General features: G+C 22.6%; 48 protein-coding genes, 6 tRNA genes, 2 rRNA genes, 1 other RNA gene and 2 other annotated features (2 of these 59 cut by a window edge). Of the genes, 28 read left to right on the top strand and 29 right to left on the bottom strand.

What is annotated here, in order from left to right; genetic code table 11:
- From GJT85_RS00010 to murB, 3 genes are all read left to right on the top strand, one after another.
- Positions 1-1,234 (top strand): 16S ribosomal RNA (locus tag GJT85_RS00010) (it extends 165 nt beyond the left edge of the window).
- Between the two features lie 162 nt (positions 1,235-1,396).
- Positions 1,397-4,331: a sequence feature (most likely nonfunctional fraction of RNA operon), on the top strand.
- Positions 3,885-3,963, bottom strand: a sequence feature (23S ribosomal RNA rRNA prediction is too short). (Overlaps the previous feature by 79 nt.)
- A gap of 66 nt (positions 4,332-4,397) precedes the next feature.
- Positions 4,398-4,513, top strand: a 5S ribosomal RNA gene (gene rrf / locus GJT85_RS00015).
- A gap of 33 nt (positions 4,514-4,546) precedes the next feature.
- A complete protein-coding gene (gene murB / locus GJT85_RS00020) occupies positions 4,547-5,572 on the top strand; it encodes a UDP-N-acetylmuramate dehydrogenase (protein WP_208754177.1) in 1,026 nt (341 codons plus the stop codon).
- A 34-nt stretch (positions 5,573-5,606) separates the two neighbouring features.
- Here murB and aroQ read toward each other — a convergent pair whose 3' ends face one another.
- The gene (gene aroQ, locus GJT85_RS00025; protein WP_208754179.1) at positions 5,607-6,050 is read right to left on the bottom strand and encodes a type II 3-dehydroquinate dehydratase; all 444 of its coding nucleotides are present in this window, start codon (positions 6,048-6,050) and stop codon (positions 5,607-5,609) included.
- Positions 6,051-6,319: 269 nt separating this feature from the next.
- Here aroQ and GJT85_RS00030 point away from each other — a divergent pair, with 269 nt between their 5' ends.
- Together GJT85_RS00030 and mreC are read left to right on the top strand one after the other, a co-directional pair.
- Positions 6,320-7,363: a rod shape-determining protein gene (locus GJT85_RS00030; RefSeq protein WP_208754180.1), complete on the top strand. Its 1,044-nt coding sequence runs from the start codon at positions 6,320-6,322 to the stop codon at positions 7,361-7,363.
- Positions 7,364-7,398: 35 nt separating this feature from the next.
- Positions 7,399-8,223 (top strand): rod shape-determining protein MreC, encoded by an 825-nt coding sequence (gene mreC, locus GJT85_RS00035; protein ID WP_208754182.1) that lies wholly within the window; start codon positions 7,399-7,401, stop codon positions 8,221-8,223.
- An 86-nt stretch (positions 8,224-8,309) separates the two neighbouring features.
- Here mreC and GJT85_RS00040 read toward each other — a convergent pair whose 3' ends face one another.
- Together GJT85_RS00040 and GJT85_RS00045 are read right to left on the bottom strand one after the other, a co-directional pair.
- Positions 8,310-8,594, bottom strand: coding sequence for a TusE/DsrC/DsvC family sulfur relay protein (locus tag GJT85_RS00040; RefSeq protein ID WP_208754184.1), 285 nt, complete (start codon positions 8,592-8,594; stop codon positions 8,310-8,312).
- A 36-nt stretch (positions 8,595-8,630) separates the two neighbouring features.
- Positions 8,631-8,715 (bottom strand) — tRNA-Ser (locus tag GJT85_RS00045).
- An 84-nt stretch (positions 8,716-8,799) separates the two neighbouring features.
- Between GJT85_RS00045 and rsmI the strand changes: the two genes are divergently transcribed.
- Together rsmI and rnpB are read left to right on the top strand one after the other, a co-directional pair.
- On the top strand, positions 8,800-9,663 hold the full coding sequence (gene rsmI / locus GJT85_RS00050; RefSeq protein ID WP_208754186.1) for a 16S rRNA (cytidine(1402)-2'-O)-methyltransferase: 864 nt from the start codon (positions 8,800-8,802) through the stop codon (positions 9,661-9,663).
- Between the two features lie 31 nt (positions 9,664-9,694).
- Positions 9,695-10,063, top strand: an RNA gene (gene rnpB / locus GJT85_RS00055) — RNase P RNA component class A.
- Here rnpB and folD read toward each other — a convergent pair.
- Positions 10,059-10,922, bottom strand: coding sequence for a bifunctional methylenetetrahydrofolate dehydrogenase/methenyltetrahydrofolate cyclohydrolase FolD (folD, locus tag GJT85_RS00060; protein ID WP_208754188.1), 864 nt, complete (start codon positions 10,920-10,922; stop codon positions 10,059-10,061). The genes rnpB and folD overlap by 5 nt on opposite strands.
- A gap of 88 nt (positions 10,923-11,010) precedes the next feature.
- On the opposite strand from folD, the gene GJT85_RS00065 reads away from it, so the two are divergent.
- Positions 11,011-11,083 (top strand) — tRNA-Arg (locus GJT85_RS00065).
- Positions 11,084-11,129: 46 nt separating this feature from the next.
- Here GJT85_RS00065 and metB read toward each other — a convergent pair.
- The 3 genes from metB to GJT85_RS00080 all read right to left on the bottom strand — a co-directional run bounded on the left by metB (position 11,130) and on the right by GJT85_RS00080 (position 12,602).
- Positions 11,130-12,293, bottom strand: a complete 1,164-nt coding sequence (metB, locus tag GJT85_RS00070; RefSeq protein ID WP_208754591.1) for a cystathionine gamma-synthase — start codon at positions 12,291-12,293, stop codon at positions 11,130-11,132.
- Between the two features lie 154 nt (positions 12,294-12,447).
- Positions 12,448-12,520, bottom strand: a tRNA-Lys gene (locus GJT85_RS00075).
- Positions 12,521-12,529: 9 nt separating this feature from the next.
- Positions 12,530-12,602: transfer RNA gene (locus GJT85_RS00080), tRNA-Val, on the bottom strand.
- 128 nt (positions 12,603-12,730) lie between these two features.
- On the opposite strand from GJT85_RS00080, the gene gltX reads away from it, so the two are divergent.
- The gene (gene gltX / locus GJT85_RS00085; RefSeq protein ID WP_208754190.1) at positions 12,731-14,128 is read left to right on the top strand and encodes a glutamate--tRNA ligase; all 1,398 of its coding nucleotides are present in this window, start codon (positions 12,731-12,733) and stop codon (positions 14,126-14,128) included.
- A 56-nt stretch (positions 14,129-14,184) separates the two neighbouring features.
- Here the strand turns inward: gltX and hspQ are convergent, their stop codons facing one another.
- On the bottom strand, positions 14,185-14,505 hold the full coding sequence (gene hspQ, locus GJT85_RS00090) for a heat shock protein HspQ (protein WP_246212274.1): 321 nt from the start codon (positions 14,503-14,505) through the stop codon (positions 14,185-14,187).
- A 174-nt stretch (positions 14,506-14,679) separates the two neighbouring features.
- Here hspQ and alr point away from each other — a divergent pair, with 174 nt between their 5' ends.
- Complete coding sequence (gene alr, locus GJT85_RS00095; protein WP_208754192.1) at positions 14,680-15,753, top strand: alanine racemase; 1,074 nt, start codon at positions 14,680-14,682, stop codon at positions 15,751-15,753.
- A gap of 32 nt (positions 15,754-15,785) precedes the next feature.
- Here alr and metG read toward each other — a convergent pair whose 3' ends face one another.
- The 6 genes from metG to ftsY all read right to left on the bottom strand — a co-directional run bounded on the left by metG (position 15,786) and on the right by ftsY (position 22,425).
- Positions 15,786-17,408 (bottom strand): methionine--tRNA ligase, encoded by a 1,623-nt coding sequence (gene metG / locus GJT85_RS00100; RefSeq protein WP_208754193.1) that lies wholly within the window; start codon positions 17,406-17,408, stop codon positions 15,786-15,788.
- Positions 17,409-17,414: 6 nt separating this feature from the next.
- Entirely contained in the window at positions 17,415-17,972 is a 558-nt protein-coding gene (locus GJT85_RS00105) for a metal-dependent hydrolase (RefSeq protein ID WP_208754195.1), read from the bottom strand.
- Between the two features lie 18 nt (positions 17,973-17,990).
- Positions 17,991-19,928 carry an exoribonuclease II gene (locus tag GJT85_RS00110; RefSeq protein WP_208754197.1) on the bottom strand — a complete coding sequence of 646 codons (1,938 nt, stop codon included), beginning with the start codon at positions 19,926-19,928 and terminating at the stop codon, positions 17,991-17,993.
- Positions 19,929-19,989: 61 nt separating this feature from the next.
- Positions 19,990-20,523 carry a single-stranded DNA-binding protein gene (ssb, locus tag GJT85_RS00115; RefSeq protein ID WP_208754199.1) on the bottom strand — a complete coding sequence of 178 codons (534 nt, stop codon included), beginning with the start codon at positions 20,521-20,523 and terminating at the stop codon, positions 19,990-19,992.
- Positions 20,524-20,560: 37 nt separating this feature from the next.
- Positions 20,561-21,430, bottom strand: coding sequence for an RNA polymerase sigma factor RpoH (gene rpoH, locus GJT85_RS00120; protein ID WP_208754201.1), 870 nt, complete (start codon positions 21,428-21,430; stop codon positions 20,561-20,563).
- A 47-nt stretch (positions 21,431-21,477) separates the two neighbouring features.
- Positions 21,478-22,425: a signal recognition particle-docking protein FtsY gene (gene ftsY / locus GJT85_RS00125; protein WP_208754203.1), complete on the bottom strand. Its 948-nt coding sequence runs from the start codon at positions 22,423-22,425 to the stop codon at positions 21,478-21,480.
- 132 nt (positions 22,426-22,557) lie between these two features.
- Between ftsY and rsmD the strand changes: the two genes are divergently transcribed.
- A complete protein-coding gene (gene rsmD, locus GJT85_RS00130; protein ID WP_208754205.1) occupies positions 22,558-23,115 on the top strand; it encodes a 16S rRNA (guanine(966)-N(2))-methyltransferase RsmD in 558 nt (185 codons plus the stop codon).
- 13 nt (positions 23,116-23,128) lie between these two features.
- On the opposite strand, the gene GJT85_RS00135 is transcribed toward rsmD, so the two are convergent.
- Positions 23,129-23,374, bottom strand: coding sequence for a sulfurtransferase TusA family protein (locus tag GJT85_RS00135; protein WP_208754208.1), 246 nt, complete (start codon positions 23,372-23,374; stop codon positions 23,129-23,131).
- 149 nt (positions 23,375-23,523) lie between these two features.
- On the opposite strand from GJT85_RS00135, the gene recA reads away from it, so the two are divergent.
- The 5 genes from recA (at position 23,524) to GJT85_RS00160 (ending at position 27,807) form a co-directional block, all read left to right on the top strand.
- On the top strand, positions 23,524-24,528 hold the full coding sequence (recA, locus tag GJT85_RS00140) for a recombinase RecA (RefSeq protein ID WP_208754209.1): 1,005 nt from the start codon (positions 23,524-23,526) through the stop codon (positions 24,526-24,528).
- A 67-nt stretch (positions 24,529-24,595) separates the two neighbouring features.
- A complete protein-coding gene (gene alaS, locus GJT85_RS00145; RefSeq protein WP_208754211.1) occupies positions 24,596-27,238 on the top strand; it encodes an alanine--tRNA ligase in 2,643 nt (880 codons plus the stop codon).
- Between the two features lie 117 nt (positions 27,239-27,355).
- The gene (gene csrA, locus GJT85_RS00150) at positions 27,356-27,541 is read left to right on the top strand and encodes a carbon storage regulator CsrA (protein WP_208754213.1); all 186 of its coding nucleotides are present in this window, start codon (positions 27,356-27,358) and stop codon (positions 27,539-27,541) included.
- Between the two features lie 85 nt (positions 27,542-27,626).
- Positions 27,627-27,714 (top strand) — tRNA-Ser (locus GJT85_RS00155).
- Positions 27,715-27,734: 20 nt separating this feature from the next.
- Positions 27,735-27,807, top strand: a tRNA-Arg gene (locus GJT85_RS00160).
- A gap of 112 nt (positions 27,808-27,919) precedes the next feature.
- Here GJT85_RS00160 and dapD read toward each other — a convergent pair.
- From dapD to hisS, 7 genes are all read right to left on the bottom strand, one after another.
- Positions 27,920-28,744 carry a 2,3,4,5-tetrahydropyridine-2,6-dicarboxylate N-succinyltransferase gene (dapD, locus tag GJT85_RS00165; RefSeq protein ID WP_208754215.1) on the bottom strand — a complete coding sequence of 275 codons (825 nt, stop codon included), beginning with the start codon at positions 28,742-28,744 and terminating at the stop codon, positions 27,920-27,922.
- Between the two features lie 73 nt (positions 28,745-28,817).
- Positions 28,818-30,797 carry an NAD-dependent DNA ligase LigA gene (gene ligA / locus GJT85_RS00170; protein ID WP_208754216.1) on the bottom strand — a complete coding sequence of 660 codons (1,980 nt, stop codon included), beginning with the start codon at positions 30,795-30,797 and terminating at the stop codon, positions 28,818-28,820.
- A 36-nt stretch (positions 30,798-30,833) separates the two neighbouring features.
- Entirely contained in the window at positions 30,834-32,225 is a 1,392-nt protein-coding gene (gene cysS / locus GJT85_RS00175) for a cysteine--tRNA ligase (RefSeq protein WP_208754219.1), read from the bottom strand.
- 102 nt (positions 32,226-32,327) lie between these two features.
- Positions 32,328-33,737: a replicative DNA helicase gene (dnaB, locus tag GJT85_RS00180; RefSeq protein WP_208754221.1), complete on the bottom strand. Its 1,410-nt coding sequence runs from the start codon at positions 33,735-33,737 to the stop codon at positions 32,328-32,330.
- A gap of 76 nt (positions 33,738-33,813) precedes the next feature.
- Positions 33,814-34,797 carry a tRNA dihydrouridine(20/20a) synthase DusA gene (gene dusA / locus GJT85_RS00185; protein WP_208754222.1) on the bottom strand — a complete coding sequence of 328 codons (984 nt, stop codon included), beginning with the start codon at positions 34,795-34,797 and terminating at the stop codon, positions 33,814-33,816.
- 65 nt (positions 34,798-34,862) lie between these two features.
- Positions 34,863-36,206: a ribosome biogenesis GTPase Der gene (der, locus tag GJT85_RS00190; RefSeq protein WP_208754224.1), complete on the bottom strand. Its 1,344-nt coding sequence runs from the start codon at positions 36,204-36,206 to the stop codon at positions 34,863-34,865.
- 54 nt (positions 36,207-36,260) lie between these two features.
- Positions 36,261-37,550 carry a histidine--tRNA ligase gene (gene hisS, locus GJT85_RS00195; protein WP_208754226.1) on the bottom strand — a complete coding sequence of 430 codons (1,290 nt, stop codon included), beginning with the start codon at positions 37,548-37,550 and terminating at the stop codon, positions 36,261-36,263.
- Positions 37,551-37,783: 233 nt separating this feature from the next.
- On the opposite strand from hisS, the gene tadA reads away from it, so the two are divergent.
- Genes tadA through GJT85_RS00210 form a run of 3 tightly spaced genes read left to right on the top strand, consistent with a single transcriptional unit; the run spans position 37,784 to position 40,123 of the window.
- Complete coding sequence (gene tadA, locus GJT85_RS00200; protein WP_208754229.1) at positions 37,784-38,236, top strand: tRNA adenosine(34) deaminase TadA; 453 nt, start codon at positions 37,784-37,786, stop codon at positions 38,234-38,236.
- Positions 38,237-38,268: 32 nt separating this feature from the next.
- Complete coding sequence (glyA, locus tag GJT85_RS00205; RefSeq protein ID WP_208754230.1) at positions 38,269-39,519, top strand: serine hydroxymethyltransferase; 1,251 nt, start codon at positions 38,269-38,271, stop codon at positions 39,517-39,519.
- A 43-nt stretch (positions 39,520-39,562) separates the two neighbouring features.
- The gene (locus GJT85_RS00210; RefSeq protein WP_208754231.1) at positions 39,563-40,123 is read left to right on the top strand and encodes a DJ-1 family glyoxalase III; all 561 of its coding nucleotides are present in this window, start codon (positions 39,563-39,565) and stop codon (positions 40,121-40,123) included.
- A gap of 100 nt (positions 40,124-40,223) precedes the next feature.
- Here the strand turns inward: GJT85_RS00210 and nusB are convergent, their stop codons facing one another.
- Genes nusB through ribD form a run of 3 tightly spaced genes read right to left on the bottom strand, consistent with a single transcriptional unit; the run spans position 40,224 to position 42,263 of the window.
- Entirely contained in the window at positions 40,224-40,643 is a 420-nt protein-coding gene (gene nusB / locus GJT85_RS00215; RefSeq protein ID WP_208754232.1) for a transcription antitermination factor NusB, read from the bottom strand.
- A gap of 11 nt (positions 40,644-40,654) precedes the next feature.
- A complete protein-coding gene (ribH, locus tag GJT85_RS00220) occupies positions 40,655-41,137 on the bottom strand; it encodes a 6,7-dimethyl-8-ribityllumazine synthase (protein ID WP_208754233.1) in 483 nt (160 codons plus the stop codon).
- A gap of 1 nt (position 41,138) precedes the next feature.
- A complete protein-coding gene (gene ribD, locus GJT85_RS00225; protein WP_246212276.1) occupies positions 41,139-42,263 on the bottom strand; it encodes a bifunctional diaminohydroxyphosphoribosylaminopyrimidine deaminase/5-amino-6-(5-phosphoribosylamino)uracil reductase RibD in 1,125 nt (374 codons plus the stop codon).
- Between the two features lie 347 nt (positions 42,264-42,610).
- Here ribD and leuA point away from each other — a divergent pair, with 347 nt between their 5' ends.
- The 6 genes from leuA to dapA all read left to right on the top strand — a co-directional run bounded on the left by leuA (position 42,611) and on the right by dapA (position 48,947).
- Positions 42,611-44,140 carry a 2-isopropylmalate synthase gene (leuA, locus tag GJT85_RS00230; RefSeq protein WP_208754234.1) on the top strand — a complete coding sequence of 510 codons (1,530 nt, stop codon included), beginning with the start codon at positions 42,611-42,613 and terminating at the stop codon, positions 44,138-44,140.
- 36 nt (positions 44,141-44,176) lie between these two features.
- On the top strand, positions 44,177-45,268 hold the full coding sequence (leuB, locus tag GJT85_RS00235) for a 3-isopropylmalate dehydrogenase (protein ID WP_208754235.1): 1,092 nt from the start codon (positions 44,177-44,179) through the stop codon (positions 45,266-45,268).
- 8 nt (positions 45,269-45,276) lie between these two features.
- Complete coding sequence (gene leuC / locus GJT85_RS00240; RefSeq protein ID WP_208754236.1) at positions 45,277-46,674, top strand: 3-isopropylmalate dehydratase large subunit; 1,398 nt, start codon at positions 45,277-45,279, stop codon at positions 46,672-46,674.
- A 5-nt stretch (positions 46,675-46,679) separates the two neighbouring features.
- The gene (gene leuD, locus GJT85_RS00245; protein ID WP_208754237.1) at positions 46,680-47,282 is read left to right on the top strand and encodes a 3-isopropylmalate dehydratase small subunit; all 603 of its coding nucleotides are present in this window, start codon (positions 46,680-46,682) and stop codon (positions 47,280-47,282) included.
- A gap of 19 nt (positions 47,283-47,301) precedes the next feature.
- Entirely contained in the window at positions 47,302-47,976 is a 675-nt protein-coding gene (locus tag GJT85_RS00250) for an adenylate kinase family protein (RefSeq protein ID WP_208754238.1), read from the top strand.
- A 92-nt stretch (positions 47,977-48,068) separates the two neighbouring features.
- Positions 48,069-48,947, top strand: a complete 879-nt coding sequence (gene dapA / locus GJT85_RS00255) for a 4-hydroxy-tetrahydrodipicolinate synthase (RefSeq protein ID WP_208754239.1) — start codon at positions 48,069-48,071, stop codon at positions 48,945-48,947.
- Here the strand turns inward: dapA and glyS are convergent.
- Entirely contained in the window at positions 48,944-51,016 is a 2,073-nt protein-coding gene (gene glyS / locus GJT85_RS00260; RefSeq protein WP_208754240.1) for a glycine--tRNA ligase subunit beta, read from the bottom strand. The two genes, dapA and glyS, sit on opposite strands and share 4 nt — an antisense overlap.
- Positions 51,017-51,060: 44 nt before the next feature.
- Positions 51,061-51,933, bottom strand: a complete 873-nt coding sequence (glyQ, locus tag GJT85_RS00265; protein WP_208754241.1) for a glycine--tRNA ligase subunit alpha — start codon at positions 51,931-51,933, stop codon at positions 51,061-51,063.
- A gap of 195 nt (positions 51,934-52,128) precedes the next feature.
- Between glyQ and GJT85_RS00270 the strand changes: the two genes are divergently transcribed.
- The 3 genes from GJT85_RS00270 to GJT85_RS00280 are packed head-to-tail and all read left to right on the top strand — an operon-like array spanning position 52,129 to position 54,405.
- On the top strand, positions 52,129-53,067 hold the full coding sequence (locus GJT85_RS00270) for a cation diffusion facilitator family transporter (RefSeq protein ID WP_246212278.1): 939 nt from the start codon (positions 52,129-52,131) through the stop codon (positions 53,065-53,067).
- A gap of 20 nt (positions 53,068-53,087) precedes the next feature.
- Entirely contained in the window at positions 53,088-54,050 is a 963-nt protein-coding gene (gene pfkA, locus GJT85_RS00275; RefSeq protein ID WP_208754242.1) for a 6-phosphofructokinase, read from the top strand.
- 37 nt (positions 54,051-54,087) lie between these two features.
- Complete coding sequence (locus tag GJT85_RS00280; RefSeq protein WP_208754243.1) at positions 54,088-54,405, top strand: 50S ribosomal protein L25; 318 nt, start codon at positions 54,088-54,090, stop codon at positions 54,403-54,405.
- 21 nt (positions 54,406-54,426) lie between these two features.
- Here GJT85_RS00280 and dapB read toward each other — a convergent pair whose 3' ends face one another.
- Both dapB and ileS read right to left on the bottom strand, forming a co-directional pair.
- On the bottom strand, positions 54,427-55,191 hold the full coding sequence (gene dapB, locus GJT85_RS00285; protein ID WP_208754244.1) for a 4-hydroxy-tetrahydrodipicolinate reductase: 765 nt from the start codon (positions 55,189-55,191) through the stop codon (positions 54,427-54,429).
- 90 nt (positions 55,192-55,281) lie between these two features.
- Positions 55,282-57,671: the 3' portion of an isoleucine--tRNA ligase gene (gene ileS, locus GJT85_RS00290; protein WP_208754245.1), read on the bottom strand. It continues 385 nt past the right edge of the window; the window shows 2,390 of its 2,775 coding nt (coding positions 386-2,775); its start codon lies off the right edge, out of view — the gene reads right to left on this strand; the stop codon is at positions 55,282-55,284.

The raw sequence follows: 57,671 nt of genomic DNA on the forward strand, positions 1-57,671 counted from the left end.
TCAGCCACACTGGAACTGAGACACGGTCCAGACTCCTACGGGAGGCAGCAGTGGGGAATATTGCACAATGGGCGCAAGCCTGATGCAGCTATGCCGCGTGTATGAAGAAGGCCTTAGGGTTGTAAAGTACTTTCAATAAGGAAGAAGTAATAAAATATAATATATTTTATTATTGACGTTACTTATAAAAGAAGCACCGGCTAACTCCGTGCCAGCAGCCGCGGTAATACGGAGGGTGCTAGCGTTAATCGGAATTACTGGGCGTAAAGAGCACGTAGGCGGTTTATTAAGTCAGATGTGAAATCCCTAAGCTTAACTTAGGAACTGCATTTGAAACTAATTTACTTGAGTATCATAGAGGGGAGTAGAATTCCAGGTGTAGCGGTGAAATGCGTAGATATCTGGAGGAATACCAGTGGCGAAGGCGACTCCCTGGATGAATGCTGACGCTCAGGTGCGAAAGCATGGGTAGCAAACAGGATTAGATACCCTGGTAGTCCATGCTGTAAACGATGTCGACTTGGAGGTTGTAGGCTTGTCTTGTAGCTTCCGTAGCTAACGCGTTAAGTCGACCGCCTGGGGAGTACGACCGCAAGGTTAAAACTCAAATGAATTGACGGGGGCCCGCACAAGCGGTGGAGCATGTGGTTTAATTCGATGCAACGCGAAGAACCTTACCTGGGCTTGACATGTAGAGAAAAGCCGTAGAGATACGGTGTCCTTCGGGGTTCTGAGACAGGTGCTGCATGGCTGTCGTCAGCTCGTGTTGTGAAATGTTGGGTTAAGTCCCGCAACGAGCGCAACCCTTGTCCTTTGTTGCCAACGGTTCGGCCGGGAACTCAAAGGAGACTGCTGGTGATAAGCCGGAGGAAGGTGGGGATGACGTCAAGTCATCATGGCCCTTACGACCAGGGCTACACACGTGCTACAATGGTATATACAAAGGGAAGCATCCTCGCAAGAGTAAGCGGATCTCATAAAATATATCTTAGTTCGGATTGGAGTCTGCAACTCGACTCTATGAAGTCGGAATCGCTAGTAATCGTAGATCAGAATGCTACGGTGAATACGTTCCCGGGCCTTGTACACACCGCCCGTCACACCATGGGAGTGGGTTGTAAAAGAAGTAGGTTGCTTAACCTTACGGAGAGCGCTTACCACTTTGTGATTCATAACTGGGGTGAAGTCGTAACAAGGTAACCGTAGGGGAACCTGTGGTTGGATCACCTCCTTTTATTATAATTACTCTATGTGGAGAACGTTCTGAAAAACATTTTATTATTATATAAAATTTTTAATTATAAGTTCTTTGAAAATTTGGTTATTATATAATTATTTTAACATAGTATTTTTTATAAATACTATATAAAATTATTGAAACGATTGTGGGTTGTAAGGTTAAGTAAAATAAGCGTATACGATGGATGCCTTGGCAGTCAGAGGCGATGAAGGACGTGCTAATCTGCGAAAAGCGTCAATAAGTTGATTCGAAACGTTATTAATTGGCGATATCCTAATGGGGTAACCTAATGTATTTAATCATACATTATCGTTATTTGAATATATAGAATAACGAAGCAAACCAGGAGAACTGAAACATCTAAGTATCCTGAGGAATAGAAATCAATAGAGATTTCCTTAGTAGTGGCGAGCGAAACGGAAACAGCCCAAAGATATTAGTTAATATTATTTTAATAGAAGTGTCTGGAAAGTCATACGATACAAGGTGATAGTCCTGTATATAAAAAAATAATATTAACATTCTTAAAGAGTAAAACGAGACACGTGAAATCTTGTTTGAAGATAGGGGGATCATCCTCTAAGGCTAAATACTACTGACTGACCGATAGTGAACTAGTACCGTGAGGGAAAGGTGAAAAGAACCCCGGTTAGGGGAGTGAAATAGAACCTGAAATCGTATACGTACAAGCAGTAGGAGCATTTTAATAATGTGACTGCGTACCTTTTGTATAATGGGTCAGCGAGTTATATTTTGTAGCAAGGTTAACTGTGTAAGGGAGCCGTAGGGAAACCGAGTTTTAATAGAGCGTTAAGTTGCAAGATATAGACCCGAAACCCGGTGATCTAGCCATGAGCAGGTTGAAGGTAAGGTAATACTTACTGGAGGACCGAACTGACTAATGTTGAAAAATTAGCGGATGACTTGTGGTTAGGGGTGAAAGGCCAATCAAACCGGGAGATAGCTGGTTCTCCCCGAAAGCTATTTAGGTAGCGCCTCGTGTTATTCGTATTCGGGGGTAGAGCTCTGTTTCGGTTAGGGAGTCATCCAGACTTACCAATCCGATGCAAACTTCAAATACCGAATATCGTTATCACGGGAGACACACAGCGGGTGCTAACGTTCGTTGTGGAAAGGGAAACAACCCAGATCGCTAGCTAAGGTCCCTAAGTTATAATTAAGTGGGAAACGATGTGGGAAGGCATAAACAGCCAGGATGTTGGCTTAGAAGCAGCCATCATTTAAAGAAAGCGTAATAGCTCACTGGTCTAGTCGTCCTGCGCGGAAGATATAACGGGGCTAAATTATACACCGAAGCTGCGACAATAAGTGTTATTACATTTATTGGGTAGGGGAGCGTTCTGTAAGTCGTTGAAGATAAATTGTAAAATTTATTGAAGATATCAGAAGTGCGAATGCTGACATGAGTAACGATAAAATAGGTGAAAAACCTATTCGCCGAAAGACTAAGGTTTCCTATCCAACGGTAATCGAGGTAGGGTTAGTCGACACCTAAGGTGAGGCTGAAAAGCGTAATCGATGGATAACAGGTTAATATTCCTGTACTTGGTATTATTATGAAGGGGGGACGAAGAAGGTTAGATTATCCAGGTGATGGTTGTCTTGGTTTAAACGTTTAGATGGATTATTTAGGCAAATCCGGATAATTATTAACATTGAGGCGTGATGACGAAATACTTTATTGTATTGAAGTAATTGATACCATACTTACAAGAAAATCCTCTAAGTATTTAAAATAATATTAAATCGTACTATAAACCGACACAGGTGGTCAGGTAGAGAATACTAAGGCGTTTGAGAGAACTCAGGTGAAGGAACTAGGCAAAATAGTGCCGTAACTTCGGGAGAAGGCACACTGATAGTAAGTGACAAAATTTACTTTTAGAGCTGAATTCAGTCTAAGATAACAGCTGGCTGCAACTGTTTATTAAAAACACAGCACTGTGCAAACACGTAAGTGGAAGTATACGGTGTGACGCCTGCCCGGTGCCGGAAGGTTAATTGATGAAGTTATCATTTTTTGAGAAGCTTTTGATCGAAGCCCCGGTAAACGGCGGCCGTCTACTTCAGCCCCAGGATGTGATGAGCCGACATCGAGGTGCCAAACACCGCCGTCGATATGAACTCTTGGGCGGTATTAGCCTGTTATCCCCGGAGTACCTTTTATCCGTTGAGCGATGGCCCTGTCATATAGAACCACCGGATCACTAAGACCTGCTTTCGCATCTGTTTGAACCGTCATTCTTACAGTTAAGCCAGCTTATGCCTTTGCACTAACCTCACGATTTCCGACCGTGATTAGCTGACCTTAAGTGCTCCTCCGTTACTCTTTGGGAGGAGACCGCCCCAGTCAAACTACCCACCAGACATTGTCTCTAACCCGGATTACGGGTTTAGGTTAGAATATTAAGTATTTAAGGGTGGTATTTCAAGGTTGACTCCATACTAACTAGCGTTAATACTTCTATGTCTCCCACCTATCCTACACATAAATAATCAATATTCAATATCAAGCTATAGTAAAGGTTCACGGGGTCTTTCCGTCTTGCCGCGGGTACACTGCATCTTCACAGCAATTTCAATTTCACTGAGTCTCAGGTGGAGACAGTCTGGCCATCATTACGCCATTCGTGCAGGTCGGAACTTACCCGACAAGGAATTTCGCTACCTTAGGACCGTTATAGTTGTCCCAAGGGTATGGCTGTTCGCCATTTAAAGTGGTACGCGAGCTGGGTTTAGAACGTCGTGAGACAGTTCGGTCCCTATCTGCCGTGGGCGTTGGAAGATTGAAAGGATTTGCTCCTAGTACGAGAGGACCGGAGTGAACGCATCTCTGGTGTTCGGGTTGTCATGCCAATGGCATTGCCCGGTAGCTAAATGCGGAAAAGATAAGCGCTGAAAGCATATAAGCGCGAAACTTACCTTAAGATTATTCTTCCCAGGATATTTATTTATTTTATAGATATCCCTAAAGGGACGTTAAAGACTATGACGTTGATAGGCTGGGTGTGTAAGCATAGTAATATGTTGAGCTAACCAGTACTAATAAACACCCGTGAGTCTTAACCTTACAACACCAGAATCGTTTTTATTATTGTAACTTATTTAAAATTAGATTATATAATTTAATTTTGATCCTAGTATATATAACGCAATGGTACCACCTGAATCCATACCGAACTCAGAAGTGAAACGTTGTAGTGCCGATGGTAGTATGGGGTTTCCCCATGTAAGAGTAGGAAAATACTAGGATCAGAGTAAAACTTTATCAGTATTTTTAATAAAATGTTATCTTTAAAAAAATTTCATACTTTTCATACAAAGGTTTATGCATATAATATTATTAAAGTATATAGTATTAAACAGTTATGTGATATATGGAAATTATATTATCAAAAATTAATACCATGTCTGATATTAGGAAATGGCAGTAATGTATTGTTTACCACAAATTTTCAAGGGATTGTTTTAATTAATAGAATTAAGGGAATAACAATTAAATCAGATAACTTTTATTGGTATTTACATGTTGCTGCAGGAGAAAACTGGCATAATTTAGTACAATATACTATTGAAAATAATATGTATGGATTAGAAAATTTAGCATTAATTCCTGGATGTATTGGAGCGGCGCCAATACAAAATATTGGGGCTTATGGTGTTAGTTTAGAAAATTTTTGTATTTATGTAGATATAATAAATTTATATAATAAAAAAAAAAGTAGATTAAATAAATATGCATGTAAATTTTCCTATAGAAGTAGTATATTCAAACACATAAAATATCATAATCATGCTGTTATTGCATTGGGTTTGGCATTACCAAAAAAATGGTATCCTAATTTAAATTATAAAGATTTAAAATATTTAGATTATAATATTACTGCACCAAAAGTTTTTAAATATATATGTAATATTAGAAAAAAAAAAATACCTAACCATAAATTATTAGGTAATGCAGGTAGTTTTTTTAAAAATCCATTATTATCAAACAAAATCGGGATGAATATTATTAAAAAATTTTCTAATATTCCCTATATTTTAGAAAATAATCAAATAAAAATATCAGCAGGTTGGTTAATTGAAAAATGTAAATCAAATAATTTAACTTATCATGGTGCTACAATATACTCTAAACAATCATTAATTATTATTAATAAATATAATGCTTCAGGTCAAGATATAATAAAATTAGCTACAAAAATTTATTATTTAGTTGGTCAGAAATTTAATATTTGGTTAGAACCTGAAGTTAGAATAATAAATAGTTATGGCGAAATATTGCCATACCATATTTTCAAAAAACATTAAATATAAAAAAATAATATTTGTGTAATAGTAAACATTATTTATTAAGTTTTTTTAAAATTAAATTTAATGCTAAATAATATCCTTCTATACCACAACCTATAATAATACCTTGAGATATATCTGAAAAAAATGATTTTTGTCTAAATAATTCTCTTTTATATATATTTGTAATATGTACTTCAATAAATGGAATATTTATACCTAATAAAGTATCTCTTAATGCAATACTTGTATGTGTAAACGATGCAGGATTAAAAATGATATAATTAATATTTGTACTATATTGTACTAAACTATTAATTAGTATATACTCAGCATTAGATTGTACATGACTTAACATACAATTTTGTTTTTTAGCAATAATTTGCAGTTCTTTAATAATTTTTTTTAAAGATATATTACCATATTTATTAGGTTCTCTAATACCTAATAAATTAATATTTGGTCCATTAAGTACTAAAATATGATTAGATTTCATTATTAAAATACCTTAAAATATTAAAATATTAAAATATTAATTATATTAAAATTATATACAATTAATATTTTTTTATAAAACAATAAATAATATTATTATTTTAATTTATAATTAATTTATCTTCAAAATATTTTAAAATAAATATTTTTGATTTAAAATATAATAATTTATTTATTTTAAAGATAATGCTATTATTAATAGCATATTATTAATATAAGTTAATCTTAATCCTATATAACGATACAATATAACATTAGGTTCCTATTATTATGTTTAAAAAATTTCGGGGCATATTTTCTAATGATTTATCTATAGATTTAGGTACAGCAAATACTTTAATTTATGTTAAAGGACAAGGAATTGTATTAAATGAACCTTCTGTAGTTGCAATTAGACAAGACAAAACCGGTTTTCCTAAAAGTGTAGCTGCTGTAGGTTATGATGCAAAACAAATGTTAGGAAGAACTCCAGGAAATATTGCAGCAATTCGACCAATGAAAGATGGTGTTATAGCTGATTTTTTTATTACTGAAAAAATGTTACAACATTTTATTAAACAAGTACATAGTAATAGTTTTATGCGTCCTAGTCCAAGAGTTCTTGTTTGTGTTCCTGTAGGAGCAACACAAGTAGAAAGAAGAGCAATTAGAGAATCAGCTCAAGGTGCAGGAGCACGTGAAGTTTTTCTTATCGAAGAACCCATGGCTGCCGCTATTGGGGCAGGATTACCAGTATCTGAAGCTACTGGTTCTATGGTTATAGATATTGGAGGTGGTACAACTGAGGTTGCTGTCATTTCTTTAAATGGTGTGGTTTATTCTTCTTCTGTACGTATAGGTGGTGATAGATTTGACGAAGCTATTATTAATCATGTACGTAGAAATTATGGTTCTTTAATAGGAGAATCTACAGCCGAAAAAATTAAACATCAAATTGGTTCTGCTTATGCAAATAAGGAAATATTAGAAATGGAAGTTAGGGGTCGTAATTTAGCTGAAGGAGTACCAAGAAGTTTTAAATTAAATTCAAATGAAATATTAGAAGCTTTGCAAGAACCATTATCAGGCATTGTAAGTTCTGTTATGATAGCATTAGAACAATGTCCTCCTGAATTAGCGGGCGATATTGCAGAAAGAGGAATGATATTAACTGGTGGTGGTGCTTTATTAAAATATTTTGATAGATTATTAATTGAAGAAACTGGTATACCAGTAGCTATTGCTGAAGATCCATTAACATGTGTAGCAAGAGGTGGAGGTAAAGCACTAGAAATGATTGATATGTTTGGAGGAGATTTATTTAGTGAAGAATAAATTTTTATTATAATTAAAATAATTGCATAAAATATATGTTTAAAAAAAAATCTACTGTAAAATTTAAAATTATTATTATATCTATTATAATTATATTATGTATATTAATAAATAAATATGTTTATAATACTAATATAATAAAACAATTAATTAAAAAAAAAATTAATTTTGTATATGTGTTAGTAAATACACCTTATTGTATATTTAAAAATATAAATGATAAATTTTCTAGTAGTCAAAATATTAAAAAACAAAATAATTATTTATATAGAAAATTACTTTTACAAAGTATTAATTTATTTACTTTAACAACAGAAAAATATAATTTAGAACAAATAAATAGTATCACTAATTTAAATATAAATGTTAATAATAATATAAATAAAAAAATTTTTGGAGAAAGAATACCTATTTTATTGCCTTTATATTATGATAAAATTTTTATTAATAAAGGCACAACAGATTATGTATCACTAGGTGCAATTGCTCTAAACGAAATAGGATTTATAGGACAAATTATTACAACAAAAAAACATAATAGCGAAATATTACTATTATGTAGTACAAATAGTTCTATTTCTGTAAGATTAAAAAATAATAATGTAAAATTAATTCTTAATGGTACAGGATGTAAATATCCAATTACATTAAAATCTACATATATACCAGAAAATGTTAATATAAAAATTGGTGATATCTTACTAACATCAGAATTAAATAATCATTATATAATTAATTATCCTATTGGTTCTGTCATAAAAATAATTAATAATAAAAAATTACATGCTAATATAATATATGTAAAACCTTTAGTAAATATAGAACAAATTAAGTATTTGTTATTGATTAATTTTAAATAACATATATTTTAAAAAATCTAAATTTTTTTTAGATTATATTAAATTTTTCTATTAATAAAATTAATGTTAACATAACACAAAATATATTATAAACATACATCTGTATAATTAATACCAGCTATAATTGCAGCTTTTTTTATAGGTTCTTGAGGAAATAGATGATATATATACATACTATTACCTTTTTTTTCCCCATATCTTTCTCTAATAATATTAATTAATATTTTCATATTAGGTAATGTATTGAATTTACCATATAATTCTCTTAATAAATATATAATTTCCCAGTGTTCTGGTGTCAAACAAATATTTTCTTTATAAGCTATTGATTCTGCTATATTTATATTCCAATTAACTATTTTATTTTTCATTATATTACTAATGTTAATTATTTTTAAGATAATATTCGGAGGAAGAGAGATTCGAACTCTCGAATAGTTTCCTATTGCCGGTTTTCAAGACCGGTGCCTTCAACCACTCGGCCATTCCTCCAAAATAAAAGAACACTTAATTTCTGTAATGTAGTATATAATATTTAATAAATAATTAAAAGTAATTTTAAAAAAGAAATAAAATATGACAAACAATATATCATATGGCAATTTATATATTGTACCAACACCTATAGGTAATTATAATGATATTACACAAAGAGCATTAGCAATTTTAAATAAAGTAGATTTTATTTTATCAGAAGATACACGTAAAACAGGTATTTTATTAAAATATTTTAATATAAATAATAAATTATATTCTTATTACGAATTTAATGAATATAAACAAACTATTAATGTTATTAAAAGTTTGCAAAACGGCAAAAATATTGCATTAGTATCAGATGCTGGAACACCATTAATTAATGATCCAGGATATAGAATAGTACAATTATGTCGTACAAAATTTAATAATACAATAAAAATTATACCATTAGGTGGGCCATGTGCAGCAATTTTAGCATTATCAGCATCAGGTTTGCCTACGAATCGTTTTTGTTATGAAGGATTTTTATCTAAAAAAAAAAATAAAAGAATAAAAAGATTACAAGAATTAAAATTTGAATATAGAACATTAATTATTTATGAATCAAAACATCGTATTTTAAATTGTTTATATGATATAAAAAATATATTTGGAGAAAATAGATATATAGTAATTGCAAAAGATCTTACAAAAAAATGGGAAAATATTCATGGTGATACTGTATTTAATTTAATTAATTGGATAAATTTAGATAAAAATAGACTAAAAGGCGAAATTGTACTAATTGTTCAAGGATATAATCAAACTGTAATAATAAACAACAATGATAAAATAATAAAAATATTATATGAATTAAAAAAAGAATTATCAACAAAAACAGCTATTAAAATTGTATCACAAATATATAAAATTAAAAAAAATATATTATATAAATTAATAATATCAAAAAATATTGATTAATGTATTATAATATAATATAATACATAAGGTATGGGTTAATTAAAACAGTCGCTTGTGTACTTTTAATAAGTATACAAGAGGAAAGTCCGGACTCCATAGGGTTATGATGCCAGATAATAACTGGGAAGTGTAAACTTACGAATAGTGCAACAGAAAAAATACCGCTATAATATATATTTATCTATATATAGTAAGGGTGAAAAGGTGTGGTAAAAGCATACCGATATATTAGTAATAATATATGTCTATGTAAACTCCATCAGGAGCAAGGCTAAATAAAGGTTTGTATATATTAACCCGTATAAAAAACCTGGGTAAGCTGCAAGAAATAATAAGTAATTATTATTCTAGATAAATGACTGTTCTTTGACAGAATCCGGCTTAACGATTAACCTTTATATATGAATATTATTATTATAAGATTCATAAGCAGATAAAGTATTATACATTAACATAGATATTGTAACAGGACCTATACCACCTGGGACTGGTGTGATGTATGATGCTTTAGATGTAGCTGTTATAAAATCAACATCTCCTACAATTTTATTATCTATTCTATTAATACCTACATCTATAACAATAGCATTATACTTTATCCATTTTCCTGAAATAAAATTTGGTTTTCCAATGGCTACAACTAATAAATCAGCACATTTTATATGATATTTTAGATTTACAGTAAAACGGTGTGTAATAGTTACAGTACAACCTAATAATAATAATTCTAATGCTATAGGTCTTCCTACAATATTTGACGCTCCTACTATTACAGCATGTAATCCACAAGCATTAATATGATAATATTTTAATAATTTTATAATACCTAATGCTGTACAAGATCTAAATAATGGTTTACGCTGATATAATCTACCTATATTATAGGCATTTAATCCTTCAATATCTTTTTTTGGATCTATAGTATTAAAAATTGTAGTCTGACACAAATGTTTTGGTAATGGTAATTGTATTAATATACCATGAATATTATTATCTTTATTTAAAGAATGAATAATATTTATTATTGTTGTTTCTTTAGTATTATATGGTAAATAATAATCATACGAAACAAATCCTAATTGTTTAGATATATCTAGTTTTTTATTTATATATATTCTTGAAATAATATCATTACCAATTAAAATAACTCCTAATCCTGGTGGTTGTAATTTATTAAATTTAATAAATTTAATTTTTTTTTTTATATTTTGATAAATTTTATTAGCAAATATGTAACCATCAATAATTTTAGCATTCATAAAAATGTACTCTCCTATATATATTTTAATAAATATTAAAATTTTATATATAAAAATATATTTCATGTGTTATAATATTTACTATGATGCGCTCTTAGCTCAGTGGATAGAGCAATAGCCTTCTAAGCTATTGGTCACAGGTTCGAATCCTGTAGAGCGCAAGATTATATAGATATAATAATACATATTGTTTATTAATAATATATATTACATTATAGAATGTACAGATTTAAAAGCATGTTCTAAATCGTTTATAAGATCTTGTACATCTTCAATACCTACTGAAATTCTTAGTAATAAATTAGAAATTCCTGCTTGTAACATTTCTTTTTTAGATATACAAATATGAGTCATACTAGCTGGATGACAAATTAAACTTTCTACACCCCCTAAAGATTCGGCTAAAGTAAATAAAGTTAATGTTTGCAAAAATTTTTTTAACATATTATTTGAACCATTAAATTCAAAACTAATAATAGCACCAAAACCTTTTTGTTGTTTTTTTGCAAAAATATGTCCAACATTTTCTTTTAATGAAGGATGATATATCTTTTTTACTAATTTTTGTTTTTTCAAATAATTTATAATTTTTAGAGTATTTTTTTGTGCTTTATATAATCTTATATATAATGTGCGAATACCTCTTAATAATAAATAATCATTTAATACAGAACTTGTAATCCCTATATTATTAGCCCACCAATATAATTTATTTAACAAATTATTTTGTTTAGTAATAATTGCTCCTGCAATTAAATCTGAATGTCCATTTAAATATTTAGTACAAGAATGTATAACTAAATCAGCTCCTAATTTCAATGGATTTTGGAATACAGGACTTAATAATGTATTATCAATAATACTAATTGCACCTATTTTATTTATTTCAGAACAATAAAAAGGTAAATCAACAACATTTAATAATGGATTACTTGGACTTTCTATAAAAACTATCTGAGGTTTTTTTAATAAAGCAGAAAGAAATGTTTTTTTACAAAACATATTAATAAAATGAACATTATATATATTTTTTTCTAATAAACTTTTAAATAATCTATAACTACCCCCATAACAATCATTAGGACAAATAATCAAATCTCCTGGTTTTAATAATGTAATAATTGCTAAATATATAGCAGACATTCCACTATTTGTGACAATTGCTCCAATACCATTTTCTAATGATGCAATAGTATTTTGTATAATATCTCTTGTAGGATTTTTTTTTCTAGAATAATCATATTTTCTAGATTTTTTATAATCTTTAAAACTATAATTACTAGATATATAAATAGGAGGTATTACACATCCATATTGTTTATCTATATTTAAACCATTATGTACTACTACAGTTTTTTTTTTATAATTAATCATATTTAATATATTAATAATTTTATATTAAAATATATATAAATATATACTAAATTAAAAATTAATTCTAATAATATTAGATTTTATTATATGAAATTTATTTATTACATAATAAAATATAAATAATATTTATAAAAAAGAAAATAATCATATATGGGTCGTGCAGGATTTGAACCTGCGACCAATTGATTAAAAGTCAACTGCTCTACCAACTGAGCTAACGACCCTATATTTTATGGGTGATGACGGACTTGAACCGCCGACAACCTCCTTGTAAGGGAGGGACTCTACCAACTGAGCTAATCACCCTAAAAAATAAATATACTCTATGCTATATTTATTTATATAAATAAGTCAACATTTATTTTAAAAAAAATAATATATATATTATAAATCATATATAATAATTAATATTTAAAAAATATAAAAAATATAATATGAAAATTATAACACGTTTTGCACCTAGTCCAAGTGGTTATTTACATATAGGAAATATACGTACTGCATTATATTCCTGGTTATTTGCAAGAAAAAATAATGGAATATTTATTTTAAGAATAGAAGATACTAATGCAAAAAAAATTCAAAATAATTTTCTTGAAAATATTGTTAATAGTCTAAAATGGTTAAATATTGATTGGGATAAAGGTCCTTATTTACAAAGTACTAAATTAAATACATACAAAAAAATTATTAATAATATGTTAAATAAAGGTATAGCTTATAAATGTTATTGTTCTAAATCATTACTTAAAAAGGATAAAGAAAAACAAATATTATTAGGCATTAAAACAAAATACAATGGTAGATGTCGTAATAATACAATTAAACAAAATATACCATATGTAGTAAGATTTCGTATGCCACATATTGGTTCTACTACTTTTAAAGATCTTGTTAGGGGCAATATTACTATTAATAATATAGAATTAGATGATTTTATTATACAAAGAAGTGATGGCACACCCACATATAATTTTTGTGTTGTTATTGATGATTTAGATATGAATATTACTCATATTATTAGAGGAGAAGAACATATTAATAATACCCCTAAACAAATTAACATAATTAAAGCATTAAATAAACCAATACCATATTATGTACATGTTTCTATTATTACAAATAAATTTGGTAAAAAAATTTCTAAAAAACATCAAGATATTAATATATTACAATATAAAAAAGATGGATATCTACCACAAGCATTATTAAATTATATTTTAAGATTAGGATGGTCATATGGTAATAAGGAAATTTTTACATTACAAGAAATGAAACAATTATTTAGTTTAAAGCAATTAAATAAATCACCTAGTATTTTTGATATAAATAAATTAAATTGGTTAAATAAATACTATTTAAAACAATTATCTAAAGATTATATGATGAATTATTTAATAAATTTTTGTAAAAATAAAAATTTTGATATAAATAATGGACCAACTATACAAAATATTTATGATATTTTTTATAATAGATGTAATACATTACAAGAAATTAATAATTTATGTCTTATTTTTTATACTAAACCTAATTATAAAACTAATAATCAATCATTATTATTTTTAAATCAAAATACTAAATATATTTTAAAAACAATATACATGTCTTTTATATCTATACAACAATGGTCTATTATTAATATTAATTTAACAATAAAACAAATAACTAAAGAACTAAATTTATCTTTTTCTAAAATTGCTATGCCATTACGTTTTGTAATTACTGGATCTAATATTAGTCCACCAATCCATGAAATTATATATTTAATGGGTAAAAATAAAACTATCAAACATATAATAAATGCTATAAATTTTATTAATAAAAAATAAAATAAATGTATTATATAATGATTATCTTCCAAATATAATTAATCATTATTTATGATTTAATTACGTAATCTAGGTTGTATAAATTGTTTTTTTATAGAATTAGATAATTCATCTAATGAGGAATATTCAAAATGTTCATTTAGAGGTTCGCCTGATAATTGTAATTCAGATAAATAAGTATGTATAGGATATCCTGATGCATCTTCCATAACTACATGATACCATGGTTTATTGCATAATATTATATTATCTGTAATATCATTAATTTTAGGATCATTTAGAGAATATATTGGATCAACATCAATAATGACTCCTATAAAACCTAATAATTTATGTCTGACTTGTTGACCAATACCAAATTTACTGGTAATCATCATTAATTTATCTCCTTTGTTATAATAAAATTATAATATTAAAAACATAAAATTCATAATATATAATATATTATATATTATCATTATGTTTATAAGTAAAGAATATTAGTTTATATTTTTTATTTAAATAAATTATTTTATATATATATTTTAAAGTGTATTTTTAAGGAAAATATAATGACACGACCTATTGCTGCAATTATTAATACTAAAAATATACAACATAATTTAAATGTGATACGTAATTTAGTTTTTCCATCTAAAATTTGGTCTGTATTAAAAGCTAATGCTTATGGACATGGTATAAATAATATTTGGAAAAGTTTAATATTAACAGATGGTTTTGCTGTATTAAATTTATCAGAAGCTATATTTTTAAGAAAAAAATATCATAATAAACCAATTTTATTATTAGAAGGATTTTTTAATATTAATGATTTATATTTAATATATAAATATAATTTAACAATAACTATACATAGTAATTGGCAGTTAGATATTTTAATTAATTATCAACCTAAATATCCTATAAATATATATATTAAAATTAATACAGGAATGAATAGATTAGGTTTTAAAATAAATAATATTCATAATATAATTTATATTATAAAAAAAAAAATTAATATAAAAAATATTGCTTTTTTAGCACATTTTGCTGACTGTTCGAAACATTCACATTATTTATTTCAAGAATTAAATATTATAAAAAAAACAATTGACCATTATACATACACGCGTTCTTTTGCTAATTCTGCAGCTATATTATGGCATGAATTTATGCATTATGATTGGGTTAGATGTGGTATTTTATTATATGGTGCTTCACCAACAAGTAAATGGGAAGATATTAAAAATCTATCTATTAAACCGGTTATGACTTTACAAAGTAAAATTATAGGAATACAAAAATTAATGCCAGGAGAAACTGTAGGATATAATCATCAATATTGTACAAATAAAAAACGGAGAATAGGAATTATAGCTTGTGGTTATGGTGATGGTTATCCTAAAAATATTTCTAATAATACATCTATTTTAATTCATGGTACAATAACTAAGATATTAGGTACTGTTACTATGGATATGATAGCTGTCGATTTATTTAATATTCCTACTGCAAAAATAGGAACTAAAGTAGAATTATGGGGTGATAATATTAAAATTGACAATATTGCTCAATCTGCTAATACTATTAGTTATGAATTAATGTGTGCAATTTCATCAAGAGTGCCAAGAATAATTAAATAAAATTATTAACAAAAATATATGTACTAATTTTTTTATTTAGATATAATATTTTTTATTTGATTTTCATCTATACGTTCAAATAAAACTACAAACTTATTAATTTGATGATTTAATAAAGGTATATGAATATCTTTAAAACTTAATATAGTATTTAAAAATATTTCAGTTTTTTTAGATAAATCAGGCATAATAGGTTTAATATATATCATAATAATACGAAACATATTAATAGCTAATGAACAAATATTATGTGTTAAATGCTGATTTTTCTTAATAGTTATCCAAGGTTTATGTGTATCTATATATTTATTTGCAATATCAGCTAAACATAATATTTCTTGAATAACATGACTAAATTGTCTTTGAATAAAATATGTATGAATAATTTGAGATGAATTAACAAATTGTAAATATATTTTCATATCTATATATTTAGATATTGTATTATAAAAATAATTATTAATGAAATATGATGTTCTAGATGCTATATTAACAATTTTATTCACAATATCAGAATTAACTTTATAAGCAATATCATTTAAATTTAAATCTATATCATCAATATTATTTGAAATTTTAGTTGCATAATAATAACGTAAACTATCAGCATTAATATATTGTAACCATTTTTTAGCTGTAATAAAGGTACCTTGTGATTTGGACATTTTATAACCATTTAAAGTTACATGACCATGAATAAATAATTTTGTAGGTTTTCTAAAATAACTACCTTCTAAAATAGCAGGCCAAAATAAACTATGAAAATAAATAATATCTTTTCCAATAAAATGATATAATTCTGTAATAGAATTAGTTTTCCACCATTCATAGAAACATAATTTTTTGTTTTTAGAACAAAAATTATAAAATGTACTAATATATCCAATAGGTGCATCTAACCAAACATAAAAATATTTATCTGTAGTATTAGGTATATTAAACCCAAAGTATGGTTTATCTCGTGTAATATCCCATGATTTTAAAGAAGCATTAAACCATTCTAATACTTTATTTATTACTATATCTTCTAATACTCCTGACATAATCCAAGTTTTTAAAATATTAAATAATTTATTTAAAATAAAAAAATAATGTTCTGATTTACGTATTATAGGAATAGTTCCAGATAATATTGATATAGGCTTAATTAATGCTATAGATTCATAATTACGTCCACAATTATTACAATGGTCACCATTTTGTTTAATACTATAACAAAATGGACATGTACCTTGTACTAATCTATCTGGTAAAAATATATTATATTTTTTATCATATAATTGATCTACTATTTTTTTTTTAATTAATTTGTTTTTTTTTAAACGATTAAAAATTAGTTTAGAAAAAAAATAATTTTCTTGACTGTGTGTTGTATGATAATTATCATAACTGATATAAAAATTTTTTAAATCTTTTATATGTTGAGTAAATATTTTATTAATCATACGTTCTGGTTGAATATTAGATGCTTTAGCTTTTAACATAATAGGTGTACCGTGTGCATCATCAGCACTAATAAAATATATTTCATCACCACACATACGACGATATCTTACCCAAATATCTGCTTGAATATGTTCTAACATATGTCCAAGATGTATAGGACCATTAGCATATGGTAATGCACAAGTTACTAATATTTTTTTTGATTGCATATTATTTTAGTAAATATTATTAAGTAATTTTATATATGTTTTAATACAAAACTGTATAAGTATATGATTATATCCAGGATATAATAAATATACAGAAAATACAAAATATATATAACAAAAAAATTTTTCTGTAAATAAATGTCTTGTTATAATAGGTAATTTAAAACGTATTTTTAATGGCCATAGTAATAGTACACCATGTGGAGTTATTATATCAGCAATAATATGAGTACAATATCCTATAATCAATCCTAATTGAATATCCATTTTCAGAAAAATAATTTTATTAGATATTATTTGTAATATATAATATATTAAATATATAGCACATAAACTATGTGTAAAACCTCTATGATTAAATAGTTTTGTAATAATATAAGAAAAGTATTTTAATTTTTTGCTTATAATAGATTTAGAATGATCAATATCAGGCAATAAACAAGTAATTATAGATATAGGAATAATACGCCACCAATCATCATGATGCATAAATTGTGAACATATAAAATGTTGTATTAAAAAACTTGTAGAAATAGTAAAAAATAAATGTCCTTGTGTTGTCATGATTTTTTTTATTATATTTTATGAAATAATTTTTACAATAATATTATTATTTACATCAATTTTTTCAATCATAACTTTTATATAATCAGTTACTTTATATAATATTTTATTGTTATATAAAATTTTACCTTGCATAGGTAATATAATAATATTATTTGATATAGATGATATTAAATTTATTGGAATTAATGCATACATACCATTTTTTATTAATCTAACTTTTAATCCTATTAATAATACATCAATAATTTCTGATACAAAAATTTGTTTATCATTTAAAATATTTTTACAATATTCTATGTATAACCAATTAATAATACGATTTTCTATTTGTTTATTTAAACGTTTTTTATAATTCATATTATGAATTATTTGTACAGATGGTTTATTTATACATTTTTTTTGTATAATAGCTTTAATTAATCTATGATTAATCAAATCACCAAATTTACGTAAAGGTGAAGTCCAAGTCGCATATCTTAGTACACCTAATCCAAAATGTGGGCCGGGTTTAGATTGAAAAATAGTTGCTAATTGATATTTACGTATACGATTTAATAATAATAAAAGTTTTTGTTTTTTTAATTGCTGATATATATGTTTGTAACCTTGTAAAGTAGTTAATATAGATGTTTTATATTGAATATTATATTCATTTAATAAAAAAACAATTTTATTAATTTTTTTATAATTAAAGCCATAATATACATTATATATTCCAAAACCTAAAAATTTATATAATATTTCTGCCGCACATATATTTGCTGCAACCATAATTTCTTCAATAATTTTATGTGCAATTCTTTTAGGTTCTAATTTTATATTCAAAATTTGAAGTTGATCATTCATTATTAATTTATATATAGGATTATTAAAAAATATTGTGTTTTTTTTACTCCATTGTCTACGATATATATAACTCTTATATAATAAATTAATTTGATTTTTTATTTCATAATTTTCTGGTTGCCATGTGCCAATATTATCTAACCAATTAGAAACATTAACATAATTTAATTGTGCTTTAGATTGTATTAATCCCATAAAAAATTCTGCATTTTGTAATAAAATACCATCATTATTAATAATCATTTTACAAACTAAAGTAGATCTAATTTGCATTGGTTGTAATGAACATATATTTTCTGATATATATTTAGGTAATAAAGGAATAATAAATTCTGGGAAATAAGTAGTAAACATTCTATTTGATGCAATAATATCTATTTTACTATTATATTCAATATATGATGTAGGATCAGCAATAGCTACATAAATTTGTAATTGCTGTGTATTTATTTCTTCTATATATATAGCATCATCAATATCTTTAGTATTAATATTATCTATAGTAATAAAACATAATTTGGTTAAATCTCTTCTGTGTGTATTATTATCAATTATCTTAATATTATGACATAAACTATCACTAGGTGGACTTATATCTATATTATATTTAGAAAAAATTTTCCAAAATTGTAATAAATATTTATTTTTATATGGAAAATATTCAATAATTTCTACTTTAAACTTATGAAAATTTTGTAAAGGATGATTAATAATTTTAGCTAAAATTAAATCATCATCCTTTAAATTATATATATTTCTATTATGTGAAATAATTAAATTATGTTTATAATTAGCATTATTTAATGGTATAAAATATAATTTATTATTTATTTTTTTAATATTACCTATAAATATATTTATATTAGATTGTAATAATTTAATAGGAATAGCTTCTTCTAATGTACTATTAGATTTTACAAAAAATAATACACGATCTCCACACATAATTTTATCTAAATATGTAATAGAAATATTATACATTTTTTTATTTTTTATAGATAATATTACAAAATTTTTATTTATTATTTTTACAATACCTTCTAAATAATTAGATATTTTTGATAATTTATTTTTTAATTGTAAAAGTATTTTATTATTATGTAACATTATTAATATGTTTTAAATATATATGTAATATTAAATTTAAATATTGACAATTATTAGAATTTTAAAAAGGAATATCGTCTTCAAAATTAATAGTAGAATTATCATCTATATTTTTTTGTTTTGTTAAAGAAAAATCTTTTTTATCTGTTATTTTTGTATCTATTTTATTTTCCCAAGAATCTTTTGTTGGTTTTGTTGTATTATGTTGTTGTGTAGTTAATGATTCATTATCATTTTTTATTTTTAAAGGACTTAATATTTGCATTGTTCCACCTACACTAACAATAATTTCTGTTATATAATTATCTTGTCCGTTTTGATTTTGCCATTTACGTGTTTGTAAATATCCTTCTATATATATTTGTATACCTTTCTTAAGATATTCATTAGCTATTTCAGCTAATTTACCAAATATAACAACTCTATGCCATTCTGTTTTTTCTTTATTTTCACCTGTATTTTTATCTTTCCAATAATCTGTTGTAGCAATAACAATGTTAACTACAGGATTGCCATTAGGCATATAACGTATATCAGGATTTTTACCGACATGACCAATTAAAATTACTTTGTTAATACCTCTTTTACCTGCCATTATATTATTCCTTCTTTATAATTCTAAATAAATATATTTATGATTGTTCTATTAATAACCGTAATTTTTTCATAGCATTAGTTTCTAATTGACGAATTCGTTCTGCTGATATACCATAATAATTAGCTAATGATTGTAATGTTTCTTTTGTATTATTCTTATTTAACCATCGCGAATTAATAATATCACGACTACGATTATCTAATTTTTTTATAGCATTAACTAATTTATGTGTAATAAATTTTGTCCAATTATTTTTTTCTATTAATTTTGCAAAATTAGATGTTTTATCCTTAATTAAATAATTAATATTACTATTATTATTATAAGAAGTATCACTAGGAATGTTTAATGTAATATCTTGTGATGACATACGTGATTCCATTTCATATACATCTTTAATAGACACACCTAATGTTTTAGCTACCATGTTTATTTCATCTTTATGAAACCAACCTAATCTTTGTTTTGCCTTACGTAAATTAAAAAATAATTTTCTTTGAGCTTTAGTTGTGGCTACTTTAACTATACGCCAATTACGTAAAACATATTCATGTATTTCAGCTTTAATCCAATGAATAGCAAAAGATACTAAACGTACACCAATATTAGGATTAAATCTTTTAACTGCTTTCATTAATCCAATATTGCCTTCTTGTATTATATCTGCTTGTTGTAAACCATAACCTGAATAATGTTTAGCAACATGTACAACAAATCGTAAATGTGATAGAATTAGCTTTTTTGCAGCTTCTATATCACTTTTATAAAAAAATTTACATGACAGATTTTTTTCTTCTTCTGCAGTTAAAATTGGATAATTATTGGTTGCATATATATATGAATCTAAAGAACCTAAAGAATTAATAAATATTCTTGGAGTTATAGTTAATATGTGATTATACATTTTCAACCTCTTAAAATATAATTTTTTTACATTTTTTATAATAAAACTTAATTTTTTGTGAAAATAGTATTAATAAAATTTTCAGCATTAAATAAATGTAAATCTTGTATTTGTTCTCCTGTACATATATATCTTATAGGAATTTTAAATTCATTTGCTAAAGAAAAAATAACTCCTCCCTTAGCAGTTCCGTCAAGTTTAGTTATAGTAATACCAGTTATATTAATATGTTTATTAAATATTTTAAATTGATTAATGGAATTTTGTCCAATATTAGAATCTAATATTAACATAGTTTCATTTGGAGCATCATATATTTTTTTTTTAATTACTCGTACATTTTTTTTTAATTCTTCTAATAAAGAAATATTATTATGTAATCTGCCTGCAGTATCTATTATTAATATATCTATATTATCTTTTTTTGTTTTTACTATTGCATCATAAATTACAGCAGAACTATCATGTATTTTATTATTATTTATAATATAACTATTACTTTTATAACTCCATATTTTTAATTGTTCATTAGCACCTGCTCTAAATGTATCTCCAGAAGCTAAATAAACAGATTTATTTTGTTTATAAAAATAATATGCTAATTTACCTATAGTTGTTGTTTTACCTACACCATTTATACCAAATATTAAAATAATAAAAGGTTTATTCATACTATTAATTATTAAAGGTTTTTCAACTATAGATAATATATTAAACATTTCTTGTTTAATAAAATTATATAATTGATCTGAATATTGTATATTATTTAATTTAGAGTACTGAATAGTTTTATTAACTATATCATTGGTAGTTTTTATACCTATATCAGAAATAATTAATGTTTCTTTTAAAGAATTAAAAAAATTAACATTAATATTATGTTTTTTTCTAAATAAATTAATAAAGTTTTTACTAATATTTTTACTAGTTTTCCATAAATTTGATGCTAAAGAACTAAAAAAACTTTTGTTATTTATATTTTTTTTTATTATCATGTGTTTATTTTATAAACTTTAATTTAAAATAAAAAATTGATTTAAATTATACTATCTTATACAATTAAATTAGAACATCATTTACATAAAATATCAAAATAAATTTATATATTAATTTTAAAAATAATAATTATGCGTAAAATCTATATTATTACTGGTAAATGGAAATATAAAAGTATATATGTTATAAATCATAATAAATTAAAACCTACAATGAATTTTATTCGTGCTAATTTATTTAATTGGTTAACAAATAATCTTCATATGATGAAATGTTTAGATTGTTTTGCTGGTACTGGTTCGCTAAGTTTAGAAGCTTTATCTAGAAATGCATTATCAGCTACATTAATAGAAAATAATTATCATATTTTTATACAATTAAAAAAAAATATTATGTCATTTAATAAAATTAATATATCATTAATTTATGATAATATTATAAATTTTATATCTTATACATCAGAAACATTTGATTTAGTATTTATTGATCCACCTTTTAATATAAATAATACTTTACTTTCACAAGTATGTATGTTACTAGAAAAACATGCATGTCTCAATCCTAATGCATTGATTTATATAGAATATATGGCAAATAGTAAAAATTTATTTTTACCATCAAATTGGATTAAATATCGTGAAAAACAATTTAGTTATGTGACATATGCTCTATATAAAAAAAATAATTAAAAAATATAACATACTATTTTTGTATTAAAAATACATAGGGTAAAATATTAGTTTGTTTTTTTATTATTTTAAAATTCATAAAATTACAAAAACTTATAATATCTAATTTTACTATATTATTATTTGTAGTAATTAATAATGTATCATCTTTTTGCATACAATCAGTTTTTTTTTTTAATTTTATAATTGTATAAGGACACTGTAAGTGCATTAAATTTAAATTATATGTGGGTATTATGTTAATTTTATTTATTTTCATTATAATTAAAGTATAATTATTAAATATAAAAATTAAAGTTTAATAATTAATATATAAGTTAACTAATATATTCAAAACATATATTTTTATAAATTTTTAATAGTTTATTCAAATTACACATCATTATTTATTAATATAAGGTTTATTTCGTGAATATAGAAGAAAAAAAAAAAATATGTTTGGATGATGCTATTAATCAAATAGAAAATCAATTTGGCAAAGGTTCTATTATGAGATTAGGTGATAATAGAACTATGGATATAGAATCTATTTCAACTGGCTCATTAACTTTAGATATAGCGTTAGGTATAGGTGGTTTACCAATTGGTAGAATAGTAGAAATATATGGTCCTGAAGCTTCAGGAAAAACTACATTAACATTACAAATTATAGCAGAAGCACAAAAAACAGGAAAATTATGTGCTTTTATTGATGCAGAACATGCTTTAGATCCTATTTATGCAAGCAAACTTAATGTTGATATTAATAAATTATTATGTTCGCAACCTGATACTGGAGAACAAGCATTAGAATTATGTGATGCATTAGCTAAATCTAAAATAATAGATTTAATAGTTATAGATTCTGTTGCAGCATTAACACCTAAAGCAGAGATAGATGGTGAAATCGGTGATTCTCATATAGGATTAGCAGCACGTATGATGAGTCAAGCTATGCGTAAATTAGCTAGTAATATGAAACAATCTAATACATTATTAATTTTTATTAATCAAATTCGTATGAAAATTGGAATAGTATTCGGTAATCCTGAAGTTACAACGGGTGGTAATGCATTAAAATTTTATTCTTCTGTTAGATTAGATATACGTAAAATTGGCAATGTAAAACAAGGTGATAATATTATTGGCAGTGAAACAAGAGTTAAAGTAGTTAAAAATAAAGTTGCTGTACCTTTTAAACAAGCTGAATTTCAGATTATATATGGATTAGGTATTAATCTTTATGGTGAATTATTAGATTTAGGAGTTAAACAAAACTTTATTGAAAAATGTGGATCATGGTATAGTTATCAAAATGAAAAAATTGGACAAGGAAAATATAATGCTATTAATTTTTTAAAAAATAATAAAAAAATATCTAATGAACTTGAAAAAAAAATAAGAAGTTTATTTTTACCAAAAACTATTATGTAGATATAATATTTAAATATTATATATTATATATTATATATAATCTTATTAAATATCAGGATTATATTATATGTTTTTAACAACAGAAAAAATTCGGCAAATATTTTTAAAATTTTTTAAAAATAAAAATCATCAAATTTTAACAGGTAGTTCTTTAATACCTCATAATGATAATTCTTTATTATTCACTAATGCTGGAATGAATCAATTTAAACAATATTTTTTAGGACATACTGTTCCAAAAATAAAAAATATTGCTACAATACAAAAATGTATACGTGTAGGTGGTAAACATAATGATTTAAATAATGTAGGTTTTACCAATAGACATCATACATTTTTTGAAATGTTAGGTAATTTTAGTTTTGGCGATTATTTTAAAAAGGAAGCTATTACTTTTGCTTGGGAATTATTAACAGATATAAAATGGTTTAATTTAGACAAAAATAAAATTTTTATAACAGTATATTATACTGATAAAGAAACTTATAATTTTTGGTTAAATAATATAGGTATTAATCCAAAACATATTATTATTATATATGATAATAATAATCAATTATATAATTCAGATAATTTTTGGCAAATAGGAGATACCGGACTATGTGGTCCATCTACAGAAATTTTTTATGATTTAGGTGAACAATTAACTGGTAATATATATCAGAATAATTTAGGAGAACGTTTTATAGAAATCTGGAATATTGTATTTATACAATTTACTAAAAATATTAATGGTGAAATTATTTCTTTGCCAATTAAATCTGTTGATACTGGCATGGGATTAGAAAGAATTAGTAGTATTTTGCAAAAAGTTAATTCTAATTATAAAATTGATATTTTTCAAAAATTTATTCAATATATTGCTGGTGTTTTAAACCTTAATTTTTATGAACATAATTCTTTAAATGTTATTGCCGATCATATGAGATCTATTATTTATTTAATATCATCAGGAATTATACCAGATAATGAAAAAAGAGGATATATTTTAAGAAAACTTATAAGAAGAGCTATTAATCATGGGAAATTATTAGGTTATCAAAATAATTTTTTATATAAATTAGTACATTTTTATATTAATGAAATTACTTTTAAAGAAGATAAAAAATATTTAAAAGAACAATATAATTTTATTAAAAACATTATTCATAATGAAGAAAATAATTTTAATTTAATTTTAAATAAAGGAACTATATTATTAAATAATGAATTAAAAAAATTAAAAAATAATATTTTAGATGGTCATACTATTTTTTATTTATATGATACTTTTGGTATATCTTTAGATATAATAAAAAATATATGTCAAAAAAAAAATGTACAAATTGATTATCAACAATTTAAGATATATTTAAATAAACAACAACAACGATCTAGAGAAAATAGTAATTTTAAAAATAAAATTAATATTTATTATAAAAAACAAATTTCTAAATTTATTGGATATTCAACATTATCTACTAAGAGTATAATATTAAATATTTATATAAATGGGATAATAGTTTCTTCTGTTAATAAAGGCAATACTGCAGAAATAATACTAGATTATACTCCATTTTATGGAGAATCAGGAGGACAAAAAGGAGATATAGGATATTTATATAAAAATAAAAAAAATATTTTTCAAGTAATCAATACTACTATAAATGGGAATATAATTATTCATACTGGCATAGTTATCCAAGGAATTTTTTATAAAGATGATAATATTATAGCTGAAATAGATATAATTTATAGAAATAAAATTAGTAAAAACCATACAGCAACACATTTATTAAATTATAGTTTACGTAAAATATTAGGTAATGTTATACAACAAAAAGGTTCTTTAATTACAGAAAAATCCTTAAGATTTGATTTTTCTTATTTAAAAAAAATTACACAAGAACAGATTCAAAATATAGAAAATATAGTAAATCATTATATATTTAATAATTATAGTATAAATATTTTTTTTGAAAAAAAAAATAATATTACTTTAAATGATAATATTATTTATTTAAAAAATGAACAATATGATAGTACTGTTCGTATAATAGATATTGGTAATTTTTCTAAAGAATTATGTTGTGGTACACATGTATCTACTACATGTGAATTAGGGTTATTTAAAATTATAAAAGTTCTAAATATAGCACATGGTATAAAACGTATACATGCCATTACTCATAATTATGCTATTGAATACATACAAAAACAAAATAATATTATAAAAAATATTGTTAATATATTTAAAATAGATGAAAAAAATATTATTGAATATATTAATAAATACAGAACTAAAAATAATATTTTACAACAAAAATTAAAAGAGTTAGAATTATATATGTCTAAAGAAATAATGAAAAAAATATTAAAAAATAATATTATATTAAATAATATTAATATTTTTATTAGTGGCCTATATACTTTTAATCCTGAATTATTTAATTATATATTAAAAAATATAATATCAAAATTTAATAAAACTATTATAGTATTATCAACACAATGGAATAAAAAAATATTTATTTTTATTAAAATTACAAAAAATATTATTAATATAAATGCTGTAAATATTCTTAAGAAACATATAAATCATCATATTATTAAAGTTATAGGAGATTCATTAGTAGCAAAAGCAATTATGAATATTAATGAAGATGAATATTATATATTTATATCTAAAATAAGAACTTCTATTTTAAATACAATAAATTCTTTATATTAAAAAAATAATATTTCATTATTTTGTATATTAAAATATCATATTATGATGTATATTTGATTATAAAAAAATTAGATTCATGATTAATAATATTATTATATTTTTGCAAGGAGAAAAGGAATGCTTATTCTTACTCGAAGAGTGGGAGAAACACTTATGATTGGTGATAAAGTAATAGTTACTGTATTAGGTATAAAAGGAAATCAAGTACGTATTGGTGTTAATGCTCCTAGAGAAATAGCTGTACATCGTGAAGAAATATATCAACGCATTCAAGCAGAAAAAAATCAGCAAACGATTTGCTAATTACATATATATTAGTATATAATTGTTCAAACTAGTTAAATTTATAATTTTATATTATATAAAAAAATTATTAATGAAATTACTAGGTGAGATGGCCGAGTGGCTGAAGGCGCACCCCTGCTAAGGGTGTATATGATAATATCATATCGAGGGTTCGAATCTCTCTCTCACCGTAAATCTAGAATATTATTATGCACCTGTAACTCAGTGGATAGAGTACTCGGCTACGAACCGAACGGTCGGAGGTTCGAATCCTCCCAGGTGTAATTATTATATGCATTACTCACAATAAAAATATAGTCATTAATATTTTTTAAATTATTTTACGTAAAAGATAATAATAATATATTATTGATTAATTTTTTTTAACTACACCTTTTAATCTGACTGATGTAAAATTTCATTTATTTGAATTTTATTTAAAGTTTTTGCATTTACTTTTTTAACTATAACTGCACAATATAAACTATATTTACCATCTTTTGTTGGTAAATTACCAGGTACTACTACAGAATATTTTGGTACTCTTCCATAAAAAAGTTGTCCAGTATTTCTATCATATATTTTAGTACTTTGTCCTATATATACTCCCATAGAAATTACTGATCCTTTTTCTACTATAACACCTTCTACAATTTCTGAACGCGCACCTATAAAACAATTATCTTCTATAATAGTAGGATTATTTTGTATTGGTTCTAATACTCCACCAATACCAACACCACCGGAAATATGTACATTTTTACCTATTTGTGCACATGAACCAATTGTTGACCATGTATCAATCATTGTTCCTTTATCAATATAAGCACCTATATTAACAAAAGAAGGCATTAATACTGTATTATATGAAATAAAAGAACCATATCTTATAGTAGCAGGAGGAACAATACGACAACCTATTTCTTGAAATTGTTTTTCTGTAAAATTATTAAATTTTAAAGGAATTTTATCATAAAAATTACTATAATTTTCATGAAATAATATATTTTTACTTAATTTAAAATATAATAAAATTGCTTGTTTAATCCATTGGTTTGTAATCCATTTATCTTGTTTTTTTATAGCAACTCGTATTATACCATTATTTAACATATCTACTGTTTTATAAACTGCTGTTATTAGTTCTTTATTATTTATAATTTTGCTATTAACATTATTATTAATTAAATAATGTTCTATTATACTTTGTATTTTTTCCATGTATTTTATTTTTTAAAATAATGATTTTAATTAATAATATATCATAAATATTTTTATTTAAAAAAAATAAAATTTATAATGATAAAATTTTTATTATATTTTTTTCATATAAAATACTAATTTGATTATTTTTTGCTTGTATAATTTTTTTACCAGGATTAGTTCCTACAATTAAATAATCAATATTACTAGATATATAATTAAAAATATTAGCATTTAATAATTTTAATTTATCTATTAATTTAGATCTTTGAATTATGAAAAATGTACCAGTAATAACTACATTTTTTTGATAAAAGAAATTATTATATATATTATTATTCTTATTATAAATAATATTTATTTTTTTAGTTAACATTTTAATATAATCAATATTATTTTTATCTTTTATAAAAAATAAAATATTATTTGCTGTTTTTTTGCCTATACCAGAAATTTTAAGTAAATCTGCTACATTAGATGATAAAAATATTTCTAATGTTTGAAAATGTTTAGCAATATTATTAGCTGTTGTAATACCTATATCTTTTATACCTAAAGCAAATAAAAATTTTGAAAAAGATATTTCTTTAAAATTATATAAAGATAATAATATTTTTTTAATATTTTGTTCACCTATATTAATTTTTAATAATTTTTTTTTATTTAATTGAAATAAATCAATAGCACTAAAAATAAGATTATTATTTACTAATTTTTCAATTAATTTTGTACCAATATAATTAATATTCATAGCTTCTGTAGAAATAAAATGTTTTATATAATTTATAAATTGAGCTTTACATTTATAACCAGCAGAACAATATAAAATATTATTAATATTTTTATATAATTTTGAATTACAACTAGGACATAATACTGGAATATTAATAGGACTAGTATTTGAATTAGTTCTATTTATTTTTATCACATGTATAATTTTTGGAATAACATCACCACAACGTTGTACTACTATAGTATCACCAATTCTTAAATCTAATCTAAATATTTCATTTATGTTATATAATGTAGCATAACTAATATTTACACCTAAAATTTTAATAGTTTCAAAAAAAGCAATTGGTGTAATTATACCAGTACGACCTACTTTGAAATATACTTTTTTTAAAATACTATTTTGCTCTTGTGATGGAAATTTATATGCTATAGCCCATTTAGGTGCTTTAGTACTATTACCAAGTTTTTGTTGTATATATAAATTATTAATTTTAATTACAATACCATCAATATGATATGGTAATTTATATCTATTTCTTTTAAAAAACCTATAAAATTTTATTATATCTTGAAAATTTTTATAAGTATGTATATATTGAGCAACTGGTATACCATAAGATTTTAATATATATAATAATTCTATATGACTTTTATTTAAAAAATTTTCTATATAACCAACACCATAACAAAAAAAATTTAATAATTTTAAATATTTATTTTTATTATGTAAACGTAATAATCCTACAACAGCACTTCTAGTATTAGCAAATTGTTTATTAATCATCAAATATTGTTTATTTAAAAAATTAAAATTTTGTTTAGAAATAAAAATTTCTCCACGTATTTCTATAATTTTAGGTATATTATTTCCTTGTAATCTTTTAGGAATATCTTTAATACATAAAATATTATTTGTAATATTATCACCAAAATATCCATTTCCTCTAGTAATACCATGTATTAATATACCATTTTTATATAAAAGATTAATTGCCATACCATCAAATTTTAATTCACAACAAAAAAAATTTTTTTCTTTCATAATATTTAAAGGTAGTAAAGGTGCAAAAAAATTTTTGTAAAAATGTTTGACTTTAAAAGTATTATTTAGAGATAACATAGGTACTTTATGTTTAATTTTTTTGTTATTATTTAATAAAATATCACCAACATATTGAGTAGGGGATGTTTGTTTATTCAAATAATGTATATTTTTTTCTAAGTGTTCTAATTTAATAACTAACTGATCATACTGATAATCAGTAATTTCAGGTTTATTTAAAACATAATATCTATAATTATGATATTGTATTTGTTGGCGTAATTTATTTATCATATTTTTACACAATATTATAAAATTTTACAAAAAATATTATATTTTTTTCCATGTTGTATGATTATTATTATCTTCTAAAATAATATTTTCTTTTTTTAAAAGATCACGAATATTATCAGCTTTATCCCATAATTTTTTTTTTCTTGCATTATTTCTTTGTTGAATTAAATTTTCAATTTCATATTTTTTATATGTAGTAATTTTATTATGTTGTTCTAAATATTGTTTAGGATTATAAAAAAGTATTCCTAAAATATTACCTAATTTTTTTAATAAAAACATAAAATATTGATATAATAATAATTTATTATGTATTTTAGCATGATAAATTTGATAAGATATTTTAAATAAAATACTATATGCTTTAGGAGTATTAAAATCATTATTCATAGCTTTATAAAATTGATCTTCTAAATCATGTTTAATATTAATAACATTATTTTTTTTAAACTTATCTATAGAATATATAGATTTATATAATTTAGTTATAATAATACTAGATTGTTGTAATTTATATTCTTGATATATAATAGGACTACGATAATGTGTAATAGTAAAAAAATATCTAATAACTTCTTCATTATATTTTAATAATATATCTTTTAATTTAATATTATTATTTAAAGTTTTAGACATTTTTTTATTGTTAAAAATTATCATACCAGTATGTATCCAATAATTTACATGAAATTTTTTGTTAGCACATATTGATTGTGCTATTTCATTTTCATGATGTGGAAAAATTAAATCATTTCCTCCACCATGTATATCAAATTTATGTCCTAAATATTTATGACTTATAGCAGAACATTCAATATGCCAACCAGGTCTGCCATATCCCCAAGGTGATAACCAACCTATTTTAGTATTATCACATAATTTCCATAAAACAAAATCTTGATAATTTTTTTTAAAAAAATTATTTTGTAAATTTTTATGTAAAGTATGAATTTTTATATGAGATAATTGACCATAATGTTTATAACTTTTAACAGAAAATACTATATCTCCATTTTTTGCAATATATGCATTATTATTTTTTAATAAAATATCAATAATATTAAAAATTTCTGTAATATGTTCTGTAACTTTAGGTTCAATAGTAGGACATATAATATTTAATTTTTTAAAATCTATATGCATAGCATTAATCATTTTTGATACAATATTATTAATATTTTTTACACAATTATTAGATAATTTAATAATTTTATCATCAATATCTGTAATATTTCTTATATATTTAACTTTATAACCTAAAAATTGAAAATATCTAATTATTATATCAAAAATAATAAAAGTTCGTCCATGTCCTATGTGACACATATCATATGGGGTAATGCCACAAACATATATTGTTATTTTATTATTATAAATAGCTTGAAAAATTTCTTTTTTTTTACTTAAAGTATTAAAAATTTTTAACATAACTATTTCCATTATAAGTTTATATACAATAATTTTTTTTATAAACTAAAATATTTTATATAAAAAAAATTATAAATTACACATAATAAATACAAATATATTTTATTTAATACTATTATCATAGTAATCTATATAATTATCAAACCGTGCAATTTTATTATTAAATGTTAATTTAATATTGCCAACAGGACCATTACGCTGTTTTCCAATAATAATTTCTGCAATACCCTGTAATGGACTATGTTCATTATAAATTTCATCTCTATAAATAAACATTATCAAATCAGCATCTTGTTCTATTGAACCTGATTCTCTTAAATCTGAATTCATTGGACGTTTATCTGCTCTTTGTTCTAAAGATCTATTTAATTGTGATAAAGCTATTACTGGGACATGTAGTTCTTTAGCAAGTGATTTTAAAGAACGGGAAATTTCTGTAATTTCTAATGTACGGTTAAAAGATAAAGAAGGGACACGTATTAATTGCAAATAATCTATCATAATTAAACTTAACCCATTAAATTCTCTAAATATTCTGCGAGATCGTAAACGAATTTCTGTAGGTGTTAATTCAGAAGAATCATCAATATATATATTTTTTTTTTTTAATAAATTACTCATAGTACCAGATATTTTTTTCCAATCATTATCATTTAATTGTCCAGTACGAATTTTACTTTGTGATACTCTAGATAATGAAGCTAACATACGCATCATAATCTGTTCACATGGCATTTCTAAACTAAAAATTAATACAGGTTTATCTTGTAACATAGCTGTATATTCACAAATATTCATAGCAAAAGTTGTCTTACCCATAGCAGGTCTAGCAGCAATAATAATTAAATCAGATTTTTGTAAACCTGCTGTTTTTTTATTTAATTCATAATATCCAGTATCAATGCCAGTTACACCATTGTTAGGTGTTTTATAAAATGATTCTATTTTAGAAACAGTTACTTCTAAAACTTCATCTATATTTTTTGGTTTAGTATCTTTATTAATACGTTTTTCTGCAATTTGAAATATACGAGATTCAGCTAGATTTAATAAATCTTCACTTTTTCTACCATTAGGGAAATAACCTGCTTCTGCTATAGCATTAGCTGCTGTAATCATTTCTCTTATAATTGCTCTTTCACGTACAATATCTATATAAGCATATATATTAGATATACTAGGAATGTTTTTTGATAATTCAGCTAGATATGCAAACCCTCCTACTTGATTTAATTTATTTTTATTTTCTAATGCTTCAGATAATGTAATTAAATCTATAGGTTTGCCAATATCAATTAATACATGCATTTCGCGAAAAATAATCTTATGAGATATAATAAAAAAATCTTCTATGATAATTTTTTCTATCACATAATCCCATCTATGATTATCTAACATTAAAGATCCTAATATTGATTGTTCTGCTTCTAAAGAATAAGGTGGAATTTTTATATTTTCAACTTGCAAATCTTTTGTAAATTTTAATTTGTTTTTAATATTATTAATTGTCATAAATTATGAAGTGTTAATTTTAATAAAAATAAAAATAATATATAAGTATAGTATATATTATTAGAATATAAACTTCTTATTTTATATAAGATAATGCTTTATTAAGTACTTGTATACTAGTATTTTTCATATAATTATTTTTATTATTTATATAATGTTTAAATTTTTTTGATCCTGACATACCATGAAAAAAATTTAATATGGGTTTGATAATAGTATAAAAAGAAACTCCTTTTTTTAATTCAGTTTCTATATATGGAAATATAGATTGTATAATTTTAACAGGATGTATATTATTTGTACTATCAAAAAATATATTTTTATCTATATATGTTAATAATCTAGGATTATTAAATATTTCTCTTCCTAACATTACACCATCAAAATATTTTAGGTGTTTTTGTACATCTATTAATGTTTTAATACCACCATTTATTGTAATTGGTACTTTAGGAAAATTTTTTTTAATCTGATATACAACTTTATAATTTAAAGATGGTATTTTAAAATTTTGTTTAGTAGTTATTTTATTATTATATAATAATGCTTTTCTAGCATGGATAATAAATCTTTGACAACCATTATTATATAATGAATCTATTAATTCATTAAGAAAAATATAACTATTATCTTCATTAATGCCAATACGTGTTTTGATAGTAATAGGTATATTTACACTATCAGACATTGATTTAATACAATTTATTACAATATGAAGATTATGCATTAAATAAGCGCCAAAATTTCCTTTTTGAGATCCTATAGAAGGACAACCCATATTTAAATTAATTTCCTTATAACCTATTTTTTCTGCATATTTAGAATACAAAGATAATAATTTAGGATTATTACCAGCTAATTGTAGCACCATATTATTATCATGATAATTTGTTAATAAAATATTTTTATTATATGTTATAGTATTACAATGTATCATTTCAGTATATAGAAGAGATTTTTTTGTTAAAAATCTATAAAATAATCTACAATATTTATTAGTACGATTTAACATAGGTGCTATTTCAAAACGATAATAATTTATTTTTTTGTTAAAGTTCATAATATCTAATATTTTTAATAAAATTATTAATAAATATTATATAATATATAAAATTAATCAAACATTTATTTTTTAATATAAGGATTAGTATTGTCTTTAAATTTAAATAATATAGGTATACCAATATATGTGAGTTGTTTAGAAAAAAAATTTATTAAATAACGTTTATAATGTTGATTCAGTTTTGTAACATAATTGCCATGTACTAATAATATTAATGGACAATATTTAATTACGTGAATATATTTAATTTTTATTATTTTTCTCTTATACATATTAGGTTTGACAGCATTTATAGCGGCATATAAAATTTTCATTAATTTAGAAGTTTGTATATTAGTTATTGAAAGATTATATATTTGGTATATTAGTTTAAAAACTTTATTTATACCTATACCAATTTTTGCTGATATATATGTAATAGGTAAAAATTTAAATTTTTTATAAATAAAATGTTGCATATTATGATAAATATTCAATGTAATTAAATCAAATTTATTAATTATAATTATAATAGGTTTGCCTTGTTTTATTATATATTCTATTAAAGATATATCTTGATTATATAAATTTTGTTTAGTCCCATCTAAAATAAACAAAACTATATTAGATTCTTTTATAGATATAAGTGTTTTATTTATTGATTCTAAACTTATAGAACAGTTTGTTTTTTTTTTAATACCTGGTGTATCAATTAAGATAATATCATAATTATATTTGGTCTGTAATGTAATATAAATACTATTTCTAGTAGTCCCGGGTAAATTATTTACAATAACTCTATCTTTTTTAAGTACTTTATTAATAAATGTAGATTTACCTACATTAGGCATGCCAATGATAGATACTTTAATAATTTGTTTTTTATAAACATATTTGTTTTTATTAATAAAATTAGTATTTTCTTTTTTATATAATGTTTTTATATATGAATAGATTATTTTATATAATTTTTTATTATCTTTATAATTATAAAGATCAATTTTAAAAAAAATTAATCCTAATGACATAAAATCAAGAATATTAATTTGTTCTTTTGTATTAATTATCATTATTACTTTTTTGTTGTATGATCTAACAATTTTAATAAATTCATAATCAATATTATTTAAAATAGTACCTCTAATTAATAAAATAACTAAATGAGATTCTATAATAGCTTCTATAGTTTGTTTTTTTACTAAGTGTAAAACATTATCTAATTTATTATTATTTTGGTAGAAATTACCAGTATCAACACATATATAAGGATATTTATTAATTATAGCATATCCATATTGTCTATCTCGTGTAAAACCAGGAATATGATTCACAATAGCCATATTTGTTTTAGTTAAAATATTATATAAAAAAGATTTTCCTGTATTATTATCACCTAATATAGTTATTATCGGATAGTTATAATTCATAACTTTATTCTCTTTATTAAATAAATTATAATATTGATTATATAAAAAAATATTTTATTTATTGTTTAATAAATCAGATAATATTATTATTAATTTATTATTTGGTATATTAATTTGTTTTTTTTGATATAAATCTTTAATTGTAATAGTTTGTGTTTTTATTTCTTTAATTCCTATAATAAATACAAAATGAGTATTATACTTTATAGCTTTAATAATTTGTTTTTTTATATTAGAAAAAAAATAACTAATAATAATTTTTAAATGTGGAAAATGATTTAAAATTTTCTCTCTTATCTGTATTGTTTGATATAAAATATGATCATTTGTCATAGGAATTAAACAAATATCAATTTTATTATGTAATGAAAAATTTATAGCATGTACTTTTTTTATTAATAATAATACTCGTTCTATACCAATAGCACAACCCATACCATTTATATCATTTTTACAACTCATTTTTTTTATTAAATCATTATATCTACCACCACCACAAATTGTCTTAGAAGCACCTATATTTTTTGTTGTCCATTCAAATACAATATCATTATAATAATCTAAACCACGAATTAAATTATTATTAATATTAAATTTAATATTCATTTTTTTTAACATCTGACATAATTTATTAAAATTATTTATACTTTTTTCATCTAAATATTCTTCTAATTTAGGTGCTTTAATAAGTAATTGTTGTGTATTATAATTTTTACTATCTAGAATTCGTAAAGGATTTGTATTAATTTTATTTATACTATCTGAATCTAATAAATGAATATTATTTTTTAAAAATAATATTAATTGATTAATATAATTTTGACGAATCGTAATTGAACCAATAGAATTAATTTCTAATGCTACATAATCTATTATGTTTAATTTTTTCCATATATTATATGTAATAATAATAATTTCACAATCAATATATGGTTCTGGCAACCCAAATGTTTCTATGCCAATTTGATAAAATTGTCTGTATCTTCCTTGTTGTGGGCGTTCATATCGAAACATTGGTCCTATATACCATAAACGATTATTTGTACTATATAATAAATTGTTTTCTATAATTGCTCTAATACAACCTGTAGTACCTTCTGGTCTTAATGTTAAAATTTCACCATTTTTATCATATAAATTATACATTTCTTTTGTAATGATGTCTGTATATTCACCAATTGTTTGTTGAAATAATTGTTGTTTTTCTACTATAGGTATTTTAATTTCATAATATCCATAATTTTTTAGTATATTTTTGATTTTTGTTTCAATAAATTCCCATAATATAGTATCGGGAAAAATATGATCATGCATGCCATAAATGGAAGTAATTGTTGTACTCACTATCAATATCTCTTAAAATGTTAAAATATTTTATAATTATATATTGTTATATTTCACTTATTTAATAAAAATATTTACATAATTACAATAAATAATTTATTTTAATTCTATAATAATTTTTAAAATATGTATATTATAAAAATAAAGATATAATATTTATTTTTTATATAAATAATTGATATTATTCATATAATGTAATTTACTTGAATATAAATAATTAATAGTATAGTATAATGAATAATGATATTTACTGGATGAGATATGCATTAAAATTAGCATATGTAGCTAAAAAAAAAGGTGAAGTTCCTGTAGGAGCTGTAATTATTAAAAATAATAAAATTATAGCTGAAGGTAAAAATAGTTCCATTATATATAATGATCCTACAGCACATGCAGAAATTATAGCATTACGTGGTGCTGGCATGTATTTAAAAAATTATAGATTATTAGATACAACTATGTATGTTACATTAGAACCCTGTATTATGTGTTCAGGAGCAATTATTATTAGTAGAGTTAGTCGTTTAGTATTTAGTATATATAATAAAAAATACTATAATAGTACAGGAGCTTTTATTGATTTATTAGGATTATATAACATTAATTATCGTATTAAAATTCACACAGGTATCTTAGTAAAAGAATGTACTAATTTAATACAAGATTTTTTTCAAATTAAAAGATAACAATAATTTGATTGTTAAGGTGGTTATATATATTGATTAATAATGAAATATATTATAAAAAAGATAAAATAATTTGGGATATTATTAAAAAAGAAATTATAAGACAAGAAACAAATATTAATTTAATAGCTTCAGAAAATTATGTTTCTCAAGAAGTTATGCAAATACAAGGTTCACAATTAACTAATAAATATGCAGAAGGATATCCGAATAATAGATATTATGGTGGATGTAAATATATTGATCAAATTGAAAAAATAGCTATTATAAGAGCTAAAAAATTATTTAAAGCAGATTATGTTAACGTGCAACCTCATTCGGGTTCACAAGCTAATTTTGCAGTTTATAATGCTTTATTAAAGCCTGGCGATATTATTTTAGGACTAGAATGTTCTCATGGAGGTCATTTAACACATGGATCTAAAGTAAATTTTTCCGGAAAAATATATAAAAGTATATTTTATTATACTAATAATTTAGGACATATAGATTATAATAATATTTTAAAATTAGCAAAAAAATATAAACCTAAAATGATTATTAGTGGTTTTTCATCATATTCAGGTAAATGTAATTGGAAAAAAATACGTAATATAGCCAATTTAATAAATGCATATTTTTTAGTAGATATTTCACATATTGCTGGATTAATAGTAGCAGGATTATATCCTAATCCATTACCACATGCACATGTTGTTACAACGACTACTCATAAAACATTAGCTGGACCAAGAGGCGCTATTATATTATCTTCTAAAAAAAATAAACATTTATTTAATTTATTAGATAAAGGAGTGTTTCCAGGTAGTCAAGGAGGACCATTAATGCATATTATAGCTGCTAAAGCTACAGCATTCAAAGAAGCTTTAAATAAAAATTTTATTATATATCAAAAAAAAATATTAAAAAATGCAAAATTAATGGTTAAAATTTTAACTTATAGAAATTACCATATTGTTTATAAAAATACTTTTAATCATTTATTTATTATTGATCTTACAAATAAAAATATCACTGGTATAGAAGCTGAAAAACTACTAGAAAAATATAATATTATTGTTAATAAAAATCTTATACCTAACGATATACATCCTCCTACAGTAACTTCTGGCATTAGAATTGGTACTCCTGCTGTTACAAGAAGAGGTTTAAAAAAACGAGATATTATTCTAATATCTAATTTTATAGCTGATATTATTGATAATAAACATATAAATTTAATAAATATAAAAGAAAAAATATTAAATATATGTAAAATATATCCTATCTATTATAGGAAATAATATTTTATATAAAAAATATATTTTTTATGGAGATACATTACTTATGTTAAAAAAATCTTCTGTTATTATATGTGTAACAGATGGTATAGAAGATATAGAAACTATAACATGTATAGATATACTTACACGAAGCAATATCAATGTATTAGTAGCAAGTACTACTAAAAAATATAATATTAGATGTGCTTATGGTACTCATTTAATGAGTAATGTTTTATTAAAGGATTTAAAAATTAATAAAAATCATGCTGCAATCATCTTACCAGGAGGATTACAAGCAGCAGAACATTTTGCAACAAATAATTTATTATTATCTATTTTAAAAACATTCAAAAAAAATAAAGCTATTATAGGCGCAATATGTGCATCACCTTCTATTGTATTAATTAAAAATAATATTTTTCCTACAGCTAAAATGACTGGATTTTTAGGATTGAAAAATTTAATACCTTATCAACAATGGTCAAAAAATTCAGTATATTGGGATGATATAAATAAATTATTAACAGCACAAAGTGTTAAATATGCTATTTCTTTTAATTTAAAATTAATTGATATTATTTTAGGTCCTCAAATAGCACAAAAAATACAATTATTATTGTAATATATGTTATATTTTTTATATTATAAGAATATATTATTTCATTATTCGTTAATTAATAAAAAAAATATTATTAATATATATGTCATCAATAACATACTAGTTATACTCTAATTTTGTTAACAATTTTATCTAAAACACCATTAATAAATTTATAACTATTATCAACTCCACCAAATATTTTAGCTAATCCAATACTTTCATTAATAACTACTTTATATGGAATATCTAAACGATGAATTAATTCATATAATGAAAGTCGTAAAATTGCTTTTTCAATTTGTCCTAATTCTAATAAACTTCTTGATAAAAAAGGTTTCATGATATTATCTAAATATATGCTATGTAAAATTACACCTTGAATTAATTCATTAAAATATTCCATATCTATATGTTTGATATCTTTTATAGATTCATTTATAAAATAATATTGTATATCATTAAAATTATTATGAGATATTTGCCAAGAATAAATAGCTTGTAGGGCGTATTTACGTGCATAATATCGTTCTTTATATTTCACTATTTTGCCTATTAATTTTTTAATAATTTTATTGATTTAAATATATTTATCATTTCTAATAATGTTAATGCAGATTCTATGCCTGGATTACCTATTTTATTATTAGATTTTTCTATAGCTAATGTTAAACTATCAGCAGTTAATATACATAATGTAATAGGCATATTATATTTAATAGTTAAATAAGAAATTGTATTATAAATTTCTCTAGCTAAATATTTATGATGTAATGTTTGTCCTTTAATAATAGTACCAATTGGTATTATACCATCATATATATTTTTTTGTATTAATAATTTAGTTGTTATAGATAATTCATAAACTCCTGGAACCCAAATAATAGTAATATTTTTTTTTTGTATAATACCTAATCTTTCTAATGTATCTATAACCAAATTTAATAAATTTTTATTTATACACATATTATATCTTGCTATAATTATAGCTATATAAATATTATTTTTTGTCACTATACCTTCACTAATAATTTTCATATTATGTCCAAATTTGTGTTTTTGTTGGTCTTAAAATTAATTTTAAATCTTTAGATATCATTTTAATTTTATGAAAATTAAAATGTAATACATTATTAATATTATTAATTTTTTTTATATTACATAAATTTAATGCATTATGTCCAAATAATTTAGGTGTCATATAAATAATTAGTTCATTTATAAAATTATTTAAAATTAAAAATCCAGATAAAATACTTCCTGCTTCTATTAAAATATTATTAATATTCATTTTACCTAATATTTTAAATAAATATTTTATATCAAAATATCCCTTGTTTAATGGAACAATTATTTGTTGCACATGTTTAGGCCATATATTTATATTATATTTTGATTTAATTAATATTATTTTTTCTGGTATAGTAATTATTTTATGAAATGGTGTAATTTTATTAGTTCTATCTAAAATAATTCTAATTGGTTGACGTAAATATTTTTTAGGATATTGACTTTTAATATTTTTTGATAATTTATGCCAATGAACTATTAAAGTCGCATTATCTTTAATAACAGTTTGACTAGTACTTAAAATAGCAGAACTTTGTGCACGTAATTTATACACATCTTGCCTAGATTTTTTACATGATATCCATTTACTAATTCCATTACATAATGCTATTTTACCATCTAAAGATGATGCTAGTTTTAATGTTATATAAGGAACACCATATAACATTCTTTGAAAAAAACCATGATTAATTTTTTTTGCTTCTTTAGCTAAAATATTATGAGTTATTTTAATGCCAGATTTTATAAGTGTTTCTAAACCTTGTCCATTTACTTTAGGATTTGGATCTTTAGTTGCTATAACAACACGATGAACTTGTGCTTTTATTAAAGCTATACAACATGCAGGAGTATTATTGTTATAATTACATGGTTCTAAAGTAATATATACTGTTGATCCTTTAGCATTAATACCTGCCATTTTTAATGCATAAATTTCTGCATGTGCTTTTCCTGTTTGAAAATGATAGCCGGTACCAATTATTTTATCATTTTTAACAATTACACAACCTACATTAGGATTAGGTGTAGTAGTATATATACCTATTTTAGCTAATTTTATTGCTTTCATCATATAAAAATTATCTTTTAACACATGTTAATTACCTTATATAAATAAAATATAAATAATATGATAAAATATATTATAAAAAATTTAAATATTTATATAAAAAAAATGTATTTTTATATAAAATATAAATTAATAATTTTTAATATTTTATTATATATGAACTAACAATTTATTTTTATTAAAATAACATTTTTTATTTCAATTTTTTTGATTATATATTATATAACATATAATAATTTTATTTCTTATATAACAAATATATAAATATTATAATTTTATATATTTAATTTTAAATTAATAATCTTATGTTTTAAAAGATCAATATTAATACAAAATTAAATTTTAATTTCATTAAAATGGATAATTTTTTTATGAAAAAACAAATTATTATTTTGGATACTACATTACGTGATGGTGAACAATCATTAACATGTAGTTTGAGTACTCAAACAAAAATTGATATTGCATTAGCATTAGAAGATATGGGTGTTGATATAATAGAAGTTGGTTTTCCTGTGTCGTCACCAAAGGATTTTAAAACTTCTCAAAAAATATCACAAATTATTAAAAATAGTACTATATGTGGTTTAGCACGTTGTAAAGAAAAAGATATAGATTTAGTATATGAAGCATTAAAAAAATCTAAAAATTTTAGGATACATATTTTTTTAGCTACTTCACCTATACATATTATAACTAAATTAAAAACTAATTTAAATAATATTATAGAATGTATAACGTTTATGATTAAATATGCAAGAAGATATACTAATAATATAGAATTTTCTTGTGAAGATAGTACAAGAACACCTATTAATGATTTATGTCTCGTTATAGAAGCAGCTATTAAAGCTGGTGCTACTACTATAAATATACCGGATACAGTAGGTTATACATTTCCAGAAGAGTATAATAATATAATATTATCTTTAAAAAATAAAATATATAATATTGATAAATGTATTATTTCTGTACATACACATAATGATTTAGGTATGGCTGTTGGAAATACTATTTCTGCAATTAATGCTGGTGCAAGACAAATTGAAGGTACTATTAATGGTATAGGTGAAAGAGCTGGTAATTGTGCTTTAGAAGAAATTATTATGGCTTTATATACAAGAAGACATAGTTTAAATTTTTATACAAATATTAATTATAATAAGATTGCATATACCACTAAATTAGTTAGTAAACTTTGTAATATACCATTATCTATACATAAACCAATTATTGGTGAAAATGCTTTTGCACATTCTTCAGGGATTCATCAAGATGGTATTATAAAAAATAGAGAAACGTATGAAATTTTTAATCCTAATATTATAGGTTTGAACTATAAAAAATTAAATTTAACAGCTAAATCAGGTCGGGCAGCTTTAAAATATCATATGGAATTAATGGGTTATAAAGATAATACTTATGATATTAATGTATTATATAATAATTTTATTAAATTAGCTGAAAAAAAAGGACAAATATTTAATTATGAACTTGCTTCTTTAGCTTTTAATAATAAAATTGATAATGAAATAACTTTTTATTCATTAGTAAATTTTAATATTAAATTCCATGATAATAAAATTACTATTGTAACTATTAAATTAAAATGTGGTGATATTTTACATATTGCAACAGATCAAAACCAAGAATATTTATATGCTATACATAAAGTAATAGAAAGAATAACTAATTATAAATTTAAAATAGTTAAATATAAGTTAGTTTCTAAAAGTTCTTCTACTAAATCAAAAAATAAAGTATTTATTCAAATAAATTATAAAGGTAATATATTTCATGGATTTAGTATATCTAATAATATTATGAAAACATCTATATTAGCTATTATTGATAGTTTAAATCATATATGGAAATTTGAAAAAATAAATAATAATATATAAATCATTAATAATCATGCAAAAAATAGGTAATTATATATGAATAATACATTTAAAATAGCTATATTACCGGGAGATGGTATAGGTCCTGAAGTCATGAAACAAGCCATTAAAGTATTAAATAAAGTTACAAAATATTTTAAAGAAAATATTATTATTAATACATTTAAAGTTGGTGGCACTGCTATTAATACTTATAACGAACCATTGCCGAAAATTACATTACAAGGTTGTGAAGAATCTAATGCAATATTATTTGGTTCAGTAGGTGGTCCAGAATGGGAATATTTACCTTTACAAAAAAAACCAGAAACTGGTTCATTATTAAAATTAAGAAAACATTTTAATTTATTTGCTAATTTAAGACCATCTTATATTTATAAAGATTTATATTCTTTAAGCCCATTAAAAGAAGAGATTTTAATTAATGGATTTAATATTATATGTGTAAGGGAATTAACTGGAGGTATCTATTTTGGTCAACCGAAAGGTAAAATTAATAATACAAAAAATGTATATGCTTTTGATACAGAAATTTATTATATATATGAAATTGAAAGAATTGCTAAAATTGCATTTAATATTGCTTTAACAAGACAAAAAAAAATCTGTTTAATTGATAAAGCAAATGTATTATATACATCAGTATTGTGGAGAGAAGTATTACAAAAAATATCTCAACAATATCCAACTGTAAAATTAACATATATGTATATAGATAATGCGGTTATGCAACTAATGAAAAATCCAGCACAATTTGATGTAATACTTTGTTCTAATTTGTTTGGTGATATTATTTCAGATCAGTGTGCTATGATTAGTGGTTCAATTGGTAATTTGCCTTCTGCTAGTTTAAATAATAATAATTTTGGGTTATATGAACCAGCTGGTGGGTCAGCACCTGATATTGCAGGTAAAAATATTGCAAATCCTATTGCTCAAATTTTATCACTTTCTATGTTAATTGAATATAGTTTAAAAAATACGTATGTTTCACAAAATATTAATAATGCTATTATAAAAACATTAGTACAAGGTTATAGAACTCCAGATCTTGTGTGTCATACAAAACAAGAAAAGATTGTTACAACAGAAGATATGGGGAATATAATTACAGATAATATAATATAGGTCGAAAAATGTGTAAAACATTATATGAAAAAATATATGATAATCATCAAATTTGCATTATGGAAGATAATATTGCATTACTATATATTGATAGACATTTTATTCATGAAGTTACTTCGCCTCAAGCATTTAATGCATTAAAAATAAAAAAACGTAAAGTTTATAGACCTGAAAAAACATTTGCTACCATGGATCATAATGTATCCACATTAGTACAAGATATTAATGTATCTAATATTAATGCAAAAAAACAAATGAAAACATTAATAAAAAATTGTAATGAATTTAATATATTATTATATGATGTATATCATCCCAATCAAGGTATTGTACATGTAGTAGGTCCTGAACAAGGTATTACATTACCTGGAATGACAGTAGTTTGTGGTGATTCACATACTTCAACACATGGAGCATTTGGTGCTTTAGCTTTTGGTATTGGCACTTCAGAAGTAGAACATGTATTAGCAACACAAACTCTAAAACAAAATAAATTTAATAATATGTTAATTATAATTAATGGTGTAATTCCTAACAAAATTACAGCAAAAGATATCATTTTATTTATTATTAAAACAATTGGAATTAGTGGTTGTAATGGTCATGTAGTTGAATTCCAAGGTAATGTTATTAAACAATTAAGCATGGAAAGTAGAATGACTATATGTAATATGTCCATTGAAATGGGTGCAAAATCTGGATTAATAGCACCAGACGATATTACTTTAAAATATTTAAAAAATAAGAATTTTGTTCCAAAATATCAATATTGGCAAGATGCTAAAAAATATTGGAAAAATTTATATAGTGATAAAAATGCTTATTTTCATAAAATTTTTAATATAAATATTTCTAATATTGCTCCACAAATAACATGGGGTACTAATCCAGAACAAACAATTGGTATTGATGAAACTATTCCTTTACTAAAAAATATAAAAGATAATAATAAAAAAAAATCTGCATATAAAGCATTAAATTATATGGGGTTAGAAGAAGGTATGAAATTAACTAATTTAGAAATTAATAAGGTTTTTATTGGTTCTTGTACTAATTCCCGTATTGAAGATTTAAGAAGTATTGCCAAAATCGTATTCAATAAAAAAGTTAATAATAATGTACAAGCAATTATTGTGCCAGGTTCACAAATAGTAAAAAAACAAGCAGAAAAAGAAGGTTTAGATAAAATTTTTCAAAATGCTGGTTTTGAATGGAGATTACCAGGATGTTCTATGTGTTTAGCAATGAACGATGATAAATTATTACCCAAAGAACGTTGTGCTTCAACTAGTAATAGAAATTTTGAAGGACGTCAAGGTAGAAATAGCAGAACTCATTTAGTTAGTCCAATGATGGCAGCAGCTGCTGCAATTCATGGTTATTTTGTTGATATAAGAAATTTATAATAAAAATGAAAAATAAAAAATTAACATATGAAGGTATTATAGCACCTTTAGATATTGCCAATATAGATACTGATGTTATTATACCTAAACAATTTTTACAAAAAAATAAAAAAAATGGTTTTGGTATAAACTTATTTTATAATTGGAGATATTTAGATAATAATAAAACTTTAAATCCAAATTTTATTTTAAATAAAAAAATATTTAAAAATACTAGTATTTTATTAACTAGAGATAATTTTGGTTGTGGATCATCTAGAGAACATGCACCATGGGCTTTATTAGATTATGGCATTAAAGTTATCATTGCAACAAGTTATGCAGATATATTTTATAATAATGCTATTAATAATAAATTATTATTAATTACTTTAAATAAAAAATATATTGATCAATTATTTTATATAGTTATCCAACATCCAGGTATTTTTTGTAAAATTGATTTAGATAAAAAATTAATTATAGTACATAAAAAATATTTTAATTTTCAAATTAATAAATTTATTTTGAATTTTATCATTAGTGATTTAGATCAAATAGATATTACTATGAAATATTATAAAAAAATTAATATGTTTGAAAAAAAACATTATTATTTTTTTTCTTAAAAAGAATGAGAATCATAATATGCGTATAATTTTATTAGGAGCTCCTGGGGTTGGTAAAGGAACACATGCTAGATTTATAGCAGAAAAATATAATTTACCTAATATTTCTATTGGCAATATTTTACGTCATTATATGTTAAATAACAATACTGATTTAGCTAGAGAAATTAAAAATAATATTAATAAAGGTTTAATGGTATCTGATAATATTACTATAAAAATTATAAAAGAACGTTTGTCTAATAAAGATTGTAAAAATGGATTTCTACTAGATGGTTATCCTCGTAATATAGTACAAGCTAATATATTAATTAAAGAAAATATTAATATTGATAGTGTTATTGAGTTATATATTCCTTATAATCAAATTATTACAAGAATTTTAGGAAGAAGAATACATGAATCTTCTGGACGTACTTATCACATGATATTTAATCCTCCTAAAATATATGGTAAAGATGATATTACTGGGGAAATACTTATTAGAAGACCAGATGATAATATTATTACTATTAATAATAGATTAACAGAATACTTAAAACAAACTAAACCATTAATTAAATATTATCAAAAACAATCATTACAAAAAAAATTTTTATATAAAAAAATTAATAATACTTTATCTATTATAGAAGTTAAAAATAAAATAGATTTTTTTTTACAACAATATATTAATAAAATAAAAAATATATAATTTTTATATTAAAATATTGATAATAATAGTTTATTTATATTAAATTTGTTATCATACTAAAATATCATATTAACTATATAGGTTTAAATTTAATGTTTACCGGATGTATGGTGGCTCTTATAACTCCCATGGATATGAAAGGTAATATATGTAAATCAAATCTTAAAAAACTTATTCAATATCATATTAATAATAAAACAAAAGCTATAGTTATTTTAGGAACAACTGGTGAGTCTGCTACAGTAAATTATAATGAACATATCAATACTATTATGTGGTCACTAGATATTGCTCAAGATAAAATTCCAATTATTGCAGGTACAGGTTTTAATTCTACATCTAAAAGTATAAAGATGATATCTATTTTAGAAAAAACTAATATTATTGGATGTTTAAATGTAACACCATATTATAATCGACCAACACAAAATGGATTATATCAACATTTTAAAGCTATTGCTGAAAGTACAAATATTCCACAAATATTATATAATGTACCTAAACGTACTGGTTGTGATTTATTACCTGAAACAATCTATCGTTTATCTAAAATTAAAAATATTATAGGTATTAAAGAAGCTACAGGTGATTTATCTCGTGTTAATAAAATTAAAAATTTAGTACACGAAAATTTTTTTTTAATTAGCGGAGATGATAGTACTGCATTTGAATTTATATTATTAGGAGGACATGGTGTAATATCTGTTACAGCTAACATTGCAGCTAAATATATGAATAAATTTGTAAATTATGCTCTAAAAAATAAAATTAAAAAAGCTAATAATTTAAATCAATCTTTGATGTTATTACATCAACAATTATTTATTGAATCTAATCCTATACCTGTTAAATGGGCAGCAAAATATATAGGATTAATTAATAGTGATTTTATTAGATTACCATTAACTAAACTTACTGATACAAATAAAAAATTAATAAAAAAAACTTTAAATATGTTACAATTAATTTAATTTAATTTATTTAAATTAACTATTTGTAATAAATATTTTTCAATATTATGTAATATAGTTACACGATTATTTTTAATTGCTATATTATTACTATTAATAATAATGTTTTGAAAAAATTTATTTACTGGATAGTATAATTCAGATAATATGAGTAATATATTATAATATTCATGGTTTAAAATTTTATTTTTTATAATTTTAGATAATTTTTTTAAATGATTAATTAATATTTGTTCTTCTTTTTCAAGAATTAATTTCATATTAATATGATTAGATATGTTTTGTTGATTTGTAATTAATATTTTATTAATTCTCTTATATGTTATTAATAACAATTTACTTTGTTTTTTTTCAATCAGAAAAAATTTATTTACTGCTTTTATTATAAAATCTAGAATAAATAGTTTATAATGATATTTATAGTTATTTAATATAACAGCATTGATAATTTTTATTTGATAACCTAAAGATAAATACCAATTTTTACATCTATTAAGAATAAATTGCATAAGATTATTTATAAGTATATTTTTATCATCAACATAATTATATTTTTTTATATTGAAATTGATTAATTTTTTTAAATTGATATCTAACTTATTTTTTATCATGATATGTATAATAGTTAATGTATTTTTTTTTAAAGTATATGGATCCTTATCTCCTGTTGGTAATAATCCAACACTAAACATGCCAACTAAAGTATCAATATTATCTGATATAAATAAAATATAAGAAACTTTATTAGTTGGTATTTTATAACAAATATTGTATCGATATTGATCATATAAAGCTTTTGAAACTACATTATGTTCTTTATCTTTTATTGCATAATACATGCCTACAACACCTGATAAATCAGCAAATTCATAAACCATTTGTGTCGCTAAATCACATTTATATAATAAACTTGTTCTTAAAAAATGTGTAACTGTATGTTTTAGTTTTAATGCTAAATATTCAGATATTTTTATAATACGCATAGTTTTATCATATAAACTACCTAATTTTTTATGAAAAACAATATATTTTAATTTATTTACATATTGTTCTAGTTGCATATTCATATCATTTTTTAAAAAAAAATTAATATCTTGAAATTTTGCATTTAAGACTTGTTCATGTCTTTGAACAATTTTGTGAGTATTATTACTTTCTATATTTATTATAAAAATAAAATATGGTAATAATATTTTATTATCATCATATATAGGAATATATTTTTGATATTTTTCCATAATATGAATTAAAATTTTATGTGGTAGTTTTAAAAATTTTAGATTAAATTTACCAATTAATATAACAGGCCATTCAATCATAGCAGTTAATTCATCTAATAAATTAGAAGATAATTTAATTATCCCATGAATTTTATTAATAATATTATTAATATCTTTTAAAATTTTATTTTTTCTTTTTATAAAATCAACTATTACTTTGCCTGTATTAAATAAGGTAGTTTCATATTGTTTAGCATGTAATAAATAAATTTTTTGTTCTCCAATAAAACGATGACCTTGAATAACATTATTTGATGGTATATTTAAAATATTAATGGGTATAAATATATCATCTAATAAAACTAATAAATTTCTTATAGGTCTAATAAATTTAAAATTATTATCATTCCAATACATTGTGTTAGGTATAGATGATATATTTAGTAAAGTATCTTTTAAAATTTGTGGTAAAAAATTTTTAATATGTAAACCTTGAATGTGTTTTTTATATATAATATAATTTTTATGAAATTTAATATTATTAAAATCTTTTATCTTATGTTTTATCATCCAAAATTTTATTTGTTTATTTTTAAAATTTTGTTCATCTTTTATTTTTACATATGGACCTTTAATATTAATATAATAATCTTTTTGTATTACATCAAAATTATGAATTTGTAAAGCAATTCTCCTATTAGTCATAAAAGCATTAATGATTTTATATTTAAAATTATATTTATTTAATTCATATATAAAATTTGTTTTTATTATATTAGTAATTTGTAATAATAAATAAGATGGTATATCTTCAATAGAAAGTTCTAATAAAAATGTTACTTTTTTCATAATAATACATACCTACTTCAATTAATGTTCAAATATTTTAATTATTATAATTTATAATATTTTTTTATAATAGATTTAGTTAAATTACGTAATTTTAAAATATATCTTTTACGTTCTGTAGAAGAAAAAAATTGCCGTGCTTCTAACAAATTAAAACAATATGATGCTTTTAAAACTTTATTATATGCTGGTAAAATTAATGGTTTAGATAAACTTAATAATTTTAGTACTTCTTGTTCATAATGTTGAAAATTTTTTAATAAAAAATTAGTATCTGCATAATAAAAATTATATAAAGAATATTCTTGTTCATTTTGTAAATATAAATCTCCATAAGTTACACATTGATCTATATTTTTACACCAAATTAATTCAAAAATATTTTTAACATTTTGTATATGCATACCTAATCTTTCTAATCCATATGTAATTTCACCAGTTATCGGGTTACATGTAAAACTACCCATTTTTTGAAAATATGTAAATTGTGTAATTTCTATACCATTCAGTATAATTTCCCATCCAATACCATATGCACCTAACGTTGGATTTTCCCAATTATCTTGTATAAAACAAATATCATTATTTTTTAAATCTATATTTAATGATTTTAATGAATTCAAGTATAATTCTTGAATATTATTTGGTGGAGGTTTTAAGATTACTTGAAACTGATAATATTGTTGTAATCTATTAGGATTATTACCATATCTACCATCAGTAGGTCTTCTAGATATTTGAACATAAGCTATTTTTCTAGATGTTTTACCAATTGAATATAAACATGTCATAGGATGAGAAGTGCCAGCACCAACTTCAGTATCTAATGATTGTAATATAGTACATCCTTGATTTGCCCAATAATTTTGTAAAATTAAAATCATACCTTGAAATGTATTTTCAGAATATTTTTTCATATTATTAATGTTTTATTTAGTATAGTATGTAATGTTATGACTGTTACTTTTTTACAAAAAATTTATAATTAAATATAAATTTAACATATTTTTATAGAATAAATATGTACGTTACAGTAATCTATTATTATTATTAAATTTAAACTAATAATATTTAATTATACATTAATTTTTTAAAATTTAGAGTGAAAATATATGAATTTTATATTAAAAACAATGTTTATTCAAAAACAAACAAGTAAATATAATAATTTAGTTATTAAAGCCACATATTTTGCTATAATTTTATCATTCATATTATTATTTTTAAAAATTATAGCATGGTATTATACACATTCTATTAGTATATTAGCAGCTTGTATTGATTCATTAATAGATATTACTTCATCAACTATTAACTTATTAATACTGTATTATGCTGTACAACCTGCAGATTTTCAACATTCTTTTGGACATGGTAAGGCAGAATCATTATCTGCATTAACACAAAGTGTTTTTATTTGTATAACATCATTATTTTTATGTCTTCACAGCATAAAACACTTATCAGTACCTATGAAATTATGTAATCCTATTATTGGCATTATAGTTATTACTATTTCATTTTTTTCAACTTTAATTTTAGTTATATTTCAAAAAAAAGTTATTAATCAAACTAATAGTCAAGCAACACATGCTAATATGTTACATTATCAATCAGATATGTTAATTAATAGTGCTGTTTTAGTAGCATTAATTTGTAATATATATGGCATTACTAAAGCTGATTCTTTAATTACATTATTTATAAGTATATTTATTTTTTTTAATGCTACAAAAGTAATTTATAAATCTATACAATCATTATTAGATAGATCATTGCCAGATTATGAAAAAAAAATTATTATGAATTTAGTTAATTCTTGGCCAGAAGTATTAGGTGCACATGAATTAAAAACAAGACAAGCAGGTCCAACAAGATTTATACAATTTCATTTAGTATTAGATGATAATTTATCTTTATTAGAAGCACATGATATTGCAGAACAAATAGAATTAGCAATAAATAGAAAGTTTCCATATGCAGAAGTACTTATACATCAAGATCCATATTCTGTAGTTCCTAAAAACGATCATGGTTTTTTTCAAAGTTAATAATTTTATAGAGGTTCAATATGATTAAAAGAATTGGTGTATTAACTAGTGGTGGTGATGCTCCAGGTATGAATGCTGCTATTAGAGGTATTGTACGTACTGCTATTGGTCAAAAACTGGAAGTTTTTGGAATATATAATGGTTATTTAGGTTTATATAAAAATAATTTTATTAAATTAAATAGACATAGTGTTTCTGAAATTATTAATAGAGGAGGTACTTTTTTAGGTTCAGCTCGTTTTCCACAATTTGCCAATATAAATATTCGTACTATCGCTATTAATAATATGCAAAAAAATAATATTGATGCATTAGTTGTTATTGGAGGCGATGGTTCATATATTGGAGCAAAATTAATTACAGATATGGGTTTTCCATGTATAGGTATACCTGGTACAATAGATAATGATGTAGCAGGTACTGATTATAGTATTGGTTATTTTACTGCTTTAGAAACTATAGTACAAGCTATTGATCGTTTAAGAGATACATCATCATCACATCAAAGAATATCAATTATAGAAGTAATGGGTAGATATTGTGGTGATTTAGCTTTATCTGCTGCAATAGCAGGAGGTTGTGAATTTATTGTATTGCCTGAAATTATTTACAATAAATATGATTTGATTAAAGAAATACAACAAGGAATAGATAAAGGTAAAAAACATGCAATAGTATTGATCACTGAATTTATTTGTGATATTAATAAATTAGCAAAATATATTGAAACTAAAATTCAAAGAGAAACTAGAACAACAGTTTTAGGACATATTCAAAGAGGTGGTTCTCCTGTTGCTTATGATCGTATTTTAGCATCTAGAATGGGTTCATATGCTATTGAATTATTATGCAATGGTTATGGTGGTAGGTGTATAGGCATTAAAAATGATAAAATAGTACATAATGATATTTCTTATGCTATTAAAAATATGAAAAAAATTTTTAAAAAAGAATTATTAGAAATAGCAAAAAAATTATATTAATTTTTTAAATTCAAATAAATTAAGGTGATTTTATAAAATGAATACTATAAAAATTTTTCAACGTTTACAAATTGGCAAAAAATTTAATAAAATATTACGTATAAATAATAAAATTCCTGCAATTATTTATGGCAAAAATATTATTCCTATACCTATATTTATATATAATAAAGATATATTAAATATTAATATAACTAGTTTTAATGATGACCAAAAAAAAATAATTAAATTAATAAATTATAAAAATAAAATAATTAAGACACAAATATTAAATATTCAGTATCATCCTTATAAAAATAGAATTATATATCATATAGATTTTTTATATATAAAAGAATGTACTGAATTGCTGTAATATGTTAATTATTTTAAATATTTATATTCCTAATACATCATCCATATTATATAAACCATTTTTATTAATATTAAATAACCATATAGCTGATTTTAATGCACCTTTAGCAAAAGGTGTTCTATCAGAAGCTTGATGTATTATTTCAATATTTTCTCCTAAAAAAGAAAAAATAATTTGATGTTCACCATAATAATCACCAGCTCTAATAGAATAACAATTAATATCTTTCATATAATATTTTGTGTGTAAATTTTTTAATAAAATATTTTTCATATATAATGCAGTACCAGAAGGAGAATCAATTTTAAATTTATGATGTTTCTCAATAATATTAATATCTACATTATTTTGATTATTATCACATATCATTTTTGAAATATTATCTAATAATTTATTAATAATATTGATGCCTATACTGAAATTAGCAGACCATACCACACTTATTTTTTTAGATGCATTAATAATATGTTGTTTTTCATTTTTATTAAAACCAGTAGTACCAATCACTATTTTTTTATTATATTGTTGACATATTTTAAGATATTCCATTGTAGATATAGTATTTGTAAAATCTATTAAAACATCAAAATCATTAATTATATCTAAGATATTAGACGTTATTTTTATTTTTTTATTAAAATATTTTATATGATTATTATATTTTGTTTTATCAAGTACACTAGTTAAAACACAAGGTATATTATTATTATTTAATACTTTTAATAATGTTTGACCCATTCTACCTAAAATACCTGCAATTGCTAAACGAATTTGTTGTTTTTCCATATTATATGTATCTTAATTAAAATTTAATATATTATATAATCTTATATATAATATAATTATTGTATTTTAACAATTTATTATAAATTTTATTTAAATAAATAAACGTTTTTCCCCTGATCCTATAGTATTATTGATACATTTAGGACAAAGATGATCTACAAGATTATCTTCATAATACCAACATCTTATACATTTCATACCTGTATGTTTTTTTATTTTATAACGTATAATCATTTTTTTAGTAATATTATTTTTATCTTTAATAATATAAGCTTTAGAAACTAATAAAAAATAACGTAATTCTTTACCTAATAACATAATATTATTAAACATATTTTCATAAGTATATATTATAATATCTGCTTCTAATGAACTACCTATAATTTTTTGATTACGTGTTATTTCAATTATTTTATTTACTTGTTCTCTAAATTTAAACATTTCACACCAATAATGATAATTCATCTTATTATTAAGAGGCAAAGTAAATAATTTTGTATACCATTGTTCCATAAAAATATATTTAGATCTTTTTCCTGGTATATATTGCCATATTTCATGTGCTGTAAAAGATAAAATCGGTGCAATCCAACGTACTAACGCTTCTAATATCATATATAAAGCAGTTTGACAACTTAATCTTTCTATACTATTTTTTAGAAAAGTATATTGTCTATCTTTAATTAAATCTAAATACATAGATCCTAATTCAATTGTACAAAATTTCATAATTTTTTTAATAATATTTTGTATATTATAATTATGATAATTTTTTATAATACTATCTTGTGTTTTTTTAGTTTTGTGTATAATCCATTTATCTATACTTAACATATGTTCTGGAACAATAGTATTATCCTTTGGTTGAAAATCATTTAGGTTAGATAATATAAAACGTATAGTATTTCGAATACGTCTATAAATATCTGTAATACTTTTTAAAATACTTTGTGAAATATGCACTTCACTTGAATAATCATTAGAAGCAACCCATAATCTCAAAATGTCAGCACCATATTTTTTTATAACATATTGTGGTTGTATAATATTACCTAAGGACTTAGACATTTTTTTACCCATATTATCTACAGTAAATCCATGACTAATAACTTTATAATATGGATTAGTTTTTTGTGTAGCTATGGATAAAATTAATGAAGAAATAAACCATCCTCTAAATTGATCTGATCCTTCTACATACATATCAATATTTTTAATATTATATTTTTGTTTCATTACTGAGTCATAAGTTGATCCTGAATCAAACCATACATCTAAAGTATCTGTAACTTTAGTATAATTCATATAATCTTTATCTAAAATTTTTTTTAAATTTAAATCCCACCATGCTTGAATACCATTTTTTTCTATAATACATGCAATTTTTTCTATTAATTGAACAGAATCTTTATGTATTTTATTGGTTTTATTATGTATAAATAAAGGAATTGGTATACCCCAAATACGTTGTCTAGAAATACACCAATCTGGTCTTTTATTTAACATAATTGTCATTCTTTTTAATCCCCATTCAGGTATCCAAGTAATATTTTTAATTATATTTAATGATAATTGTCGTAAGTTATTTTGATCCATACTTATAAACCATTGGGGAGTAGCCATATAAATTACAGGTGTTTTATGTCTCCAACAATAAGGATAACTATGTAAATATTTTTCAGAATAAAACAAAGCATTATTTTTTAATAAAATATCTTTTATAATTTTTTCTGAACAAAAAATATTAATTTTATCTAATTTTGGATGTATTCCAATAATAAAATGTCCTGTTTTATCAATTATATTTTTAATACATTTAATATTATTTTTCATGCATATATTATAATCATCTAAACCATGATTTGGTGCCATATGTATAATACCAGTCCCGATTTTATAAATAACATATTTACTTATAATTAATTTGGATATATTATTATTGATAGGATTTAGTACTTGTATATTATTAAAATATTTACCTTGTAGAGTACCTATAATTTCCCAATGTATTATTCCTATTTTTGTAAAAATTATATGTATTAAATTTTGAGCTATAATAATAATTTCTTGATCTATTAAAATTAACTTATAATTTATTTCTGGGTGTACAGCAATTGCTTGATTAGCTGGTATAGTCCATGGTGTTGTTGTCCATATTAATAAAGAAATTTGTACATCTTTTACTATATTAATTTGTTTTTTAAATTGTATATTATTAATAATATTAAATTTAACATACATAGATAAAGAAGTTTTATTTTTATATTCTACTTCTGCTTCTGCTAAAGAAGAACAACATTTAGTACACCAATGTACTGGTTTTGTACCTTTATAAATGTATCCATTATTTAATACTTTACCAAATGTACGAATAATATTAGCTTCGATTTTATAATCCATAGTTAAATATGGATTATGCCAATTGGCTATAATACCTAATCTAATAAAATCTTTTTTTTGTTGTTCTATTTGTTGTTGTG

Source organism: Enterobacteriaceae endosymbiont of Neohaemonia nigricornis, from assembly GCF_012571795.1.
Classification (GTDB): Bacteria; Pseudomonadota; Gammaproteobacteria; order Enterobacterales; family Enterobacteriaceae.

Bases quoted from the DNA above. Each gene is read 5' to 3' on its own strand.
- dnaB (WP_208754221.1), bottom strand. From the start codon at position 33,737: ATGACAATTAATAATATTAAAAACAAATTAAAATTTACAAAAGATTTG.
- tadA (WP_208754229.1), top strand. From the start codon at position 37,784: ATGAATAATGATATTTACTGGATGAGATATGCATTAAAATTAGCATAT.
- murB (WP_208754177.1), top strand. From the start codon at position 4,547: ATGTTATCTTTAAAAAAATTTCATACTTTTCATACAAAGGTTTATGCA.
- dapB (WP_208754244.1), bottom strand. From the start codon at position 55,191: ATGGAAAAACAACAAATTCGTTTAGCAATTGCAGGTATTTTAGGTAGA.
- ribH (WP_208754233.1), bottom strand. From the start codon at position 41,137: ATGAAAATTATTAGTGAAGGTATAGTGACAAAAAATAATATTTATATA.
- dapD (WP_208754215.1), bottom strand. From the start codon at position 28,744: ATGGAAAAAATACAAAGTATAATAGAACATTATTTAATTAATAATAAT.
- cysS (WP_208754219.1), bottom strand. From the start codon at position 32,225: ATGTTAAAAATTTTTAATACTTTAAGTAAAAAAAAAGAAATTTTTCAA.
- mreC (WP_208754182.1), top strand. From the start codon at position 7,399: ATGTTTAAAAAAAAATCTACTGTAAAATTTAAAATTATTATTATATCT.
- rsmI (WP_208754186.1), top strand. From the start codon at position 8,800: ATGACAAACAATATATCATATGGCAATTTATATATTGTACCAACACCT.
- GJT85_RS00105 (WP_208754195.1), bottom strand. From the start codon at position 17,972: ATGACAACACAAGGACATTTATTTTTTACTATTTCTACAAGTTTTTTA.
- GJT85_RS00040 (WP_208754184.1), bottom strand. From the start codon at position 8,594: ATGAAAAATAAAATAGTTAATTGGAATATAAATATAGCAGAATCAATA.
- ligA (WP_208754216.1), bottom strand. From the start codon at position 30,797: ATGATAAATAAATTACGCCAACAAATACAATATCATAATTATAGATAT.
- metG (WP_208754193.1), bottom strand. From the start codon at position 17,408: ATGCAATCAAAAAAAATATTAGTAACTTGTGCATTACCATATGCTAAT.
- leuD (WP_208754237.1), top strand. From the start codon at position 46,680: ATGAAAAATAAAAAATTAACATATGAAGGTATTATAGCACCTTTAGAT.
- alaS (WP_208754211.1), top strand. From the start codon at position 24,596: ATGTTTTTAACAACAGAAAAAATTCGGCAAATATTTTTAAAATTTTTT.
- leuA (WP_208754234.1), top strand. From the start codon at position 42,611: ATGAAAAAACAAATTATTATTTTGGATACTACATTACGTGATGGTGAA.
- GJT85_RS00030 (WP_208754180.1), top strand. From the start codon at position 6,320: ATGTTTAAAAAATTTCGGGGCATATTTTCTAATGATTTATCTATAGAT.
- GJT85_RS00110 (WP_208754197.1), bottom strand. From the start codon at position 19,928: ATGTTACATAATAATAAAATACTTTTACAATTAAAAAATAAATTATCA.
- GJT85_RS00250 (WP_208754238.1), top strand. From the start codon at position 47,302: ATGCGTATAATTTTATTAGGAGCTCCTGGGGTTGGTAAAGGAACACAT.
- ssb (WP_208754199.1), bottom strand. From the start codon at position 20,523: ATGGCAGGTAAAAGAGGTATTAACAAAGTAATTTTAATTGGTCATGTC.
- leuC (WP_208754236.1), top strand. From the start codon at position 45,277: ATGTGTAAAACATTATATGAAAAAATATATGATAATCATCAAATTTGC.
- ftsY (WP_208754203.1), bottom strand. From the start codon at position 22,425: ATGATAATAAAAAAAAATATAAATAACAAAAGTTTTTTTAGTTCTTTA.
- GJT85_RS00270 (WP_246212278.1), top strand. From the start codon at position 52,129: ATGAATTTTATATTAAAAACAATGTTTATTCAAAAACAAACAAGTAAA.
- GJT85_RS00210 (WP_208754231.1), top strand. From the start codon at position 39,563: ATGTTAAAAAAATCTTCTGTTATTATATGTGTAACAGATGGTATAGAA.
- aroQ (WP_208754179.1), bottom strand. From the start codon at position 6,050: ATGAAATCTAATCATATTTTAGTACTTAATGGACCAAATATTAATTTA.
- rpoH (WP_208754201.1), bottom strand. From the start codon at position 21,430: ATGTATAATCACATATTAACTATAACTCCAAGAATATTTATTAATTCT.
- glyS (WP_208754240.1), bottom strand. From the start codon at position 51,016: ATGAAAAAAGTAACATTTTTATTAGAACTTTCTATTGAAGATATACCA.
- dapA (WP_208754239.1), top strand. From the start codon at position 48,069: ATGTTTACCGGATGTATGGTGGCTCTTATAACTCCCATGGATATGAAA.
- der (WP_208754224.1), bottom strand. From the start codon at position 36,206: ATGAATTATAACTATCCGATAATAACTATATTAGGTGATAATAATACA.
- glyQ (WP_208754241.1), bottom strand. From the start codon at position 51,933: ATGAAAAAATATTCTGAAAATACATTTCAAGGTATGATTTTAATTTTA.
- csrA (WP_208754213.1), top strand. From the start codon at position 27,356: ATGCTTATTCTTACTCGAAGAGTGGGAGAAACACTTATGATTGGTGAT.
- alr (WP_208754192.1), top strand. From the start codon at position 14,680: ATGACACGACCTATTGCTGCAATTATTAATACTAAAAATATACAACAT.
- rsmD (WP_208754205.1), top strand. From the start codon at position 22,558: ATGCGTAAAATCTATATTATTACTGGTAAATGGAAATATAAAAGTATA.
- dusA (WP_208754222.1), bottom strand. From the start codon at position 34,797: ATGAACTTTAACAAAAAAATAAATTATTATCGTTTTGAAATAGCACCT.
- hspQ (WP_246212274.1), bottom strand. From the start codon at position 14,505: ATGATGATTACCAGTAAATTTGGTATTGGTCAACAAGTCAGACATAAA.
- GJT85_RS00280 (WP_208754243.1), top strand. From the start codon at position 54,088: ATGAATACTATAAAAATTTTTCAACGTTTACAAATTGGCAAAAAATTT.
- gltX (WP_208754190.1), top strand. From the start codon at position 12,731: ATGAAAATTATAACACGTTTTGCACCTAGTCCAAGTGGTTATTTACAT.
- pfkA (WP_208754242.1), top strand. From the start codon at position 53,088: ATGATTAAAAGAATTGGTGTATTAACTAGTGGTGGTGATGCTCCAGGT.
- folD (WP_208754188.1), bottom strand. From the start codon at position 10,922: ATGAATGCTAAAATTATTGATGGTTACATATTTGCTAATAAAATTTAT.
- GJT85_RS00135 (WP_208754208.1), bottom strand. From the start codon at position 23,374: ATGAAAATAAATAAAATTAACATAATACCCACATATAATTTAAATTTA.
- leuB (WP_208754235.1), top strand. From the start codon at position 44,177: ATGAATAATACATTTAAAATAGCTATATTACCGGGAGATGGTATAGGT.